The sequence below is a fragment of the Collinsella sp. AM10-26 genome (genome assembly GCF_003472525.1).
GTDB lineage: Bacteria > Actinomycetota > Coriobacteriia > Coriobacteriales > Coriobacteriaceae > Collinsella.
Window position 1 is genome coordinate 115344 of the sequence record NZ_QRMC01000007.1, and the last position, 49586, is coordinate 164929.

General features: G+C 60.6%; 39 protein-coding genes and 1 tRNA gene (1 of these 40 only partly in view). 11 read left to right on the forward strand and 29 right to left on the reverse strand.

The features are described 5' to 3' along the window. The 8 genes from DW123_RS07720 to bilR all read right to left on the reverse strand — a co-directional run. Positions 1 to 64: the beginning of a hypothetical protein gene (locus tag DW123_RS07720; protein WP_118273279.1), read on the reverse strand. 644 nt of this gene lie to the left of the window's left edge; 64 of the gene's 708 nt are visible here — the first part of the coding sequence; it begins with the start codon at positions 62 to 64; its stop codon lies beyond the left edge, outside the window. An 89-nt stretch (positions 65 to 153) separates the two neighbouring features. After that, complete coding sequence (locus tag DW123_RS07725; RefSeq protein ID WP_118273280.1) at positions 154 to 444, reverse strand: hypothetical protein; 291 nt, start codon at positions 442 to 444, stop codon at positions 154 to 156. A 14-nt stretch (positions 445 to 458) separates the two neighbouring features. Beyond that, positions 459 to 1298, reverse strand: a complete 840-nt coding sequence (locus tag DW123_RS07730; RefSeq protein ID WP_118273281.1) for a hypothetical protein — start codon at positions 1296 to 1298, stop codon at positions 459 to 461. Beyond that, positions 1299 to 1736 carry a hypothetical protein gene (locus DW123_RS07735; protein ID WP_118273282.1) on the reverse strand — a complete coding sequence of 146 codons (438 nt, stop codon included), beginning with the start codon at positions 1734 to 1736 and terminating at the stop codon, positions 1299 to 1301. 54 nt (positions 1737 to 1790) lie between these two features. Next, the gene (locus DW123_RS07740; RefSeq protein WP_118273283.1) at positions 1791 to 2120 is read right to left on the reverse strand and encodes a hypothetical protein; all 330 of its coding nucleotides are present in this window, start codon (positions 2118 to 2120) and stop codon (positions 1791 to 1793) included. A 63-nt stretch (positions 2121 to 2183) separates the two neighbouring features. Continuing rightward, positions 2184 to 2345: a hypothetical protein gene (locus tag DW123_RS09605; RefSeq protein WP_158570723.1), complete on the reverse strand. Its 162-nt coding sequence runs from the start codon at positions 2343 to 2345 to the stop codon at positions 2184 to 2186. A 261-nt stretch (positions 2346 to 2606) separates the two neighbouring features. Next, positions 2607 to 3911, reverse strand: coding sequence for an ATP-binding protein (locus DW123_RS07745; protein WP_118273284.1), 1305 nt, complete (start codon positions 3909 to 3911; stop codon positions 2607 to 2609). A 234-nt stretch (positions 3912 to 4145) separates the two neighbouring features. Next, complete coding sequence (gene bilR, locus DW123_RS07750; RefSeq protein ID WP_233540152.1) at positions 4146 to 6176, reverse strand: bilirubin reductase, long form; 2031 nt, start codon at positions 6174 to 6176, stop codon at positions 4146 to 4148. 654 nt (positions 6177 to 6830) lie between these two features. Between bilR and DW123_RS07755 the strand changes: the two genes are divergently transcribed. Beyond that, complete coding sequence (locus tag DW123_RS07755; RefSeq protein WP_118273286.1) at positions 6831 to 8180, forward strand: CdaR family transcriptional regulator; 1350 nt, start codon at positions 6831 to 6833, stop codon at positions 8178 to 8180. Here the strand turns inward: DW123_RS07755 and DW123_RS07760 are convergent. The 5 genes from DW123_RS07760 to DW123_RS07780 form a co-directional block, all read right to left on the reverse strand. After that, positions 8167 to 9159: a flavodoxin family protein gene (locus DW123_RS07760; RefSeq protein ID WP_118273287.1), complete on the reverse strand. Its 993-nt coding sequence runs from the start codon at positions 9157 to 9159 to the stop codon at positions 8167 to 8169. The two genes, DW123_RS07755 and DW123_RS07760, sit on opposite strands and share 14 nt — an antisense overlap. Positions 9160 to 9351: 192 nt before the next feature. Next, on the reverse strand, positions 9352 to 10428 hold the full coding sequence (locus tag DW123_RS07765) for an NADH-ubiquinone oxidoreductase-F iron-sulfur binding region domain-containing protein (protein ID WP_118273288.1): 1077 nt from the start codon (positions 10426 to 10428) through the stop codon (positions 9352 to 9354). A gap of 17 nt (positions 10429 to 10445) precedes the next feature. Further along, positions 10446 to 12578, reverse strand: coding sequence for an FAD-dependent oxidoreductase (locus DW123_RS07770; RefSeq protein WP_118273289.1), 2133 nt, complete (start codon positions 12576 to 12578; stop codon positions 10446 to 10448). A 133-nt stretch (positions 12579 to 12711) separates the two neighbouring features. Further along, positions 12712 to 14217 (reverse strand): FAD-dependent oxidoreductase, encoded by a 1506-nt coding sequence (locus tag DW123_RS07775; RefSeq protein ID WP_117763285.1) that lies wholly within the window; start codon positions 14215 to 14217, stop codon positions 12712 to 12714. A gap of 255 nt (positions 14218 to 14472) precedes the next feature. Continuing rightward, on the reverse strand, positions 14473 to 15051 hold the full coding sequence (locus tag DW123_RS07780) for a DUF1097 family protein (RefSeq protein ID WP_117743657.1): 579 nt from the start codon (positions 15049 to 15051) through the stop codon (positions 14473 to 14475). 142 nt (positions 15052 to 15193) lie between these two features. Between DW123_RS07780 and DW123_RS07785 the strand changes: the two genes are divergently transcribed. Then, positions 15194 to 16090 (forward strand): LysR family transcriptional regulator, encoded by an 897-nt coding sequence (locus DW123_RS07785; RefSeq protein ID WP_158553174.1) that lies wholly within the window; start codon positions 15194 to 15196, stop codon positions 16088 to 16090. A 249-nt stretch (positions 16091 to 16339) separates the two neighbouring features. Here DW123_RS07785 and DW123_RS07790 read toward each other — a convergent pair. Then, positions 16340 to 16416, reverse strand: a tRNA-Met gene (locus DW123_RS07790). 196 nt (positions 16417 to 16612) lie between these two features. Here DW123_RS07790 and DW123_RS07795 point away from each other — a divergent pair. After that, positions 16613 to 17386 carry a type III pantothenate kinase gene (locus DW123_RS07795; RefSeq protein ID WP_158570724.1) on the forward strand — a complete coding sequence of 258 codons (774 nt, stop codon included), beginning with the start codon at positions 16613 to 16615 and terminating at the stop codon, positions 17384 to 17386. Between the two features lie 85 nt (positions 17387 to 17471). Here DW123_RS07795 and DW123_RS07800 read toward each other — a convergent pair whose 3' ends face one another. The 4 genes from DW123_RS07800 to DW123_RS07815 form a co-directional block, all read right to left on the reverse strand. Beyond that, positions 17472 to 18668, reverse strand: coding sequence for an ATP-binding protein (locus DW123_RS07800; protein WP_118273291.1), 1197 nt, complete (start codon positions 18666 to 18668; stop codon positions 17472 to 17474). Positions 18669 to 18920: 252 nt separating this feature from the next. Continuing rightward, positions 18921 to 19622: a hypothetical protein gene (locus DW123_RS07805; RefSeq protein WP_118273292.1), complete on the reverse strand. Its 702-nt coding sequence runs from the start codon at positions 19620 to 19622 to the stop codon at positions 18921 to 18923. Then, a complete protein-coding gene (folP, locus tag DW123_RS07810) occupies positions 19623 to 21350 on the reverse strand; it encodes a dihydropteroate synthase (protein ID WP_118273293.1) in 1728 nt (575 codons plus the stop codon). 94 nt (positions 21351 to 21444) lie between these two features. Then, positions 21445 to 22197, reverse strand: coding sequence for an NAD-dependent protein deacylase (locus tag DW123_RS07815; protein WP_118273294.1), 753 nt, complete (start codon positions 22195 to 22197; stop codon positions 21445 to 21447). A 135-nt stretch (positions 22198 to 22332) separates the two neighbouring features. Here DW123_RS07815 and DW123_RS07820 point away from each other — a divergent pair, with 135 nt between their 5' ends. Further along, positions 22333 to 23151, forward strand: coding sequence for an exodeoxyribonuclease III (locus tag DW123_RS07820; RefSeq protein WP_118273295.1), 819 nt, complete (start codon positions 22333 to 22335; stop codon positions 23149 to 23151). A 533-nt stretch (positions 23152 to 23684) separates the two neighbouring features. Here DW123_RS07820 and DW123_RS07825 read toward each other — a convergent pair. Genes DW123_RS07825 through DW123_RS09820 form a run of 4 tightly spaced genes read right to left on the reverse strand, consistent with a single transcriptional unit; the run spans position 23685 to position 26847 of the window. Continuing rightward, the gene (locus tag DW123_RS07825) at positions 23685 to 24398 is read right to left on the reverse strand and encodes a DUF6580 family putative transport protein (protein WP_118273296.1); all 714 of its coding nucleotides are present in this window, start codon (positions 24396 to 24398) and stop codon (positions 23685 to 23687) included. 4 nt (positions 24399 to 24402) lie between these two features. Then, on the reverse strand, positions 24403 to 25836 hold the full coding sequence (locus tag DW123_RS07830; protein WP_233540151.1) for an ABC transporter ATP-binding protein: 1434 nt from the start codon (positions 25834 to 25836) through the stop codon (positions 24403 to 24405). Positions 25837 to 25856: 20 nt separating this feature from the next. Further along, on the reverse strand, positions 25857 to 26744 hold the full coding sequence (locus DW123_RS07835) for an energy-coupling factor transporter transmembrane component T (protein ID WP_233540150.1): 888 nt from the start codon (positions 26742 to 26744) through the stop codon (positions 25857 to 25859). Then, the gene (locus tag DW123_RS09820; protein ID WP_255413509.1) at positions 26713 to 26847 is read right to left on the reverse strand and encodes a hypothetical protein; all 135 of its coding nucleotides are present in this window, start codon (positions 26845 to 26847) and stop codon (positions 26713 to 26715) included. The genes DW123_RS07835 and DW123_RS09820 overlap by 32 nt, the downstream gene beginning before the upstream one ends. Before the next feature lie 96 nt (positions 26848 to 26943). Here DW123_RS09820 and glmU point away from each other — a divergent pair, with 96 nt between their 5' ends. The 6 genes from glmU to gltA all read left to right on the forward strand — a co-directional run bounded on the left by glmU (position 26944) and on the right by gltA (position 34532). Then, entirely contained in the window at positions 26944 to 28356 is a 1413-nt protein-coding gene (gene glmU / locus DW123_RS07840) for a bifunctional UDP-N-acetylglucosamine diphosphorylase/glucosamine-1-phosphate N-acetyltransferase GlmU (protein WP_118273298.1), read from the forward strand. A gap of 192 nt (positions 28357 to 28548) precedes the next feature. Then, on the forward strand, positions 28549 to 29535 hold the full coding sequence (locus DW123_RS07845; protein WP_089573682.1) for a ribose-phosphate pyrophosphokinase: 987 nt from the start codon (positions 28549 to 28551) through the stop codon (positions 29533 to 29535). Between the two features lie 563 nt (positions 29536 to 30098). Beyond that, positions 30099 to 31115 carry an endonuclease domain-containing protein gene (locus DW123_RS07850; protein ID WP_233540149.1) on the forward strand — a complete coding sequence of 339 codons (1017 nt, stop codon included), beginning with the start codon at positions 30099 to 30101 and terminating at the stop codon, positions 31113 to 31115. 351 nt (positions 31116 to 31466) lie between these two features. Then, positions 31467 to 32096 (forward strand): aminoacyl-tRNA hydrolase, encoded by a 630-nt coding sequence (gene pth / locus DW123_RS07855; RefSeq protein WP_199568372.1) that lies wholly within the window; start codon positions 31467 to 31469, stop codon positions 32094 to 32096. Between the two features lie 196 nt (positions 32097 to 32292). After that, positions 32293 to 33132 carry a sulfide/dihydroorotate dehydrogenase-like FAD/NAD-binding protein gene (locus DW123_RS07860; protein ID WP_006235793.1) on the forward strand — a complete coding sequence of 280 codons (840 nt, stop codon included), beginning with the start codon at positions 32293 to 32295 and terminating at the stop codon, positions 33130 to 33132. After that, a complete protein-coding gene (gene gltA / locus DW123_RS07865; RefSeq protein WP_117734771.1) occupies positions 33123 to 34532 on the forward strand; it encodes an NADPH-dependent glutamate synthase in 1410 nt (469 codons plus the stop codon). Before DW123_RS07860 ends, gltA begins: the two co-directional genes overlap by 10 nt. Before the next feature lie 232 nt (positions 34533 to 34764). On the opposite strand, the gene DW123_RS07870 is transcribed toward gltA, so the two are convergent. Both DW123_RS07870 and DW123_RS07875 read right to left on the reverse strand, forming a co-directional pair. Then, positions 34765 to 41385, reverse strand: a complete 6621-nt coding sequence (locus DW123_RS07870) for a leucine-rich repeat protein (RefSeq protein ID WP_118273300.1) — start codon at positions 41383 to 41385, stop codon at positions 34765 to 34767. Between the two features lie 336 nt (positions 41386 to 41721). Further along, positions 41722 to 43704, reverse strand: coding sequence for an LPXTG cell wall anchor domain-containing protein (locus DW123_RS07875; RefSeq protein WP_147351600.1), 1983 nt, complete (start codon positions 43702 to 43704; stop codon positions 41722 to 41724). Positions 43705 to 43929: 225 nt separating this feature from the next. On the opposite strand from DW123_RS07875, the gene DW123_RS07880 reads away from it, so the two are divergent. Further along, positions 43930 to 45333 carry a helix-turn-helix transcriptional regulator gene (locus tag DW123_RS07880; protein WP_158570725.1) on the forward strand — a complete coding sequence of 468 codons (1404 nt, stop codon included), beginning with the start codon at positions 43930 to 43932 and terminating at the stop codon, positions 45331 to 45333. A 51-nt stretch (positions 45334 to 45384) separates the two neighbouring features. On the opposite strand, the gene DW123_RS07885 is transcribed toward DW123_RS07880, so the two are convergent. The 5 genes from DW123_RS07885 to DW123_RS07905 form a co-directional block, all read right to left on the reverse strand. Beyond that, positions 45385 to 46008: an AAA family ATPase gene (locus tag DW123_RS07885; RefSeq protein ID WP_055251542.1), complete on the reverse strand. Its 624-nt coding sequence runs from the start codon at positions 46006 to 46008 to the stop codon at positions 45385 to 45387. Between the two features lie 171 nt (positions 46009 to 46179). Continuing rightward, complete coding sequence (locus tag DW123_RS07890) at positions 46180 to 46818, reverse strand: amino acid ABC transporter permease (RefSeq protein ID WP_006235796.1); 639 nt, start codon at positions 46816 to 46818, stop codon at positions 46180 to 46182. Between the two features lie 3 nt (positions 46819 to 46821). Beyond that, positions 46822 to 47568, reverse strand: a complete 747-nt coding sequence (locus DW123_RS07895) for an amino acid ABC transporter permease (protein WP_117743673.1) — start codon at positions 47566 to 47568, stop codon at positions 46822 to 46824. 25 nt (positions 47569 to 47593) lie between these two features. Next, entirely contained in the window at positions 47594 to 48469 is an 876-nt protein-coding gene (locus tag DW123_RS07900; RefSeq protein WP_117763273.1) for a transporter substrate-binding domain-containing protein, read from the reverse strand. Positions 48470 to 48477: 8 nt separating this feature from the next. Then, entirely contained in the window at positions 48478 to 49209 is a 732-nt protein-coding gene (locus tag DW123_RS07905) for an amino acid ABC transporter ATP-binding protein (protein ID WP_118273303.1), read from the reverse strand. Positions 49210 to 49586 lie beyond the last annotated feature (377 nt).

Here is a 49586-nt window from a genome sequence, read left to right on the forward strand (position 1 = left end):
TGCTTTCCCCCTTGTCGTTCTCCGGCTCGATGCTGTAGTAGGCACTCTGGAGATAGCTATGCATCGTCGCGTCGTCAAGCGTATCTTTGGGGTCGGTTTTGTTAGGCTCGACCCGTCTCTCTCATGTTTTGCTCGCCTGCTTGTAGACGTACGTCACTTCATTACTAGCATCCGCTGGGCACGGTCGAGCTCGTCGCTGCTAGGCGTACCCATGTAGCCCGTGAGCAAATCGCTCGCAAACAGGCTCTGAGCGGTACCCGTCGCGGCGACGGACTTAAGAAATCCGTTGGCGATGTAGGCGGAATAGGTAAAGTAACCACCCATCACGAGCGCCACGGCGCAAACAAGTGCGATTGCCGCCACAACCAGCTTGTTCTTGACTAGGCTTTTGCTTTTTGCCAGCTGCTCGCGCTCGGCATCCTGCTGCTTCTCCTGCTTCTCCATGTGCGCCCCCTCTCCTACTTACCGCTCGTGTTGCGCGCGATCAGGTAGATCACATCGGTCTCTTTGGCGCTCTCGTCCCACGAAAGCTTGATGATAAAGTTGAGCGTGTCCTTGCCATTCGAGCCGTCGAGTGTCTTGGCGTTGAGTTCGCTTTTGCTGAACACCTTGAAACGGTAGAGCGGGCGCGCGTTGCGCTGGACGTTTTGATAGTCCTTGAGTGTAGGGTCGCTTGCGCCCTCGCCCGGCACGGCTGCCAGGCCGTCGCCCGGGTCGTTGATGGGCGTGAAGCTCTTCAGCAGATCCGTTTCAGACATTTTCCAGCTATAGGGCTTGCCACCCGCAGTGCCGCTCACGTCGGAGGTATCACCTAGGCCCGGATTCTCGGCTTTATACAGCTCGATAGTGAGACCTTTAATATTGGTCGTATTCGCAAGCTGCAGCTCAAACCCATCGCCGCCCGTCTGCACGCAAAACGGGCGCTTGAGCGTCACCGTGTTGCCGGTCTTGGTATCGCCGTATTCGGGGTTGTAACTCAGGTCGATCTGCTCGGCGGCCGTAGCGTTGGGGCCCAGCACCTTGAGCTCTGCCGGCTCCTTGATCTTGCCGACGGTGGAGCCGCGATTGGCATCGACAAACCATCCGAGCGTCAACCCCAGCAACACGAGAAGCACGGCCAGCAGGCCCATGATGGCCAGGGATTCGCGACGATAATTGCTGGTCCACGTCTTGATGCGCTCGATGCGGCCAACCGGACGCGCTTCGTCGTGCGAGCCGAACCCGTTGCCGCCGGGGTTTGCCGCTCCTTCGTTGTGTTTGATATCGCCCTGCTCGCGGGCATTAAGCTGCTCGTCCATTTATTTATCCGCCTCCTTGGCGGTAAAGCGCACGCGAATGTACTTGATGTTCTTGTCGATAACCTCGTCGGCGTTGTTGTAGTAGCTGGCGCAGGTTTCCACATCCGCAGAGGACATGCCGGCTCCGACAGGCGGAACCGCACTAGGCGCCTGACCTGGCACGCTCGTGCTATCGGCGCGGAAATGGCGCGCGTGGTTACTGTTGATGTCGCCGACGAGGGCTGCGTATCCCGCGGCGGGGTCCGTGCTCGCAAAAAGGTTGCCGCCGTAGCCGGCGTTGCCCGTGCGAACGTAGCTCTTAAACTGCTCCGGCCAAATCCAGTAGAGGGTTTTGGGTACGGTTTTGGTCGTATTGTTTGAGCCCTCAGCGCGAAAGCTCCTCGCCGGAATGGCAAAGCTCTGCGTGATGACGGTAACGCTGGCTCCGTCCTGGGTCACCGTGGTTGTCGTGGGAACCAGCGGATTGGAGTAAAAGCCAGAGGTGTCTTTGCCCTAGAAAACCAGGATATGACCGCGCACCAAATCTTTAAGCGAGTTGATGATCTCTTCGTTTTTCGATGCGTCCGCGGCGGTGCCCGTACCCGCAGCGCTCGTCTGGACAGAAATCTCCCAGGTCATCTCCACCGTGATATCGTGCAGGTCGTTGCAGAGCGGCTTGACGTTGAGCTGGATCTGGCCCGCCGATCCCGGAGAGAGACTGCCATCGGCACTCGTGTTATTGAGGTTGAAAAAATTGTTCACGGCAAGGCTTGGACTGTCCGACGCGCAGTTGTCCTGGGCGTCGTACTTGCCCGCCGTGTCGTCCTGCGTTCCCGAGAGCACAAACCGCGGGCCCTTCGCCGCGATCGTGCTTCCCGTGGCGCTCACTCGGTTATTCGCGGCAAACTAGGCCAGGCATGCAAAGATGGCAACGATGGCGGCCAGCACAAACAGACCGCTCACCAGGAAATCCTTCCAGAAATCCTTGAGGGTTCGCACATGCTCGTCGGCAGCTTGGCGGTACTCGGCCGCCGTCTTGTGCTGCTGGAGCTCGCTATGTCGGTCCATGCCACTCATCGTTTACGTTTGCCCTGCTAGTGGGCATGCCATCCTTTCCGCTTGGTCGTGCTCAATCCATTGCTCGTAGGCATAGAATTCAGGCAGAATACAACACCATACGATAAGGGAAAAGAATAGCATTGACCTGCGGTGTGCTCCACAACACAAGCCTTAATGATGTCTTAAAAGTCGAGCCCTTGGTGCAAAGTAACCTGACCCCCTTGCACCAATCCGTAGCACCGGGCAGCGGACGCACGACGTGCCGCCCCCTTAACACCCCAACGCGCGCACGGGTATCACGTAGATACCGTCCTCGACCTCGCGGGCGTACTCACCCACCCCCACAATCACGGCCATAAACTCCGGTTCGCGTGTGCGTGAACGAGGATTTCCACAGACCTTCTTGCGAACGCGCTTGAGGCTCTCGACGCCGGCGCTCGCCTTATCTTCGCTCACCTTAATCTCAAAGGCGGCCCACCGTCCATCGGCTAGCTGCACGATGGCATCGCATTCAAGGCCCGAATCGTCGCGATAATAGCGCACGGGCGTACTATCCAGCAGGTCGAGCGACCGCGCGTAGACCGAAAGGTCGCGTATGACCATATTCTCAAACACCAGACCAAATGTCTGCCAGTCGGCAAGCAGCGCCTGCAAGGACATGCCCAGCAAGGCGCAAGCAAGGCTTGGATCTGCCAGATAGCGCTTGGGTTTGACGGTAAAGCGTCGTTTGTCGCGCGCGGCGGGAACCCAACCGGGGACCTCCTCGAGAATGAACATGCCTTTGAGGGCATCCAGGTATCTACGCACCTTGGTCTCGTCGGCAAACGCTGCGGGTTCCTCCTCGGCACCGAACATATCCATAAGAATCGTTTTATACGTGGTCGCCCGTCCCAGATTGCGCGCGATCGATGCGGAGACTCGACGAGCAATATCGGGGTCGAGACCAACCGCCGGGAAGCTGCTCGAAAACGTGGTGTTGAGATATTCGCGGGCGATGAGCTGGGCGTCGGCCGAAACCATATCGATCGCCTCGGGCCAGCCGCCGCGGCAAGCGGCTTCGACAAGCCCCGGCGTATCGCCATCGCACCGGCAGGGCTCAAAACGATGCTCAAACAAGCCCGCCAGGCTCACCTTGCCGTTAGACTCACCTGTCTCGACAAGCGTCATGGGGTGCATGCGGACGCGGCCGATGCGGCCGGCTCCACTATGCGCGGGCGCCTCCGCCTTTGAGCCAAACGCAGGCGTGGCGGAACCCGTGAGGATATAGGCGCCGCGCGTACCCCGGGCACGGTCGACCTCGTGTCTAACGTAGTCCCAAATCTGGGGAACGCGCTGCCACTCATCGATAATATGCGGACGGTCTCCCAGCAACATCATCGCCGGGTCGGCACGCGCGAGGTCGAGATTCTCGTCGACATACGAGACGGACGCCCCGTGCTCAAGCGCGGCCCACGTCTTGCCACACCACTTGGTGCCTGCAATCTCGACCGCGCCAAAGACACGAAGGTAGCGCTCGATTTGCGCATCCACGATACGTGGGATGTATCCGTCCCGATGTAGCCTCTCGCCTGCCATGAGCCACCCCCGCAGATTTCCAGTTCCTGCTTTCTGATTCTTCTATTCCACTGTAGCAAATTCGGATTTTCGGGTGGTTGCGATTCGGATTTTCATGTTCTAAAGAGTCGGATTTTCTGGTGCATGAAATTCGGATTTTCTGAACCCACTGGTCAGGGGCGCCCTCATTGACAAAAAGGCGGGGAGCGCCGATACGGCACTCCCCGCCCACTCAATACGCGATAGCTTTCTTACTTAGAGCTCGTTGGCCGCGTGATACGCCGTGCGGATAGCGCTCGCAATGTCGGCGGTGCGCTCGCCCGAGCAGTCGCCCACGCAGGTCACGGGCACCGTCACGCCGTCCAGGTCAAATGCGTTGGCCTTGGAGCCCACGGCCATCACCACGTAATCGCAAGCAATCTTCACCGGCTCCTCGGCACCGTCCTCGGTGGTGCGAACGGCCTCCACGCCCTCGTCGGTAATGGCGGTCAGGCGGGTCTTAACATGCTGCTCAACGCCATGCTCGGCAAAGTCGCTCATAATCAGCGGCAGAATGGTCTCGGACTCGCCCGCGGCAATCTTGTCGAGCATCTCGACGATCGCCACCTCGCAGCCGTGCTGCAGCAGGTACTCGGCAGTCTCGGTGCCCACCAGGCCACCGCCAATGACGGCGACGCGCCCGCTGAGCTCCACCTTGCCGGCCAGCACGTCCCAGCTCGAGACAACCTTCTCCGAATCGGCACCGGGTACGGGAATGACCACATCGTGCGCGCCCACGGCCACAATCGCGGCGTCGGCGGCGTTGAGGTCCGCGGGGCTAGCGGTGTGGTTGAGCTCAACCTTCACGCCCAGGCCGGGCAGAATCTTCTCGTAGTACTCGACCGAGCGCATGATCTCGTCCTTGCGCGGAGGCGCGGCCGCCAGCACAATCTGGCCGCCCAGATGGTCGCTCGCCTCGTAGACGGTCACGTCGTAGCCGCGCTTTGCCGCCACGCGCGCTGCCTCCAGGCCGGCAATACCGCCGCCCACCACGGCGATCTTCTTGTTGCCCTCGCCCGGCTTAATGGCGATGGTCGCCTCGTCGCCGTTCTCGGCATTGAGCACGCACGAGATGTATTTGCGGTTTTGGATCGCGTCGACGCAGCCCTTGTTGCAGTTGAGGCACTCGCGGATGGGCTCACCTGTAGCGGCCTTAAGCGCAATGTCGGGGTCGCACATGAGCGAGCGGCCGTACGCGACGATGTCGGCCGAGCCGTCTTCCAGGATCTTCTCGCCGGCCTCGACCGAAACAACGCGGCCGACGGTTGCCACCGGCACGGAAACCAGGGCCTTGACGCGCTCGGCCACGGGCAGCGTCCAGTTGTAGGGCATGGCGCCCATGGGCGGAATGGTGTCGCCCATGTTGCCGGTGTGGTTTGCCTGCGCAACCTGGATCATGTCGATGCCGGCCCCCTCGAGCAGCTTGGCGAACTCGCAGGCCTCGTCGGGCAGCAGGCCGCCCTTGCCGCGCGGCGTGCCGTCGGGGTTCTCCATGATCACGGGGAGCTTGTACTCCACCATCAGCTCCGGCGCGGCCTCCTTAATGGCGGCGACGACCTCGAGCGCGTAGCGGACGCGGTTCTCGAACGAACCGCCGTACTCGTCGGTGCGCTGGTTGAGGATAGCCGAGCACAGCGAACCCACCAGACGGTCGCCGTGGACCTCGATGGCGTCGATCCCGGCCTGCTGCGCGCGGGCGGCCGAGGCGGCGATGGCTTCCTTGATCTGGGTGAGCTGCTCCACACTCGCCTCGTTCACAAAGTGCTGCATGTCGTGGTGCAGCTTGGCGTAGGCCTGTTTGCGGATCTCGTTGGACTCGGCCATCTTGGCGGCAAAGGTCTCCTCGTCGCCGGCGGCCTTGGCCTCCTGCGCGGCCTTGGCGGCGGCCATTGAGCCCATGACCATGCGGCCGACGCCGGGGACGTCGTACTCGGGGTGGAACAGCTGCAGTGCGACCTTGGCACCGTGCTTGTGGACGGCGTCGGCCAGTGCCTTAAACGTGGGGATCTGAGCGTCGGTCGCCAGCTTGGGCGTGGGGCTTGCGGTCATAACGGGAGCGACGTCGCCGATGACGATGTAACTCACGCCGCCACGGGCCAGGCGCTCGTAAAAAGCCAGGCTGCGCTCGCCGATGGAACCGTCGCGCTCCTCGTAGCCGGTGGTAAGCGGCGGGAACATAATGCGGTTCTTGAGCTCAAGGGGGCCAACCGTAATGGGTTGAAGCAGCTTAGACGCAGGTGTGGTCATGGACATTCCTCTCTTGTAGGCGCGGCGGCGATGATGCCGCGTAGTTGTCTAGAGGATATGGCATGGGGGCACAGCGGCACAACGAAAATCGGCGGATAGCAGGTAGCGACAGGTGGATGGGGCGAGACGACCCTTCGGTTTGTCTCGATCTGTAACAGTTACTCGGCAAAACCGGGTCTTACTGTTACAGATCAAGATGTTCCTCTCGACCCATCCTCAACAATCTAGATCTGTAACATCTAGACCCACTTTTGGCCCCTACCCGTTGCAGATCGAGACAAACCAATCTGGCCTGACGAAAGATCTAAATCTGTAACAGTTACTCGGCAAAATGGGCACCAGAAGTTACAGATCGAGACAAACGGGACCCGCCTGCAAGAAAATCTCAATCTGTAACAACAACTCGGCAAAAACCGTCCCTCGTGTTACAGATTTAGATAAACGGGGCCGGCGCACCGGAAATCTCAATCTGTAACATCTACAGGCCAAAATCGGACCCATCTGTTACAAATCGAGACAGCCCCCGGCAGCGCCGTCCCCGTTCGAGGAAACGACCGCCACACTCACCGTTTTAAACAACCTGACACCGCTCAGCCTGCGATAATTATTTGGTCACGCGTCGACTACGGCGAAGACGCGGCAGAAGGGACACCCATGCAACCGAGTACCACCGATACGTCCACCGCAAAGCAAGCGCTGCTCGAGGCGCTCTTGAGCGACGCAGGACTCAAGAACCTCACGCAAACAGCCTCTGCCGCTATGGACAACCCGGTGCTCGTCGTCGATCCCGTGTACCGCTATGCCGCCCGCGGCGGCTTTGAGCTCGACGATGACGACGACTCCCCCTTTGCAGCCATCACCCGCGCCGAGCTCTCCGAAGGTGACATGCTGCAAGACGAAGCCGTGCGCTACATCATCGAATGCGGCTTAGACGAGAAGATCGCCCGCTCGACAGGCCCGCTTACGCGTTATAACGACATGTTTTGCCTCAACACCATGACCGACGCGATCAAGGTGCACGGCACGTGCCTGGGCCGGGTGATGATGATCGAGCGCAATCACGCCTTTGGCGATAGCGATCGCGAGGTCTTTGAGTTCTTCGTCCGTCTGCTCGCACAAGAGCTGCAGAAAGGCGGCTTTCTTTCGATGGGCGGCCCGCAACAGGGGCCATATTTTCTCTCGCGCCTCCTGGACGACGAAATCCCCAACCCCATTACCTGCACACGCAAAATGCAGCTCGTCGGTTTTACGCCGCTTCCCGCCCTCTACGTTGTATGCCTGCTCAAAAAAGATTCCCAGCTCGAGGCGCGCGAGGCGGAGAGCGTCCGAGGACAATTGCAGCCGTTGCTGCACCATAGCCTTATCACCATGTACGAGGGCGAACTCGTGGCGCTGGTAAGCCGTCCGCCCTCCACGCAGCTACCCGCCAACGACGAGGCGATCCTTGCCCGCGTTGCTGCCACGAACAATTTGTTCATTGGTATCAGCAACGAGTTTTCCCAGGCAACCGATGTGCGTTCGCACCTCAATCAGGCACGCGCCGCCATTCGCTACGGCTCGACCTTTACCAAAATCCTCGAAGACACCCATGTGTATCGCTATTGCGAATACACCTACATGGAAATGCTCGATATCTGCAACGACCACATCAACCTTATGAACTACTGCCATCCGGCAATCTGGGCACTTTGGAAACACGACCAGTCGCACGATTCCGAGCTGGTCGAGACGCTCTTTGCCTTTATGCAACACGGCTGCAACACGGCGCGCACCGCCGCGATCTTGTCGCTTCACAAAAACACGCTGCTCTATCGCATTAACCGCATCAAGGAAATCACCGGTAACGACTTGGCATCGGGAGAAGACCTCTTTTTGTTCCATCTCTCGATTCGCGCCCTGATCTACCTTGGCTTTCTTGAGCCGAGGATTAAGCCCCGCACCAGCGCCGACCTGCACTGCCGCAAATTAGCCGAGCGGGGCTTAAACAAAACTAGTCGCGCTTAATCTCCAGCGTGGGGAACGTCATCTTGGCGCACTTCTCCATAAGCGGCTTTACTTCGTCCATGTGGGCGAAGAACTCGTCGCGGGTCTTGTTGATCTCGTTGAGGTGCTCGGCGCGCGCGTGGTCGTCGTTGCGGTCGCGGATCAGGCCGTTCTCGGCAATCTTGAGTTTGGGGCGACCGGTGCGCTCGTCGGTCACGATGTCGCCACCAGCACCGCAGACCGCGCACTCCCACGGAAACTCAACTCCATCCCAATGCTTGTCGCCGGGGTACACCAGGGAGCTGTGGCAGTTGGGGCACACGCCGTCATCCGGATCGCCCAGCCAGCAGCGCTCGTCAACCGGTGTGCGAATGGCCTTGACGATGTTCTCGCCCATTTTGTGGGCGCGGGCAATCTGTCCGCCCCACTCCACGTCGTCTCCCCACACAAAGGTATTGCCCGGGCGACCATCACGTTGCGCCATATAGCGATCGACGACAGTCATCGACATGGTAAACATAGTCGCCTGCAGGCTCTCGAGCGCCAGGGACTGCCAATCGTGCATGGAGCCGCCAACGGAAATAAGGCCGGCAACGGTATGCGGATTCTCCTTTACGGCACCGATGGCAAGCAAGAACGAAAGCTCGTATGCCAAGAAGCGCTGGGCAAAGCGGGTGTACACCGAGCTGGGCGTAAGGTCGTAGGTCGGAACCGAGAAGATCACGCCCTGGCAGGTTTGCAACTCGCGAATAATCGCATCTACATCGTCTTTGTTTTTAAGGACGCAGCCGTGGTATTCCTTTTGCAGGCCGGCGCCCATCTTTCCCATCTGCATGGTGCAGCCCTCGCAACCGGTGCAGGGCAAGATGTTGTAGTCGAACAAATTGATCAGCTCGACCTCGCCGCCCGCCTCGCGCACCGCGCAAAGGGCCTCTTTGGCCAAAGCCTCGCCGTTGCCACCGTGCCTGCCGGCACAAATCGCCATCACTTTAAACGACATGGTCGCTCCTCTCCAGAGCATTTTGGACACGGATTCTGCCCGTGTGTACTTCGCAAAAAGCGTACGGCAGACGCAAAACGCGTTCACCGTCCAGGCAACCAAGGCCCGCTCGGTATTTGCGGAATACCTCGTGCAGATAAACAAAGGCCCCTCCCGCATGCCTACAAGGGGCAAAACGAGAGGGGGATCGCGCTATTTGCGCTTAAAGGGAATGGGTTTGGGCGGGCACTTGGGCTTCACGGCACCGGCAGTAACGATCGCGCCATTGTCGCAGATATCCAGACAAGCGCCGCACTGGGTGCAGGCCTTTTGGTCAATCACATGGATGAACCGCGGCCTTCCCAGAATCGCGTCCTCCTCGCAAACGTCCGAATCGACGCACTTGTTGCAGGCCTGGCATTTGGAAGCCAAGATATGGAAGGTCAAGAATGCCTGGCATTCCCCTGCGGCACAGACCTTCTTGGTGGTGTGCTGCATAATCTCGCCCTCGAACAGGTCGAGGAACGATTGCACCGTGCGCGCCAGCACGCGACCTTGCTCGCACAGACACTGCGCCTGCATCACGGGGCAAAGGTCGCGAAGAAGCGCCAAGTCGGTCGGCTTACCCTTCTTGCGGCAGATATCGGCAAGAATCGTCGCAATCTGATGAGAGCCCTCGTAGCCAAAGACACAGCGTCCGCAGCTCTCGTGACGGTACAGCGTGCAAATGTCCAAAAGCGCCTTTGCCATGCAGTTTTTGGAGGTATAGACGCGCACGTAGTCGCTGCATAGCTCAATCTTTGAGGTGTCGTCGGGCCTCAGCAGCAGACCGCTGGGATAGCCAATCCCCACCGCTTTGGCGTCATCGGCGCCCGCCGCGGCAACCAGGGATTCCACACTCACGACGCGGTCGACCTCAACGGGCTCATCGGCCCCGTCAAACCACACCCAGCGCTTTCCTTCGGCAGCAAGTAACTCCGATCCGTTCAGGCATCGGTCGGCGCCATCGCCCTCGCAGCAAGATGGGAGAGGCTTTTCGCCGTCGAGCATCTTGGCCGCGGCCGAACCGTTGGCATAGACAAAGCCCCGGCTCGGGTCGCACTCAATCACGCGGCAGGACTCGCCCAACGCATCCGCGAGCGTGGCAGAGACCTCGTCGCCCGCCGGCATCAAAACCGCCTGGGCGCCAGCCTCTGCAATTTTTTCCGCAGCGGCAGCCACGTCCTTCTTAAGGAGCCAAAGCGCCACAGGCGCCTGTCGATGCACAGGCATAAAGTTGATGATCGTCATGGGTTATCGCTCCTTTCCTAGTACTCGTTCCACAGGCGCGGCGTGCTGATCGTTAGGCGCAAATCGCACTGCAAGCAGCGGCTCGCCTCGCACGCGGCCTCATGGTCGGTATAGGGGCACTCAAACGTATCGAAGTTGTCCTTACGCATCTGGGCATCGACAAACTCGGGCTGCACGGCATCGTCGTAGAAGCCCTCGGGGGCATGCCCGACCCACTGCTCGGGAGCATCGTGCTCGGTCAGCTCCTCGTCGATGTCGCCATCGCCACCCAACGCGCGGTCGATGGCCGAAGCACACGTGCGACCTGCAGCAATTGCCGCGATCACCGATTTGGTACCCGTCACGCAGTCGCCCGCCGACCAAATGCCTTCGACGCTCGTCTTGCCCTCGGTGTCGGCCACGATGTACGGACCGTGCGTAAGTTCAAGGCCCATCTGGGCCGTGCCCTCGGGCTTTTGGCCCACGGCAAAGATCACGCAGTCGGCATCGATGGTCTTCTCGCCGCCGTCGAGCAGTTCGGTGACGGCGCGGTGGTTCTCGTCAAAGTAGAACCGCTCGATCTTGTGGATCGTCATGGAACCGACCTTGCCAGAACCGTCCTCGGTCTCGTTGATGCTGGTAAAAGCATAGGCATCGTGCAGCACCACGCCTTCCTCGGCGGCTTCGGCACGCTCCTCGGGCGTCGAGGTCATCGCGTCTTGGGCCTCAAGGCAGGCAACATCGACCGATGCGGCGCCCAGGCGCACGGCGGTGCGGGCGCAGTCGTACGCCACGTTGCCGCCGCCAAGCACCACAACGCGCTTGCCCGTCAGGTCCGGGGCGCTGCCCATACGGGCGGCCTTCAAAAAATCGGTGTTGCGCAGCACGCCTTCGAGGTCGTGACCGGGCATGGGGAGTACCGTTCCGTCATGGGTACCCACCGCAACCAGCACGGCATCGAAGCCCTGGTCAAGAAGGGCCTTGGGCTCGGCGATGCGCTCGCCACAGCGCGGCTCAATGCGCGGCTCGGCGTCATCACCCTGGGCGATTTCCAAAATCGTCGCGACCTCGGCATCGACCGTGGCATCGGGCAGGCGATACGCCGGAATGCCGTAGCGCATCTGGCCGCCGACCTTCTCGTTGGCCTCGAACACCACGACCTTGTGGCCTTTCTCGGCGCAATAGAGTGCGGCGGTCAAACCGGCGGGACCGGCACCCACAACGGCGACCTTTTTGCCGCTCAGCGGCTCATGGCGCACATTTGCCTTCCAGTCGCCCGTATCGCGCACGGCCGCAGCGCGCTTAAGGCGGCAGACCGAAACCGGCGTGCCGTTGAGCTCGTTGCGCTTGCAGGCATCCTGGCAGCTATGGACGCAAATGTCGCCCAGGCTCTCGGGGAACGGGACCTTCTCGCGCACCACCGCGGCGGCGCGAGTGTACTCACCGTTGCGAATATGACGCAGGTAGCGCGGGATATCCACATGAGCGGGACAGCCCGAGCGACAGGGGACCACGTTATCGGCATAGGACTTGTTCTCGTCAAACATATTAAGCGTGTCGACGATCGAGCCCGTGGGGCACACCTCGATGCAGGCACCGCAAAAACGGCATCCGGCCTCTTGCAGGCTCACGCTGCCGTCCGTACCAATGCGAATGCCGTCCTCGGTGCGCTGGTAGTCCAAGACGCCGGCGCCCCGCAGCTCACGGCAGGCGCGCACACAGCGACCGCACCGGATGCAGCGGGTGAACATATGGGTGATCAGCGGGTTCGATTCGTCCGTGGCGACCGGACGGCTCTTGGTGCGCCAGCGCGCAGGCGAAACTCCCAGGTACTGATACATAGACTGCAGCTCGCACTTGCCGTACTTGGGGCAGCCGGTGCAATCGGCGGGATGCGTGGCCAGGATCAGTTCCATCGCCAGCTTGCGCACGCGCTCGGCCTGCTCACCCGTCGTGTTTACGACCATTCCCTCGGCAACCGACGTCTTGCAGGCACACACCGGCTCGTCTTGGCCTTCGATTTCGACCATGCACAGACGACACCCGCCAACGGCCTCAAGATCGGGATGTTTGCACAGATGCGGAATGTAGATGCCAGCATCGAGCGCGGCCTCCAGGACATTCTGCCCCTCGCGCGCCTCGACCTCGGCTCCATTAATCGTTAGCTTCATTCGTTCCCCTCAAAACGTCGCTTTTGTCCAGAAAGGCGCCCGGGACCAAAGTGATCCCGAGCGCCTCGCGTGTAGGGCAAATCCCCGCCTGCACCCAACGCGTGGGTGTCTGCAGACGCGAATAGCTACGGTGTTACGACCACTCCTCGTCGCCAGCGTCCTCAAAGAGGGCTGCGGCGGCGTTTTCACCGGCGATGCGACCCGAGTTAAGGCAGAAGCCCATGGTGTTACCAGGAATGCAGTAGTTATAGGAGTCGCCATAGATGGTGCAGGCATCGGTGCCAACGCAGTACAGACCAGGGATGACCTCGTAGTCGTCGGTCATGACCTCCATCTTGTGGTTGATGAGCACGCCGCCCAGGGTGCCGTAGGCGCCACAGTACTGCTTGCAGCAATAGAAGGGGCCCTTCTCGAGCGGCTTCATAAACTCGCGCTCTTTCTCAAAGATGTCGTCCCAGCCGTTGTCGCACATCTCGTTGTACTCGTCGACGTTGGCGAGCAGGCCCTCCACGTCGATACCCGCCTTCTCGGCAAGCTCCTCCAGCGTATCGGCCTGGCAGATCGCCGGATAGCCAGCCTCCAGGTCGCGGTTCCACTGCTCCTCAAAGCCGTCGTACAGGTCGTGCGGATGAACGTGGCTGACGATATCCGGACCATCCTTCTTCCAGTGCTTGAGCATACGGGAATCAAAGATGGCATAGGCGACCTTGCCGGGAAGATGGTTGATGGCGTTGCCGACAAAGGTGGTGTTGAAAATCTCGTCCTCCGGCATAAAGCGCTCGCCCAGGCGGTTGCACCAGTAGCACGGCTGACGGAATGCGCCCTCGACATAGAAGTGGTTCATGTTGTCGGGGATCTGATACATGAGCTCCATGGTCACCGGGGTGTGGCCGCCGCCGACCTCGTGGCACATGTTGATGCCGTCGCCGTCCATGCCCGGAATGGCAAACGAGAACAGGTCGGTACCCCACTCAAAGTCGAGCTTTTCCTTGATGAGCTTGGCGTTGTGGCCAAAACCGCCCGTGGCGACAATCGCGGACTTGCACGAGATCTGGTACTCCTCGCCGTCCTTGTCCTTGGCGGTCACGCCGCAAATGGCGCCATCCTCATCCTTGATAAGGCCGGTGCCCGGGCACTCAAACATAAACTCGACACCCAGGTCCTGAGCGCGCTCGGTCATGCGTTTGGTCATCGTGGTGGCCGCGCGAGGACCGGGCTCGGAGCCGTCCTCGGGCTGCACGACATGCCAGGTGTACTCGCCGTCGGAATAGGCGCGCGTGCGCTCGCGAGCGCGGAATGCCGGACGCACAGAGTTAAACTCCACGCCCATGTCCTGCAGCCATGCAATGGTGTCGCCCGACTTAAAGTAGTAGTCGCGCACCAGGCGAGCATCGACCTGGTAATGGGTGTAGAACATATGGCGACGGAAGAGCTCGCCAGGCGTGACCTCGATCATCGAGGCCTTCTGAAGCGGAGAGCCAGCTGCGGCAGGCCCCATGCCCATGTTGGCGGCGCCACCGGTAATGGGGGCCTTCTCCAGGGCAATGACGCGAGCGCCCGCCTCGGCTGCAGCGACCGCTGCGGCAAGACCACTCAGACCCGCGGCGACGACAACGACGTCGGTCTCTAACTGTTTCATGCGAATCCTCCTTTATAGGGCTCTTGGACGAGCCCGGGCTTCATGCGAATTGCATGCGTATCGACAGCCATACTTTCGCTCGAAAACAGCCTCAAAACCATGTGCAAGCGCACCGATGTTTGCCCATAGCATCCACGGGCTTTGTGCAGATGAACCATGCGCTTGGGCAACGTTTTCGAGCGCATGGTCTTGGCGCCATACGCACAAAGGGGGCGGTGTGCCTTATGGCACCCGCCCCCTGATAATCGAGTTTTCTTATTTATGATTCTGCTGCGCCTCGAGAACAGCGAGCGGCGTAAGCGCCTGAATAGTGCGCTCTTTTCCAAAGATCGCCGAGCACACGAGCGTTCCCGACATGACCAGGCAAACCGCGAGCGCGATTCCAAAGGCCCAGAACGCAAAGAGGTGGCCAAAGTTGATCGGCTGCTGCAGCATAAACGTGAAGAACGACGTGGCAAGACCCATAAAGACGCAGGGCACATTGGAGCAGATCTTGCCTTCGAGCAGGTTCTCGTGAGTCGTCAGGATACAAAAGATAACGAGGATGGTCGGAACGATATTGCTCATAACCATGTTGTCGGCGCCAAAGGCCGAGACGAATACGCCCATGACCAGCGAATTGATCACACACCAAACCTCACCGACGGCATAGCTCACCAGCATCTCGGGGATCTTCTTAAAATCGGCCCCAAAGGCAAAAAACATCAGCAACGGCAAAAAGCACATCCAGGTGTACTGCCCATACCCAAACACCCCCATCAGCTGCATAAGGAGTGTGAGCACAACGGCACCAGTGGCGGCCTGAACAAGCTTGATGGTTTTACGGCCCTTCATCGAGATCCCTCTCTTCAAAAGAAATTTGCGGTGTTGTCGATACGCACGCAAATAACCGCTCCTAAATCATAAAAGGGAAATCGCTGGGCGTTTGCGCTAATCTATGCATTACGTGATAAGGAAATCTAATGTACGGAGAACCATGCGCATCAAACAGCTGGAGTACTTTATAGCCGTGGCAGAGGCACGCTCTTTTTCGAAGGTCGCCAGGGAGTTCTTTGTTTCGCAGGCAACGGTTTCAAACCAGATAGCGGCGCTCGAGCGCATCGTGGGAAAGCAGCTGTTCGAGCGCGATAACCATCACGTTGAGCTTACGATGGCGGGAGCCCTGTTCCTCGATGACGCCCGTGCAATTGTCGGGCGAACTGCCGAGGCCGTAAGACGCGCGCGGACGGCAGACGACATGCCCGAAGGCGAGCTCAAGGTTGGCTACATAAAGGGATACGAGCGGACCGATCTTGCCGACATGCTGTTTGGGTTTCACCAATGCTACCCCAACGTGCGACTGAGCTTTATGCGCGACAACGTCTCGGAGCTCTACGACGCCCTGCGCCGAGAAGATATCGACGTGTGTATCAACCTGCTCTACAACGAATACCGCATGTCCGATATGCAATGGCAGGTCTTGAGGTCCTATCCGCTGCACGCCGTGGTACCGCTCGATCACCCGCTCGCCCATCGGCAATCGATTCGCATCGAAGACCTTAAGGGGTATCCGATTGTCGATGCCACGCGCGGAGCCAGCGGATACGGCGAATCGGAGGCGATTGCGGCCACGCTTGCCAAAATAGAAGAGCGCCCCAAGATTGCCTATGTGTCCGAGGACGTCGAGACAAGCGTGCTGTGCGTCGCCGCGGGCCTGGGCTACGCGCTGCTGCCAGGGTATCTAACGCAGACCTTTCCCACCAACGGCAAAGTCGTTGCGATTCCCATAGAAGGCAAATCGGCCGAAATGACAATTGCCGCCGCCTGGCTACCACAGCGCAAGAACGACCTGCTCGATGTCTTCCTAGATGAGTTCCTGATTACCAACGACTAGAACCGCCCAGGCGGGAGGTCAGCGTCTCGATCTGTAACAGTTACTCGGCAAAATGGGCCCAAGATGTTACAGATTTAGACAAACCGTCCGGGCGGGGACTCAACATCTCGATCTGTAACATCTAGCCGTCCAAATGGGGTCTAGGTGTTACAGATCGAGATGTTGTTTGAGAGGCCGAGAATTGGACCGAAAACACGGTCCCGGAATAACAAAAAAGCTCGCCGGCTAGGCCGACGAGCTGCAAGTTCTTGGTCGCGGGGGCAGGATTTGAACCTACGACCTCCGGGTTATGAGCCCGGCGAGCTACCAGACTGCTCCACCCCGCAATGTCTGGGCGCCTCATGTGCGCAAAAAAGAATACTACGCGGGAGTTCGGTAAACGGCAAGGAAAATCTCGTAGAGCATAGTTCCTTCATATTTAAACCCCTCAGCCCCTATCACCGTAAACGAATCGCAGCCGAGCGCCGTCGACGGCACGTATACAATGGTGCGCGTCCTTTTATGCCGACACCGGGAGTAGACATGCTGCTCGCTATCGATATGGGAAACACGCAAACGGCCATGGGCCTGTTTGACGGAGACGAGCTGGTGCAGTCGTGGCGCATGCCCACCGACCGCTCCTATACCGCCGACGAGATCCACGTGCGCCTGATGGGTTTCTTTAAGATGTACGACCTTTCGCTCGATGCGGTCGACGCAATCGCCTTTGCCGGCGTGGTGCCGCAGCTCTCGCGCGAGTGGCACGCCGTGGCCGACCGCATTGCCGCGGACGCCATCGTCATCGGGCCGCAGACGGCTGCGGTGACCAAACTGCGGGCGGCGCGCCCCCAAGCCGTTGGTGCCGACCGCATCGCCAACGCCGTCGCTGCCGAGACCTTCTACGGCGCCCCGGCGATCGTGGTGGACTTTGGCACCGCAACCAATATCGACGTCATCGACGAGGACGGCTATTACATTGGCGGAGCGATCGCGCCGGGCATCCGCATTTCGATGGACGCGCTCGCCGCCCGAGCTGCCAAGCTCGCCAGCGTTCCGCTCGAGGCGCCCGAGTACGCCATCGGCCGCGATACCGAGGAGTGCATCAAGGTCGGCGCCGTGATGGGCGCCGCCGCCATGGCCGAGGGCCTGGTCGCGCGCATGAAGCGCGAGCTGGGCCGCGAGGACGCCACCGTTATCGCCACGGGCGGTCTCGCCGGCATCGTCGCCGATTCGACCGATGCCTTCGACGTGGTCGACGGGCAGCTCACCATCAAGGGTATCTGCGAAATCTACCGCCGCATGCAGGAGCTGGGATAGAGCAAACGCCAGGTCGCAGCAACCAGCCGCCAATCCTATTCCTCAAAATCGAAAATTTTTCAGTTTTGAGGAATAGGATTTTTTGCTAAGCCTCGCCGCACAACCACCTCGCCAGGTCCACGATCTGCACCCCATCGCGATCCGTGGCCTCGTGATGCGTGCGGGCAAGAATCATCTTGGGATACGCATCGCCAATGCTCAGCAGTGGCGAAATCTCGCGTTCAAACGTCTTATCCGAGCTGATGTCGTCGCTCACCTGAATGTAGAGCTTCTCGCTTCGCTTGATTGCTACAAAGTCTATTTCCTTTTTATAGAGCACACCGACGTATACCTCGTATCCGCGGCGCAGCAGCTCGATGGCCACCATGTTCTCGTATACGCGTCCCCAATCCATATCACGTGTACCAAGCAGTGCGTATTTGAACGCGTGGTCTGCCAGGTAATACTTCTCGCCGCTCTTAAGGTATTTTTTGCCGCGAATGTCGTACCGACGAACTTTATAGAAGGCAAACGCATCGCACAGGTACCCCATGTACGTGCCGACCGTCTTGTTCGTAATCTTTAGCCCATCCGCATTCAAAACATCTGTAATGTTGCGTGCCGACGTTATGTTGGAGACGTTGTCCATCATGTAATCGGCAATGCGCAGCAGTGCCGATTCGTTTCTCACGTTATGCCGCTGCACGATATCCCTCACGATGAGCGTTTTGAAGACATTGGAGAGATATTGGTAGCGCTGCTCCTGCAGTGGATAAGGGTAAGAGCCGGACATACCGCCGGTTCTCGCGTACTCATCGAAGTCGCGATCGACCTCGCCCTCGTCACTATAGAAGCGATACTCCTCAAACGAGAATGGGAAAACCTCGATCTCGAACGTGCGCCCCGTAAAGAGCGTCGACAGATCACTCGACAGCAAAAAGGCGTTCGATCCGGTGATGAAGATGTCGTACTGCTCGGATGCATGGAGGCTGTTGATCGCGCGTTCAAAGCCGTCGCACATCTGAACCTCGTCGATAAGCAGGAAGTTTTGCTTGTCGGACACTCGATGCTCTTTTACATAGGCGAGCAGCGCGTGATACTCGAGCAGGTTCTCGAACTCATCGAGGTTGTAGTTGATATGGATGACATTCGAATTGGACAGATGTGCCTCCACGTAATCGCGGAGGGCCTCGAGCAATTTTGATTTACCGCTACGACGGATGCCCGTGATGACCTTGATGTCCGGCACGCCAATAAGACTCGTCAACGTGTCCATATATGACGTTCTATTGATGAGTTTCATCGGGGCCTCCTCGCGGTCTTTTATCGCTATTCCTCAAAACTGAAAAATTTTCAGTTTTGAGGAATAGGCTCTATAGCGAATATACCTCGCGAAAGACCGAGCTGCCTTAATTCTATTCCTCAAAAACGAAAATTTTTCAGTTTTGAGGAATAGGGCGCTGGCAACCCATTCCCCAGATAGGCGGAACCCTCCCCGGCACAGGCCGAAGAGGGCTTCGTTGTCATCGTTATCTTTGAGCGCGGGTGCCTCGCGTTACAGTCCGCGAATCCGTACGGCCTCGGGTGGAAACTCCTGCTCGCCGGCATCGGTCTTGATGGTCGCACGGCCCCAGATATCCAGGCCCGCAAACACACCGACCGCAAGCGGCAAACCGTTGGGCGACACCGCCGCAACCTGACGACCCAGCAGCGGCACCATATCGAAGTACTCACCCAGCACCGGAGCCAACGGGCCGGCAGCGCCCTGCGGCGTGTTGGCAACAACTACCCAAGCGCCCACGCGGGTCAGCACGGCGGCGGACAGCGCCTCAACCAGCGCCTCGTCGGCCATATCCACGCCAAGCCCGCTCAGCGCCGTGCGCTCAATATCCACCGTCACGGCACCGAACATGCCCGCGGCACCGGCGCCACCGTTCACGGCAACGCGTGCGAACGGCGTCTCGAACGCGGGCGCACCGCACACGATATCGCTCGGCCACTGGATACCCACTTTACCGGCAAGGCCCAACCCCGGCGTCGAAGCCGTGCCCACAAGCGCGTCCATCATGCCCATCGCCGCCACAAACGGCAGGCCGTGGAAGGCATGCATATTCACGTCTGGGCGCACGACCAGCGAAAACGTCAACGACGCCTCACCCGCACTCCAAGCGCACCAACCCGCAGACGCACCCTCGCGGCCCGCGTCGCGCGCGGCATCAAGCTCGGTGCCGGCGGCTACAGCATTCATCTCAATCATCTACATACGCCCCAATTCGCCCACGATATGACCCACGCGGTCCTCGGGCTCCTTGACCTCGACGCCGTTGAAGCGGAAGAACCGCGCCGGGTCGTGCATCAGGTCCTCGAGCGGCACCAGCACAAAGTCGCGCTCGCCGATCAGCGGATGCGGCAGGCGCAGCTTCTTGCCGCCGTGCGTCTCACCATCCATCCACAGCAGGTCCAAGTCGATGGTGCGCGGGCCGTTGACCTTGGCCTTCTTGGAGCGGTCGCGGCCCAGCTCGAGCTCGATCTTCTGCAGCTCGTCAAGCAGTACCAGCGGCGCCAGCTCGGTCTTAATCTCGATAACGGCGTTGGCAAACGCGTCCTGGCGCGTCTCGTAGGCCGGCTCGCTCTCGTAGATGCGCGAGCAGTTGGACACGCAGGTGAGCGGGATCTCGGCGATCATGTCGCGCGCGGCGCGGATGTTGTCGCAGCGATGTCCCAGGTTGGAACCCACGGCCACAAACGCGCGGCGCGGCTGCGGCTTGGCGACGGCCCAGTAACCGTTCAGGAACTGCGCGAAGCCGGTGACGTCGTGCACGCGCACGATGTTGGCACCGGCCTGGATGGCGCCCAGGCACACACCAAACGTGGCGGCATCGCGCGCGGCCGCCTCGGTCACGCCCGAGACGGCGCCCACAAAACGCTTGCGCGACACGGCGCACATGAGCGGATAGCCCAGCGATGCCATCTTGGCGGTCTCGCGCTGGATGACGATATCCTCGTTGGCCGTCTTGCCAAAACCCGGGCCGGGGTCGATGCAGATGCGATCGCGCGACACGCCGGCATGGATGAGCGTGCGGGCCTGGTCGGACAGGAAACCCATGACGCGGCGCATGATGGGCGCCGAATCGGGCAGGGTGAAGCGGCGGAGCTGAGAGGTGGGCACGTAGGCCTCCTCGCGGCGGGCGCTGCGGCGCATCATGGCTGCCAGGTGGTCATTGGGCTCCGGCGCGGGCTCGGGGGTCGCGGCAGGCTCGGCGGCAGGGGCGACCCGCTCGGCCGCCGGTGCCGCCTGCTTCTGCTCGTCCGCAGGCTCGGGCGCGGGCTCCGGGTCGCCAAACGGCAGCGAAGGCTGCACCACGCCGCCCGGAAGCTTGGCCTCCGTCTTGGGCTCGCCCAGCAGCTTGCCGCGACGACGGCGAGCCGGCTTCTCGGCCTCTCGCGCGGCCTCGGCAGCCGCCTCGCGCGCCTTCTCGGCAACAAACGCCGCGGCAGAGGTATCGAGTTGCACCGTTGCGTGCGTGCGGGTGGGCGCGGCGACCTCGCCGGCATGCATCACGATGACGCCGCAGGGGCTTGTCGCGACAAACTCGACCATCTTGGGGTCGGTGAAGCCCGTCACATCGTTGACGATCGAGGCGCCGCAGCGCACGGCAGCCTTGGCGACCGCCACGTGGCGCGTGTCGATCGAGACGATGGCGCCCTCTTTTGCCAGCGCGCGCACCACGGGCAGCACGCGACGAGCCTCCTCGTCGGGATTGACCGGGGTAAAGCCGGGGCGCGTGGACTCGCCGCCTACGTCGATGATGTCGGCGCCGGCGTCGAGCATCGCCAGGCCGTACTCGATAGCGGCATCCGCATCGAAGTGCTCGCCGCCGTCGCTAAACGAATCGGGCGTCACGTTGAGGACGCCCATGATGCGCGGACGGTCAAAGCTGAGCTCGTACTTTCCGCACCGCCATGTCTTGCTATCGTTCGCCATGAACATCCTCCTAAAATGCCCGCGCCGCCGCGCTTGGGCGCTGGCGGCGGGGTCGTTTTGCAATCAGTCTTTCTATTGTATCCGCGCGCGCGGGCTAGAACGCAAACGCGGCCGCGATGTCGCAAGAAATCAGCAGGTCGGCATTTGTATCCTGATCGGTGGGAGCAAGATTGCAAATGGCCAGCGTATCGCCGGTAAAGCAGCGCGTAAGGCCCGCCGCCGGATACACCACGAGCGAAGTCCCGCCCACAATAAGGGCATCGGTTGCGGCGATGGCGGCAACGGCACCGGTAAGCACATGCTCGTCGAGCGGCTCCTCGTAGAGCACCACATCGGGCTTGATGCGGCCGCCGCACACAGGGCACGCGGGCACGCCCGCGGCATCCTCGTGATCGCGCGCACAGATCCACTCGGCGCTATAGACTGCGCCGCACGCCTGGCAAATGTTGCGGTGGACCGAGCCGTGCAGCTCGAACACGCGCTGCGAGCCGGCCATCTGATGCAGGCCGTCGATATTTTGCGTCACCACGGCGCTAAGCTTGCCGGTCCGCTCCAGCTCGACCAGTTTGGTGTGGCAGCGATTGGGCTTGGCGCCAAGCGCGATCATCTTGGTGCGGTAGAAGTCAAAGAACTCGGCCGGATGCGTCTCGTAAAAGCTATGCGAGAGCATAGTCTCGGGCGGGTAGGCAAACTGCTGATGATACAGGCCGTCCACGCTGCGGAAATCGGGAATGCCGCTCGCCGTGGAAACGCCCGCGCCGCCAAAGAACACCACGCGCTCGTGGGTATCGAACAGCTCCGCCAGCGCCGCGGAGGCCTGCTTGGGGTCCGATATTGCCTGCGTCATACGAGTCCTCCGTCCTGGTTGGTCGGGCAGCGTCGGGCAATATCCCAGCACGCGGCCCTTGGGTTGTCACGCGTGGTGCCCGCTCCGCCCTTGTTGCGCTAATCTTAAGCCTGCCAACCCCGTCGAAAGGACACCATGCCTCAGACTTACACTTTCGCCTCGTGGAACGTCAACGGCCTGCGCGCCGTGCTCAAAAAGGACCCGAGCTTTATCCAGATCGCGCAGGAGCTCGATGTCGACATCTTGGCGCTGCAAGAGACCAAGCTGCAAGAGGGCCAGGTCGATATCGACCTGCCCGGCTATCACCAAACCTGGAGCTACGCCGAGCGCAAAGGCTATTCGGGCACCGCGGTCTTTAGCCGCCAGGAACCGCTGCGCGTGCTGCGCGCCGATGCGCTGCTGCCCTACGCCGGCGAGGGCGAGGCGGCAGAGCTCGTTGCCCAGGCCGCAACCGAGGGCCGCGTCTGCGCGCTCGAGTTCGATAAGTTTTGGTTTGTCGACGTCTATACGCCCAACGCCCAAAACGAGCTCGCCCGCATCGATGTGCGCATGGCGTGGGATGATGCCTACCGCGGCTTTTTAAGCGCACTTGAGCGCGATGCCGGTAAACCCGTGGTGACCTGCGGCGACTTTAACGTGGCGCACGAGGAGATCGACCTTAAGAACCCCAAGTCCAACCGCGGCAACGCGGGTTTTTCGGACGAAGAGCGCGGCAAGTTCACCGAGCTGCTCGATGCCGGCTTTACCGATACCTGGCGCGCGGCAAACCCCGACGTCGAAGGCGTCTACAGCTGGTGGAGCTACCGCTTTAATGCTCGCAAAAACAACGCTGGCTGGCGCATTGATTACTTCCTGGTGAGCGACGCAATCGCCGGCAACGTGCGCGACACGGGCATCCGCGGTGACATCTTTGGCAGCGACCACTGCCCCGTTACCCTCGCCCTTGAGCTCTAACCCAACTGATCTCCCAAAGACGAAGAAAAGCGGGGCGTTTTCGTCTTGCGAGCGTGTTCGCGCAACCCGCCCGCCACGAAACCTGCCCATCTACTACGTTTAGGCCGCCACCCTCAACCACAGCGAACAACGCGAAAAGAAAACCGCAGGTAGAAAGCCTGCGGTTTTTCATAAAACGCGGTCATGGTCGGGGGTATCAGGCTAAGCGTAGTAGATGGGCCGATTTCGTGGCGGGCGGGTTCAGCTGATTCCCGGGGACGTCTGGGGACGAAAGAAAACGGATCAATTTGGCTCTCTGAGGGCCACGATGCCCGTCATGTCAACCGGCCATTTCAAAACTATGCCGGTTTACGGGGCTAAATCGCAAACCCCCAACCATACGCAATTCCGAAATAATAAAACTGCAGGTAAACGGCTTACTCTATTTCGAAAAAAGCCGGTATGGCCTGCCCGTGCCAATCTAGCCCCGTAAACCGATATAGTTTTGAAATGGCACTTCGACAGTATTGATTCCCGCCCCGGCACAACCAGCCCTACAGCCCGTACTTCACGACGACTCGGTTGATGCGGCGACACCAGGGCTTGTACAGGGCGGCCAAAAACACGCAGGTCGCGAGTCCGTGCGTGATATCGAACGGCACTGCCGTGGCAAGACGCGCCACGGCGCCTGCCCACGTGAGCGGCTGCACAAAACCGATGATGTCGTATGCGTTGATCACGACGCCATAGAGCAGGCCCGATGCAAAACCGTACGCAAGCAATGCCGGCATGCGCACGGTCCCATCCGCACGGTCAAATGCACCCGCATGCGCCCGGGCGCCGCCAACATAGCCGACGAGTCCCCAGGCATACATCTGCCACGGCGTCCACATACCCTGGCCAAAAAAGAAGTTGCTGGTCAGCGCCGCCAGCGCGCCGACCATAAACCCGTTGCGCCGGCCCAGCGTCGCCCCCGCGATAATGGCGATGGCACTCACGGGTTTAAAGTCGGGAATGGGGCCAAACAAGATACGCCCCGCCGCGGCCAACGCCGCCAGAACCAGCGTTGGCATAATCTGGCGCAGGCCGGGGCGCGATACCTCGTAGCCCGCAAAGAACAGCGCGAGCACCAACGCCACCACGACAAGCATGGCAAGCGCCGCCTGTTCAACGCCCGCCAGCAACGCCGCAGTCATCACTGCGGGGACCGCCAGCAGCAGCGGGATTTCCATTTTTGCAAGTAGGCGCGAGACGCGATAATCCGCCATTCCATCACGCCCTATAAAACACGTTGTCGGCAAAGAAGTCGGTCGGCGGCTCCACGCAGGCGATCTCGCCGTCAAACATCATGGCGATTTCGTCAGCGACCTGCTCGGCAAAGTCCAGGTCGTGCGTGGCCATGATGACGGTGCCGCCGGCCTGCGCATGCTCACGCAGGGCTCGGGCGATAATGCAGCGACTTGCCAGATCAAGGCCCTTGGTGGGCTCATCAAGCAGCAACAGCTCGGGGCCAATCAGCAGCAGCTTTGCCAATGCAAGCAGTTGGCGCTGTCCGCCCGAAAGATCGTACGGGTGGCGCCCATCCAGGCCCGACAGCCCCAGACTTGCCGCGCGCTCCTGTGCCACGGCCTCGTCGTACCCGCAGGTCGAAGCCCATTCCATTAGTTCATCGCGCACCGTCTCGGCAACCAGCAACGCTTTGGGATTCTGAGGCAGCAGCGCCGCCGAGGCCGTCCCACGCACCATGCGGCCGCGCTGCAGCTTAGCGGTCTTCGCCAGCACCGAGAGCATCGTCGACTTGCCGCAGCCGTTTCCGCCCACGACCGCATGCACCACGCCGGCCGAAAACGCCACGTCGAGCCCGCGCAGCACCCAGCCGGACGTTCGATCGTAGCGAAACCAGCCCTCGCGGATAGCCGCTGCCGCACTCGTCGCCGCCCCCTGCGCGGGCCGGCAAGAGTCCAAAGCCAAAAGTCCCTCGCGACTACCCAAACTCGCTAGGTCAGCCGCCTCGCGTACGCGACCGCCCTTAATCCGGTACGCATACGTCGCATACTCGAGCATCGGCCGCGGCTGGTGCGTTGCCACAACAACCGTGCAGCCCAGCTCGCGATTCACACGAAACAGCGCATGCATAAAAATTTTCTCGGCGACGGGGTCCAGCTGGGACGTGGGCTCATCGAGCAGCAGCACGCGCGGGCGCAACGCCAGCACGGCAGCCAACGACAGCAGCTGCTTGCGTCCGCCCGAAAGCGTGTCGGTATCGCGGTGGAGCCAATCCTCCAACCCAAAGAAATAGCTGGTCTCGGCCACGCGACGGCGCATCTCGTCGCGCGACATGCCCAAGTTTTCCAGGCCAAACGCCATCTCGTGCCACACGGTCTCGCACACAATCTGGTTTTCGGGGTCCTGAAACACATAGCCCACGCGCTCCGCGGACGCCCGAACGTCCATGTCGGCAACGTTCTCGCCCAGCACGAGCAGTTCGCCAGTGCGCTCGCCCGCCGGAGCGATCTCGGGCTTGAGCAGCGACAGCAGCGTCGACTTACCCGACCCGGTACCACCAACGAGCAGCGCAAACGCGCCTTGGGGAACAGCCCAGTCAAGCCCCTCGAGCACCGGCGCCTCGGCCCCGGGGTAGGCAAAGCGCAGGCCTCGCACTTCAATCGCCGGCTCATCCGAGCCGCGCGCCGCGTCCGTCATCATGCTCCCGTCCAACCGAGTCATCAGCCAAACCTCTTTTCGTCAACCGCGTGCAGCACGCAGGGCAGTGCCATCCAAGCCGCGTATACAACATAGCCCGGCCACGGCGCCGGCACCGAAAGCTGCGGGTAAAACGAATACTGCGTCGTCGCAACCCATGCCACCGCTACCGCGGCGGCACCAAACGCCGCAAGCCCAACCAGCGCGGCAACATCGCCGCGCCCCAGCCGATACCGCGCGTACGTCGTGCGACGCGTCGCGACGCCCCACCCACGGGAACGCATGGCGTCCGCGCGCTCCAGCGAATCTTCCATGCCCCAGCCCATCAGCACGCTCGATGCCCGCAGGCGCGAGCGCACGGGGTCGGCCGGCGCGCGCCCCGGCACATCAATCGCATCCTGCACCGCCAGTACCGTACGACCGCGGCGCAGAAACTGCGGAATCAACCGCATGCACATCGAGATCATGAGCGCGACCACCGGCGCGGCGTTGCCAAAAAGCGCGAGCACCTTGTCGTAGCTAAGCATCGACGCCGCGGCCTCAAACCACAGCACACTCGCCACAAACAGCCCGCCCATGCACAGGCCGTATACCATGCTCTCCAAATACACTGCGCGCATGCCGATGCGGAACAGCTCCGTCGAGCCCGAGGCGCTAAACAGCGGATTGACCAGCGCGATAATCAAAATCACCGGCAGCTGCCAGCGAAGCGCCCCCAGCGTACGCGCTGCACCGCGCGTCGCAAACCCGTACGCCAGCCCGCCCGCAAGCGACAGCGCGATCAGCACCGGCTGCATCGAGAACATGGTGAGCCCCAGCGTCAGCACCATATAGAGCGCCGGCACCGCCGGGTGCGACATCGAGAACGCCGCGACGGGCTCACTGCCCGATTCCTCTCGCGTGATGTCCACGGGCACCCCCATCCCCTCGCTCAAACGCCAACGCCGCAGCGCCGCCGGCGCCATACACAACCAGCGCAAACGCCACACCGGCGACACCGACATCGGCCGCCATGCACCAATCGTTACGCGCTCATCATATGCCTGCGGTATCATATTGCGCCGTGTATCGTTTCCAAACACACGTCTCTATAACGTAACAGGAGATCACATGGACGCAACCGCAATTATCCTCGCCGCCGGCGAGGGCACCCGCATGAAGTCGAACCACTGCAAGGTTTCGCACAAGATCCTGGGCAAGCCCATGGTTCAGTGGATCGTCGACGCCACCATCAAGGCCGGCTGCAGCCGCGTCGTGGTCGTCATCGGCAGCCACGCCGACGAGATGCGCGCCCTTATCGACGGCGCCTACGCCACCAGCGCCACCAAAGTCGAGTGCGTCGAGCAGACCGAGCGCCTGGGCACTGGCCACGCCGTGAAGGTCGCACTCGAGGCCTGTGGCATCACGCAAGGCCCCGTCGTCGTGCTCAACGGCGACCTGCCGCTCATCACCGCCGACACCGTCGCAAAGTTCGCACAGACCGTCGCCACCGGCGAGCTCGCCTGCACCGTCATGACCATGACCCCGCCCGATCCCTTCGGCTACGGCCGCATCAAGCTGGGCGCCGATGGCCAGATCGAGCGCATCATCGAGCAGAAGGACTGCACGCCCGAGCAGGCCGCCGCGCTGCTCGAGTGCAACGCCGGCTGCTACGCCTTTGACGGCGCGCAGCTCGCCGCCCACATTGACGAGATCGGCAACGACAACGCGCAGTCCGAGTATTACCTGCCCGACATGCTCGAAATTCTCAAGGGCCACGGCCAGGCGGTCTCCATCTTCCACTGCGATGATTACCGCGACGGTCTGGGCGTCAACAGCCGCATCCAGCTCGCGCAGCTCACCGCCATCGCGCGCGATCGCATCAACGAGCACTGGATGGCCGAGGGCGTCACCTTCATCGACCCCACGCAGGCTTGGATCGGTCCCGACGCCGTCATCGGCCGCGACACCGTCGTGTGGCCGCAGACGCACCTGATCGGCCACGTCACCGTGGGCGAGGAGTGCCAGCTCGGCCCCAACAGCCGCCTCACCGACACCACCGTCGGCAGCGGCTGCGTCATCGATGAGACTATCGCCATCGAGGCCGTCATCGAGAACGGCGTCGACTGCGGCCCGCGCGCCTACCTGCGCCCGGGCACCCACATGCTCGATGGCTCCAAGGCCGGCACGCACGTGGAGATCAAGAAGTCCACGATCGGCGAGGGCTCCAAGGTGCCGCACCTGTCCTACATCGGCGACACCACCATGGGCTCCGGCGTCAACGTGGGCGCGGGCTCCATCACCTGCAACTACGATGGCGTCCACAAGCACAAGACCGTCATCGGCAAGGACGCCTTCATCGGCTCCGACACCATGATGGTCGCGCCCGCCCAGATCGGCGACGGCGCGCTCGTTGCCGCCGGCTCCGTCATCACCGAGCCGGTTCCGGCAGACGCACTCGGCCTGGGCCGCGCCCGTCAGGTAAATATTGAGGGCTGGGCCGCCGATTATCGCCGCCGTCTGCACGAGGACGACGAGGTATAACGTTTTACCAAGCACAAAAGGAGCTGTTCCATGGAGCAGCTCTTTTTTTCTATCGTGACCTGCGCAACCGGATGAGTGGTCGGTTCGTGTCCGTTGACGGTAAAGACGTTATCAAGACTCGATAAACCCTATCGCGCGGTTACAATGCAACAAGGCATCTATATGGCATTCGATGTATAAAGGAGAAGGGTAATGCCGATTAATGATCCCGAGAAGTCGGAGAATATGCGCAAGTCCATCCGCGTGTATTCCGGTTCCTCCAACCGTCCCCTCGCTCAGAAAATCGCTGAGTACCTTGGGGTCGAGCTTTCGGGCCTTACGCTAAAGCAGTTCGCCAATGGTGAGATTTACGCCCGCTACGACGAGACCGTCCGCGGCGCCGACGTCTTCCTGATTCAGTCCGTAGCCGGCGGCAACGTCAATGACATGCTCATGGAGCTGCTCATCGCCACCGACGCTGCCAAGCGCGCGTCTGCCCGCTCCATCACCGCCGTCATCACCCACTACGGCTATGCCCGCCAGGACCGCAAGGCCGGCCCGCGCGAGCCCATCACTGCCCGCCTCGTCGCCAACCTGCTCGAGCGCGCCGGCGTCAACCGCATCATCACCCTCGACCTGCACCAGGGCCAGATCCAGGGCTTCTTCGATATCCCGGTTAACCACCTGTCCGCACTGCCGCTGTTCGGCCAGTACTACAACGACATGCACTTCGACACCGACAACCTGGTTGTCGTGTCCCCCGACGTGGGTCGCGCCAAGGCCGCCAAGAAGCTGTCCGACATGCTCGGTTGCGATCTCGCCATCGCCCACAAGGGCCGTCCGCGCCACAACGCCGCCGAGGTCATGGGCATCATCGGTGACATCAAGGGCAAGACCTGCATTATCAATGACGACATGATCGACACCGCTGGCACCCTGTGCGCCAACGTCAAGGAGCTCAAGGCCATGGGCGCCGGCGACATCTACGTGTGCGCCACCCACGGCATCTTCTCCGGCCCGGCCATCGAGCGCCTGAACGACGCTCCCATCGTCGAGTGCGTCGTCACCGACGCCATCCCCGTCGAGGTCGGCGGCAAGATCAAGACCATCTCGGTCGCCGAGGAGTTCGCCCAGGCCATTTCCGCCGTTTACCACGAGGAGCCCGTCTCCACGCTCGTCGGCGGCGACTTCGCACTGTAATCCAACGCGCATCGCATCATCTTTGATGCTTTTAAAGGGCCGGAAGCTCGCTTCCGGCCCTTTTTCTATCCCTCGCCAACCTTCCCTGGACAATTAGTTCAGATACGTATTTTTTTAAAGCCCCAAAGGGCCGTTCGGAGCCTTCTGAGCTCCCCGGCGGATGCCATGCCGCCCAATGCTCATCGTTTTCGAGCACAATCGCCGCATATTTACCCTCAAATCGCCCTCGAAGGCCCTTAGAAACGCCTCGAACGCCCGCCGTCTTATACGTATCTGAACTAACTGTCCAGTAGCTATCGTCAACCTTCGCGGCAGAGCTCAATTTCCTGCAATCCCCTCAACCGATTCCATCGATTTCATAACACCCAGCCGTTCATGGCGCGCAGCGCCCCGCTGAGCGAAAAGAACGGTATGGCGGTCGCATTCTGCCGCCAACTTAGTACGTTATAGCTATGACGACCGTGATTTCACATCTCTCCGCCCTCCGCGCAATTCGTCGCGCACGACGGGCGTACTCTGCCCTACCCTGGGACTCCGTTGATAGTGAACAGCAAGCACAGGCCTTGGCTAGCTGCATTCCCAATAATGACGCGATAGACTTTGGCGCACTTTCGATACTCGACGCCTGGAATGAAGATGATTCCGAACTGCTCGATCTTCTCGTTTCAAGCGAAGACAACAGACGCCCCGACAAGCGACTTCTTCAGCATATTCTCTCCGCTCCTCTTCCTGAAGGTGCAATTATGCACGTCGAGGCCGACATCTACGCAACGTCTCCTGCCATGACAGCCATGCTTTGTTCCAAAAATGAATCAGTCGCCAAAACCTTGATGCTTCTCATGGAACTGCTCGGAACCTACTCCCTTCCTCCCGGGGCAACATACCCCATTGCCTATGACGACGTCTGGCCCAAGGGCGATGGCTACGAAGCGATGGACGACCTCGATTGCCGGGGCGATCAGTCGGCGGCCGAACAACAGAACGAAACCCGCTACGAACAGGCGCACTACAAATGCGAGCCCGCCACAACTATCGAAGAGCTTGAGGCGGTCGCGCGCTTCGCCAAAAGTAGCTCATACACCTCGTTTCGCACGGCAGTCAATCTCGCCCGACCCGGATCTGCATCCCCAGCCGAATCCCTAATGTTTGCCGTTCTCGGAGCGCCCATGCGCTTTGGCGGATTCGGATGCTGCAGCCTGCCCATGGGAGGCCTGCTACTCAACCATCGAATCGACTTCGACACTCTTGCGGTCAACATGTCCTCCGGCATCCCTTACGCCATCTGCGACCTATATTGCCCGGCAGCCGGAGTCGACAACGAATACAACGGAATTGGGCATGAGCTTCAAAACGCTCGCATCCACGATGGCAATCGAAATAATGGACTCAAAGCAATGGGCATCCACGTCCTGGTTATCAATCGCGACCAAATGAAAGACCTTGTTGCACTCGAAGCCTTCGCCCAAACGATGCATCGACTCGCGGGAGTCCGATTCCGGTATCGCATCAAGGGCTATCGCAAGCGTCAGGCCGCTTGGCTCAACGCTCTGCGGGCCGGAATCGGCCTTGCGCCGGTCTAAACGGCGAATCACCCGTGCGCCGTCGAGCAGGGCTGGACAGTCAGTTCAAATACGTATAAATGAACACAGTGAATTAGGCTGTTTTACAGCTATCTCTATACCATTCGCCCTATTTGAAGGCAGGGTAGACTTCAAAACGGCGCCATATGGACTAACTAAAGCTCCAAAACAACGTATCGGCATCGAATTAAGCACTTCGAGTCCTCAGAACTTATACGTATCTGAACTAACTGTCCACCTCGGATTTTGACGGGCGTCCAAACGCCCCCAAACAACCTCAATTGCCCTCCATTTGACAGTGGCAACAGGGTCGCTCACCATAGCAGGCGACAAATCAACGAAAGGATGAACATGGCAGCTGCACAGCCGCTCAAGATTCGCATGGTTGCCGGACTTGGCAACCCTGGCGAGGAATATGCCGAGACCCGCCACAACGCCGGCTTTAAGGCGATCGACGAGCTGGCCCGTCAGGCCGGTGTCACGTATTGGAAAAACCAGGCCGGCGCCGAGGTCGCGCTCATCAACATCAACGATGCCGAGGAAGAGGACGGCAAGCGCCAGATCGTGCTGGTCAAGCCGCAGTCGTACATGAATACCTCGGGCGGTCCCATCTCCAAGCTCTGCCGTGAGTACAAGATCAAGGCCGAGGAGCTGCTCGTCATCCACGACGAGCTCGACATTCCCGCCGGTGATGTGCGCGTCAAGGTGGGCGGAGGCCATGCCGGTCACAACGGCCTGCGCTCCATCATCGACAAGATGGGCAGCCGCGACTTTAGCCGCATCCGCACCGGCATCGGCAACCCTCCCGGCAAGATGGCCGTGGCAGACTACGTACTCAAGCAGCTGCGCGCCCGCGAGGCCGAGGATTTCCAGGACACCTGCGCCCGCGCCGCCGACGCTGCCGGTCTGGCCATCGTCCACGGCGTAATCTACGCCCGCGATCACGTAAACGGCGCCGCTTCCGCCAACGGCAAGCACTAAAACCTGCCAAAAAGGGACAGGTTTATTTTGGCAGGTCACTTTTCCCACCTGCCGAAGATACACGCAAGCGACATGCCCATGAGGGTATAATTTGCACCGTATGTCTGCACAACGCCTGTGCGCGTACGGTTCTAATCGGGCTGCCGTCCATTTCCGTGGAGGCACGGTTCGGTCGCCCTAACAAGAGAGGGGTTCTATGTATAAGATCCTGGAGAAGACGCAGTTCTCGGAGAAGGTGTTCAAGTTCCGCATCGAGGCGCCCGCAATCGCCAAGCATGCGCATGCTGGACAGTTCCTCATGGTTCGCGCCAACGAGACGGGCGAGCGCGTCCCGTTCACCCTGGCCGGCTGGAACGGTGACGAGGGCTGGGTCGAGTTCATCTTCATGGTGATCGGCAAGACCACCGAGATGCTTTCCACCTACGAGGCCGGCGAGTCGCTGCGCGACGTCGTGGGCCCGCTGGGCGTTCCCACCGAGATGGCCGAGGGCCCCTGCGCCGTCATTGGAGGCGGCGTCGGCCTAGCAATTGCCTTCCCGGTCGCCAAGCACCTGGTCGAGACCGGTCACGAGGTGCACGCCATCATGGGCGCCCGCACCAAGGACCTCCTGCTCATGGAGGACCAGTTCCGCGAGCTCCTCGACGAGGACCACATCCACATCACCACCGACGACGGCTCCTATGGCGAGCAGGGCGTTGTCACCGCTCCGCTGGAGCGCCTGCTGCAGGACAAGGCCGTGAGCCAGGTCTTCTGCGTCGGCCCCGTTCCGATGATGAAGTTCTCGACCCTCACCGCCCAGAAGTACGACACCCCCATCACCGCGTCGCTCAACCCCATCATGGTTGACGGCACCGGCATGTGCGGCTGCTGCCGCGTCGAGGTGGGCGGCGTGACCAAGTTCGCTTGCGTCGACGGCCCCGACTTCGATGCCACCCTGGTCGACTGGGATGACCTTCGTGCCCGCCAGGCCGCTTACCGTTCCGAAGAGGGCGAGTCCCTCAAGGCCTATGAGGAAAAGAGCTGCGCATGCCACTAGTTAACGGTCGTTTCGTTGCCGATATGAAGTCGCCCCGCACCCCCGATAACGAGGAGCCGGCTGCCGAGCGCGCCTGCGACTTCCGCCCCGTCGACAAGGGCTTCACCGAGGAGATGGCGCTGGCCGAGGCCGAGCGCTGCCTCAACTGCAAGAAGCCGTTCTGCGTTGAGGGCTGCCCCGTCAACATCAACATCCCCCGCTTTATCGAGCAGATCCGCGAGAAGGACTTCGGCGGCGCCCTCGATACCATCCGCGAGGACTCCATGCTTCCCGCCATCTGCGGCCGCGTCTGCCCGCAGGAGAACCAGTGCGAGGGCAAGTGCATCCGTGGTAAGAAGTCCGAGCCCGTGGCCATCGGTCAGCTCGAGCGCTTCCTGGGTGACCGCCCCGAGCTCGCCTCCACGCCCAAGATGGCCCCCAAGAACGGCAAGAAGGTCGCCGTCGTCGGCTCCGGCCCGTCCGGCATCACCTGCGCCGGCGAGCTCGCCCGCAACGGCTTTGACGTCACCGTCTTCGAGGCTTTCTTCACCGGCGGCGGCGTGCTGGTCTACGGCATCCCCGAGTTCCGTCTGCCCAAGGCAGTCGTCAAGCGCGAAATTGACGGCCTGGAGGACATGGGCGTTAAGTTTGAGTACAACTCCGTCGTGGGCAACATGGCCACGGCCGAGGAGCTGTTCGAGCAGGGCTTCGACGCCATCTACGTGGCGACCGGCGCCGGCCTGCCCAAGTTCCTCAACGTCCCCGGCGAGAACCTGCCCAACGTCTTCTTCGCTAACGAGTACCTCACCCGCGTGAACCTGATGAAGGCCAACAAGTTCCCCGAGTACGACACCCCCACCAAGCACGGCAAGAACGTCGTCGTCTTTGGTGGCGGCAACGTGGCTATGGACGCCGTCCGTACCGCCAAGCGCCTGGGCGCCGAGCACGCCATCATCGCCTACCGTCGTACCGAGGACGAGATGCCCTGCCGTCGCGCCGAGCTGCACCATGCTAAGGCCGAGGGCGTCGAGGTTCTGCCGCTCGTTTCCCCGCTCGAGTTTGTCGCTGGCGAGGACGGCTCCGTGTGCGCCGTCAAGGTCCAGAAGATGGAGCTCGGCGAGCCCGACGAGTCCGGCCGCCGTCGTCCGGTTGCCATCGAGGGTGCCATCGAGGAGATCCCCTGCGACGTCGCGATCTCGGCTATCGGCACCAACGCCAACCCCTTCGCTGCCAAGATCGGCGGCAAGATGGAGCTCAACAAGTGGGGCTACATCGTCGCTGACGAGGAGACCGGCCAGACCACCGATCCCCGCATTTGGGCCGGCGGCGACATCGTCACCGGTGCCGCTACGGTCATTCTGGCGATGGGCGCCGGCAAGAAGGCCGCCGCTTCCATCACCAAGAGCCTGCTGGGCGAGTAATCACCTACAGCGCTAGCCATGAAACGGCAAAGTCCCCGTTGAGCACACGCCCGGCGGGGACTTTTTTGTGCCGGCCGTCCAAACCACCACAAAGGGGACAGGCACCTTTGTGGTGGTTCGGGACTTGCCTGGTCGTTTCGTCTCAATCTGTAACACCTTGAGTCCAAATATCTGGCTTGGTGTTACAGATTGAGATTTTGTAAAAGCCGAGAATGGGCGCCGCCACCAAAACCTAGCGCTTGCGGCGCTTGGTCACGGCGACGCCGGCCGCGGCAACGGTTGCGCCGGCGATGCCCAGGGCGGCGACCGTCATCGCGGCGGAGTCACCCGTGCTGGCAAGCTCCGTGCCGCCGGATTTCTTGCCGCTCTCGCCCTTACCCTTGGACTTGTCCGTCGTCACTGTGGTCGTCGTCGAAGTCGAACCACCCGCAGGAGCCCCGGTACCGCCAGAGCCATCCGCACCGCCACCCTGCTCGCCACCGCCAGGCGTCGGCTTGGGTTCCGGCTTGGGCTCGGGCTCCGGCCCGGGCTCCGGCTTGGGCTCAGGCACCGCCTCATCGGTCACTGTAATCGTAATGTTCAGACGCTCGGAATACTCGCTGTACGACATGCCAGGGCGTTGTGCCGCAATGCGCACATACATGTTGCTATCGAGCGCAATAGGCTCGATGTACTTTACGCGGCCTTCGTCACGGCAGGGGCAGGTGTCGTTGGTGGTGTACCAAATGGTCGCGTCATCCTCCGCCGAAAGCTCCAGCTTCGTACCCTTGGGCACCGTAATGTAATTCTCCTTGGGCGACCACGAGCCAAACGTCGTCGCACCAATCGTCGCCGCCGGTCGCGCCGGTCGCACGGCCTCGGCAGACACGCGCACGTCAACCTGCTTGGACAGAGCCGTGCCATCCACCGCCGCCGTCAACGTCGTCAAACCGGGCAGAGCACCATGCAGCACAAACGTCGCCGCGCCGTCCTCGCCCGTCACGGCCTGGGTGGCATCGACAGAGCAGATAGCCGAGGACTCCAGCCCAACACTAACCTTGGCGCCCGCAAACGGCTTGCCCGCCTTATCGGTCACATATGCCACCAGCTTAAAGTCGCCGCCCTCAAGCATGGTCACAGCTTGTTCCACGTTGAGCTTGAGCCTGTCGGCACGAACGCCCACGGCAAGCTCCCCGCTTGCCCAGCGCGACATGGCCGTGCCGGCATAGTTCCGAACGCCATCAAGCTCAAACGCCACCGTCGAGCCCGCCTCACGCGCATCGGCATAGCGAATGCGCAGCACGCGCGACAACGGCTTGCCATTGGGATCGTCCTGCTTGTCGAGCCACGTATACGTCACGTCGCCCAAGCCCTGCGCGCACAATGCGACCAGGGCATCGTCGCTCGCATCCATATACTGCGCAAACTCAACCTCGATGCAATCGGTATAGGCATGGGCCGAAGCCACCTCGGGCGCCGCCGTCGACACCAAACCAATGTTCACCTCAGTCTGAATCGGCGGCACGCGCAGCCAGGCGGAGCACGCCTCCTCATACCCGTCCTTGGTCACGCGCACCTGATACCAGCCGGCCGGCGTATTCCAGTTGTACGCACCGTCCGCACCCGTTGCAAGCGGATTGTCCTGCTCATACTCCTCGGCATCCCAACGCGTGGCATTGGTGCCGGCGGCATCGTCGGCGCTCCACAGCTCAACCGTTGCACCCTCGACCGTATTGGACAGCAGGCCCTCATACACCACGCCCGCAGGATCAGGTGCGGCCTTCGCGGCCACATGGCGGTAACGTGCCTCAAAGATCGACTGCATCTTCTCGTCCGAGATCAAGCCGTCCTTGTTGGCGTTATAGACCTCGGCATCGGTCAGCTCACCCCAGTTGACCGTAATACGATTCTGGCACGCGCGCTCCACCCGCTCACAGGCGACATCGTAGGCGCACTCGGCATTGGTTAACTTAATCGCGCGCTCCGAGCCCACACTCGTCGAAGCCGCATCATAGGCAGCGCCCACCACGGTACCCGCCGAACCGGCCGTCAGCACGCCGGCGATTGTCATAATGGAGCCCACTGCCACATCGGTGCTGTCGTGGCAGAGCTGGCGATACAGCAGATCCTCAAACGCACGCGCCTTCTCCATGGCGTCACGCAGCGCGTAAATGCACTTCCAGTCGTCCTCGGTCTTCTCGGGCTTGGCAAGCAAGCGCGTATGCTGAAGCTCATAGCCTTCGCGCTCGCCCTTCACCTTCTGCATACGGACGTTCACGTTCTCCCAGTTCTTGCTGGCATCGTTCACGCCGTAAATGCCGGTAAAGATGCCGATGCCCTGGGTCGCCGCGGGAAACGCCTGGCCGGCCGCCTTCCACGCATCGGTCTTAAAGACCTGGCCGAACATCTCACACTCGATCTTGTAGCTTTTGAGCGAACGGATCGTGCGGATGAGCTTCATGTGGGCGCTGACGTCACCGTTGCGCTTCCAAGCCATAAGCCAACCGCGAATCGTAGAGTTATTGAGGCTGTGGACTACGTTCCAGTTATCGTACAGATTGTCCAAAATGTCGCATTGCATGGCGATTGAGTTAAACAGCAGCGCCTGGTTCTTGTTGTTATTGGAGTTCTCGATAAACTCCGACTCGATATAGGCCGTCTGCTCGCCATCGGGCGCGGCGACCTTAAAGCCCTTGACGGTATCGTCGTCAGCCGCCTTGTAGCTCAGCGAGCTTCCGAGCGCCTGGCCCAAATCGTTAAACCCGCTCGTCGACTGGCCGTTGTACTCGCTGGCCTTAATGCCCGCACACTTGTTGAGCGCCGCAGCAGTTGCGTCATTCCAGCTTCCGTATTGGCTGAGCTGGCCGATACCCATCGACTGGCCCACCAGATCCTCGGCCTGCTGGGCAATAAACTCCGCTCGCGATGCATGGTCGACGAGCTCCTTGATGGCGGCCGCATCCGCAGCGTTCGCGCCCTGGGCCGCCGCAAGTTCCTGATACCAATCCTCGCCGGTGCCGTACGCGTCCTCAAAGATCATCTTGTCCACGTTGACGCCATAGCTGTCGCCCTGCTTAGTCAGCAGCGCCGACGAGCCGCCAACCGCAGCCTTAAGCTCGGCGGCAAACTGCGCGGCCTCGTCGTTGTCAGCATCATCACCCTTACCGTCGCTGGCGGCAGGGGCACGGCGAACCTTACGCGCGTTGCCGCCCTCGTCCTTGCCGCCCTTCTCTTCCTCGGCGAACGCATCGGCGACCATCTGGTCAATCGCGTCGTTAAAGGCCTCATCGACATCATTAAACGAGTTATCCATCATATACTCGTGCCACTGCTGCACGGCATTCGAGAACTCCTGCTGGCGCTCCTCGGCCGCGGCGGAATGCTTTTTGGCCGAAGCGTTGGCATCAAAACTCAGCATGGTCATAAGCTGAGCATTGGAGATGCGGTAGGTCTGCGGCATAAAGATCTGCTCAAAGTTTCCGCAGTTCACATAGGTCGAGTCATTCGCCTTGTTAAACTCGTCGAGCAGTTTAAGGTAGCCCTCGTCCACATACTCCGCCACATAGCGCACACGGGTGCCCTCGCGCGACTTTTGAGTCAGAGGAATCGTCACCGTCTTGCCATCCACGCAGTCCACGTACAGGTCGAGCGTGTCGGCGGCCTCTTCGTTTCCCACCTCGAGCGTGATATCGAACGTCCAGTAGGCGTTCTTCTTTTGCGGCAGATGATGGAAGGTCCACAGGCTCTTGCCGGTGTCCTTGCCGTCCTTGACCAGGCTTTGCGTACCGCCACGATACGTCACATCAAAGTTCCAGACCGAAGCGCCCGGAACATAGCGCACATAATTGCGAGCCGCCACCTCTGCGGCAGCGGCGGCGACGTCGGTCGAGCCCACGCGCGCCTCGAGCGTCACGCGCTCGGCGGCAAGCGTATCCTGCGGCAGGTCGTATTCAATCTTGGCACGGCCGAGTTTATTGGTCTTGCCGGTGTACTTTGCAGCCGAGGCGCCCGTGCCCACGGTGAGCTGCACGCTCTTGCCCGGCGCCGCATAAACGTAGGCCACATTGCCCAGCAGGCTGTGAACGTCGGTGCTGTCGACCTCGATGCGCGATCCGCTAACCTCGAGCGTGGTGCTTCCCAGCGGCAATGTCACCTCGCCCAGCGTAATAAGCGGCGAGATGGCATAGATGCCCGCGGCCTTAGGCTTAAAGCGCACAAACACATCGGCGCCCATGCCCTTCTTCATATCGAGAACGAGGTTGTCGCCCTCCCAAGTTGTGCCAACCCACCCGGCATCGGAGCTGGCGACGGCTTCGCGAGAGCCTGCGGACACATCCTCGACGGCATCCTTTGCCAGCGGAATCTCAATCTTGGCAGCCTGGCTGTTCTTGAGCTCGTAATGAATGCGTAGCTCGGTCTCCACGCCAACGACCGCGGACGAATCAGCGATAACCGAGCCCGCCGTCAGCCCGCGCTCGGCACGATACGTCTCCACGTCAAACGTGGGAACGTCGAGCGTCACGTCGAGCTGTTTGCCGTCCTCAATCTTCACCTGCTTTTGCGCGATATGCTCACCCACGGTCAGCCCTAGGCGGCTAAACGTGGAATAGCTCGTCGCTTGGATGTCGTAGCTCGTCTTGTTAAAGGCGACGATGGTGTGCGAACCGGCCTTAAGGCGCGGCGTCCCGGCCTTCATGATAGGCGTGGTGCCATCGTCTTCGTAACCCATCAAATAGGTGACACCGTCGGCGACGAGCTTGCCGTCGGACGTACGGAACACCAGCACGCGGTTGGCGCCCTGGTAGTCGCCCTTGGTCGTGACCGTCGCCGTACCCCAGGGCTTCAAGTCGATATCGACCTTGCCGGCCGAAGGTTTCACCGTCGCCGTCGCCCCACCCAGCTTGAGTCTGTCTTTGGGCTCGAGCGTTATCTCCAGATCCTGGTCCGCGTCGGCAATGGCCTGCGACACCACGAGTGCTGTGCCCTGGATACGGAAGTCGTTTTCTTTGTCACCCTTGGCAGGCTTAAGCGTCTTGCCGCCGCTCTTCACCGTCAGATCGATGTTATCGAGATTATCGAGCTCAATGCGTTCGGTCTTATCCTGGCCTGCGACCGGTTCGAGATAGGCCACGTTGAGCTCAATCGCGCGCGAGGCCGGAATCTTGGTAAAGTCCTCCGCCTTTATCTCTCCGATATTCCATGTGCCCGTCATCTGGTCGCCCGGGCGCGCCAGCACCATGTCATAGTAACCGCTGAGCGAAATGCGCAGGGTGGCTGCTGTCTTGGAGAGAGCGTCCGCTGTAAAGCTGCCGTCATCGCCAACCGCCAGCGGCGTGGACTGCCCCGCCTGCACGAGTGTAGCCGTCGCGCTCTGGGGAAGTTTGCCCGTCACCTGGGCCGCCTCGCCCATCCACTCAAACGTGTAGGCAGGCTTCGAGGAATCGACGGAATCCTTGCGATCGGCCACGGCATCGGCAAGCTTTTTGACCATCGAGGGATTGCCAGCCGAATCGGTCGCATAGGCATAGATGGTCTGGCCTTCACTAAAGGGAATCGCATACGTTACGCCATCGATTGTCACGCGCTCATTATAGTCGCCCGAATAGCCCGCCTCACCAAACTGAAGATCGGGGTTCATCACGCGCAGGGCAACGGCATTATGGTTCGTCTCGTTTCCGTATCTCGTGTTCTCAAAAGCTCCCCACTCTATCATTTCCACGCTTTTGGGTAGCACAATCTCTTTGCCGGCAATCGCAGGATCAAGAGAGGCGAACGCGAGCGCCCCGATAGATTTGACACCATCGCCAATCGTCACCGACGACACAAAGGAGCACCCACAAAATGCATAGTGCCCGATCCGCTCCACCGTGCCCGGCACATTGATCTGCGTAAAGGTGAGTACCGTTGTATCCGAGACATAGAACTGCGGCACGCCGCAATAGGCGAATGCAAGATAGTCGATAGTTTTGACCGAAGGCGGCAGCGTTGCCACCACATTGTCGTCAAGTTGTTCACATTCCTTAAAGGCCTGCTCGGGAATCGTGGTAAAGGCCGCGTTGTTGGGCCAGGTTACCGTCTGGAGCGTCTTGCTTTTGTAGAATGCATAGCTCTTGAGCTCCTCGACCGAATCGGGCAGTGCGATCTCTTTGATGCTGCTGCCGCCCAAGCCTCCAACCGAGCGGACATGCGAATTAGGGGCGAAGGTGATCGATGTGAGCGCAGCGCTTCCCATACCCGTAAGGCTTACGACATTTTTGTCGTCGATGGTCGAGGGCACCTCCAACGTGGTAATGCCCGCGTCGCCATACTCGATAGAAATTTCGTTGGTGAGGCTATCGATCGAGAAGTAGTACTGCGCGGGGGTCTGCTCGCCGGCCACGTAGCCATCGTCGTCTTCGCCCTTTACGCCCGTGGCGCCCTTCGAGGTTGCCCAGAGTTCAAGTTCCTCGTTCCAGGTCGCCTCGGTGCCGGAAGCCTCCTCTTGCTTTTGCCGCTCGGCGAGCTCCTTGCCCTCGACAAGATCGGTGGCAAGCGTACCCGCAGGTGTGCTCTCGGTCTGTCCGGCGCCCGTCAGGCCTGCCGCCGATGCAATCTCGGAGGCCGGGGGCGTAGGGGTGTCACCGGCCTCGAGCACTGTGGGGTCGGCAGCGCCGGCATCGGGCGCGGGGTCGGCAGCGTTGGCGGCGTCGGCATCGGGCGCGACGTCGGCGGGGTCGACGGCGTCTACTTGGTCGACATCCGTCTGCACAAAGGTGCTATCGGTGGTGAGCACCTCAGCAAACGCGCCCACAGGCAACGAGCCCGTCACCATAGTGAGGGTCACCGCGGCAATGGTCAGGCGGCGGCAAAGCGCTCGAACAGTAGTCCACCTCATGGTCGTTCCTTTCCTGCAAACCAAAAGTCATCCAGCGTAATCGTTGTCCAAAAACAAAGCGAACGGTAGGTTCATATATACGAACCTACCGTTCTGCCTGCGCAAACCGCCACAAAAGGGACAGGCACCTTTGTGGCGGTTCTGGACTTGGCCGGCCAGTTTGTCTCGATCTGTAACAGTTAGAGGTCAAATTCCCCGCTTGGTGTTACAGATCGAGACATTAGATTGGAGGTCATTCGGTTCATCTCAATCTGTAACATCTAGAGCCGTTTTGGGCAGTTTGGTGTTACAGATTGAGATTTTGCTGAGGCAGAGGATAGGCGCCAGCACCAAAACCTAACGCTTGCGACGCTTGGTCGCGGCGATGCCTGCGGCGGCAACGGTTGCGCCGGCGATGCCCAGGGCGGTGACAGTCATCGCGGTGGTGTCGCCCGTGGCGGCCAGGACGGCGGCGGACTTTTTGGCCTGCGTGGTTTTCTCAACCGTCTTGCTCACCGTGGTGGTCGTAGCCGGCTTGGTCGAGGGTTTAGCTTCAGGTTTGGCCTCGGGCTTGGTCTCAGGCTGCGGTGTCGGATTGGGATCCGGCGTGGGCTGCGGATCGGGAGCCGGCGTAGTCTCAGGCGTAAACGTCAGATTGGTGTTCAGCCACAGGGTGAAAATCCAACCGCTCTCGGGATCAACCTCACTTGCCTCGCTCACCTGATAGCCACACTCAACCCCATTGATCTTCAGCTTGGTATTGGGCGTAAAGTAGAAACCACGCGCCGGCTTAAAGTACAGGCCGTAACGATAGGTCACACCGGGCTTAAACGCGTCGATATGGTTGGTGATGTGCTGGTCCCAAAACTCAACGGAATTCACCTCACTGCCGTCGCTACCCGTCCAGAACTCGCACTGGAGAATAGAGTCGGAACCCGCCGGAGTACCCGCCGTAAAGACCGGCCTGTCGCCTGCCTTAAAGGTGGTCATGGCACCGTTAATCTCGATAAGGTCGATTGCCCGCCACTCATCAATCGGAGCCTCGCACAGCATATTGTCAGCATTGGGCGCGAAGACGCCGTTGACGGTCTTGATATGGTGCGCCCAATGACCGTTGACGTACATCATGCAGTCATCGGCCACGGTATTGTCGCCCTTGAGCCTCAGCTCAACGGAGTACATGTAGAACTTGCCCTCTTCGAAGTGTTCGATCCTCCTCGCGCCCGTCGGATACTTGGCAGGGTCGGAATACCAGAAGGCAACGGGCGTGAGCTCCGCAGGGTCGCTGCCATCCATTTCCTCCCAGCACTCGTAGGCGATCTCGTACTTGTCGGCATCGGCAGTGGGGATCGTCGCGGTCGCGCGGGGCGCCTCGCCGGGCGCGTAGTCGGTCTTCACGTCGTTGACGTCCAGGTTATGGATGGCTTCGTTTTCTGACGCAACAAGCGTAATTTCGCTATTGATGGCGTAGCGGAGGTAATAGTCGTACCTGGTTTCGTTGAGGATAGTCGAGCTGCCTTCATAGTCAGTTCCGGTATACTCCAGTGCCGCGCCAATATAGAGAGCCTCATTGCGTGTGAGTCGATACGAGCCGCCCGCCGCGCCACCCGTAAAGGTCAGCGTCAGCCTCATGTGATTGCCAACGGGTTCGAAGCGAGCCGTCACGTCGGACATGGACGCATCCTGAACTTCGACCAGAGTGCCCGAAGCGGCATTGGCCCTGTAGTACTTAACCTCGACGACTTCGCTCGCAAGCGTTTCTGGAATGCCACCTTCTACATCGGGAAAATCATCATAGGTATACGGCTGGCCCTTTTCGAGTGTGACATCGCACGGAAGCACGCAGTCCGTGTAGCGGGGAACCACGGTCGTATTGACCCTAACGTCGCTGCCGCCAACAACATCGGTCACACCGCAGGGCATGATGGCGTTGCTCGCCGGCATGGCGGCGTTGTCGTCGCCAGAAGCGTTTTGCCCAGCGAGCGCAGCACCGCTAGACTCATTGGCGGCATCGGCTGGGATTGTCTGCTGAGGCTCAACGGTGGCTTGCGCCGCCGGAGCAGCATCGGTTGCAGGCGCGGTCGAAGCAGCTGGTGCGGTCGTTGCAGCCGTATCCTCCGCAACCGTCGGCGTCACCGGAGCCGCGGCGGCCTCGACCGTCGCAGCGGCGGGATCGGCATATTCCGTCGCCAGCGCCACGCTCGGCAGCAGCAACTGACCGACCATAAGCGCACACGCGCCGGCGCAAGCTATTTTGGCACCTACACAACGCCAAGTACCGTGAACCAGCGAGCAGGTGCACTCCCGCTGAGTTTGCTTATCAAAGTGACTTCCGCACATAACGCCCTCCTTGGTCGTAGGGGCATACCACCACAAAGGTGCCTGTCCCCTTTGTTGTGGTCCTGTACGACCAAGATGCGCCAAATGACTCCGTACGCCTAGGTTCGTAGATGCGAACCTAGGCCTCTACCTGCGGTTTAATTCAATATGATTTCACCATCGCCACACTCGTCCCAGGAAGGCTACAATCGAGGACACGATTATTGTCCATCCAAAGGACCGTTCTTGAACCTGAGTAAGCCTAAAATCAACGCGCTTCTGGCACTTGCGCTCTTTACCTTTGTCTTTCTTGCCGCCGAGTTTCGATTCGACATTAATGTCGGGCTGCTCGCCGGTGCCGAGCGTGTTGTGATTGCGCAGGGCTTCATCCTCGGCGCCAGCGTGATCGGCTTTATCGGATATGCGCCGCTGCTCGGGCTCGCACGGCGCAAAAGCCGGCCTCAGGCAGTTGTCAGCGCCGCCGTCCCCATCGCCATCTTGGGGTTGACTCAGATTCAGTCCCCCACGAGCCCGCTTGCGCTCGAGATTCTGGGATGCCTCGCATTCCTCGGACTCGGCCTACTGGGCGGCGCGGCACACCATGCCTTCGCAACGACATTCCAAGACGATCCCAAGCTCGCCACCGGTGCGGGAGCAGCCTATGCCGCGGGCATCCTGATGCAGTTCGTCATCAACCTGCTCAATTGCGGCGGCATCGCAGAGCTCATCGTCCTTGGCACAGCGACGATCGTCATCTCCGCCCTCAGCGTCGTTCCCCAAAAGGCTGCTGAGAGCTCCAGCCCCGCCATCAATCCCCTTGTTGAGCCATCGCACGCCCTCGCCAAGCAGGCATGTTGGAGCATCGCGCTCGTCATGATTCTTGCCTGCTTGTTCTCGACCCTCGACAACGTGGTCACGCTCTCCAACGCCCACGGCACCATTGCCGTGCAAACATGGCCGCGCCTCTTTTTGGCGGCGAGCGGCCTTGCCGCCGGCATTATCTTTGACCTTGCCGAGCGCCGATACATGGGACTTGTCATGCTCGGCATCGCCGTGCTCTCGACCATTTCCATCCTGGCCGTGGAGGCCGGCGCCGATCCCAACCTGGGCCTTGTCGTCTTTTACCTGAGCTCGGGCTTTTTCGTCACATTCTTTACCGCCACGTTTACTCAGCTGGCACCGCGCATGCACGTGCCCGCCTTCTGGGCCGGCATGGGCCGTGCGGCCAATAACGTGTGCGCGTTCACCACGTCGGGCGTCTCGCTTGCGCTTGTGACCTCTGGCAACGTCGCCCTCATCATGATCGGTGCGCTCGTTTTGCTCGTCGCCGCCTGCGCGGCATTTGTGGCAGCCGGCCTGTTCCGCCTACCCCAAACCGAGCAGGAGCGCGAACATCAACAGCTTGCCGAGGAGGCGCTGGCAGCACCGAGTATCGAGGAGCAGCGTCAGGTCTTCATCACCGATCACGCTCTCACCCCGCGCGAAGTCGACGTGCTCATGGCCGTAACCCAGGACGAGCGCCCGCTCAAACAGGTCGCCGAGGAGCTTGGTATCTCGATGCGCATGGTACAGCGCCACCTGAGCTCTATTTACCAAAAGACCGACACGCAGACGCGCGCCGGTCTCACCAAGGCCTTTCCCTCGGCCTAAAACAAAAACCACCACAAAGGTGCCTGTCCCCTTTGTGGTGGTTTTGGTCGGCTAGCCTTCGAGCTGGGCCACTTTGTAGCGGTAGGCCGCCGCGATGACGTCTTTGCAGCCCTCGCGACCCAGCTTGGCGCGATTGACGACGATGTCTTTACCGCTCGTCATCTTCCACTTTCCGGCGCTATAGCGCTTATAGAACGCCTCGCGCGCCTTCTGCTGCTGCTTGACCAGCTTGGCGCCCTTCTTTTTATTAAGGCCACGCTTCTTGCGCACGATCTCGACGCGGTCCTCAAAGGGTGCGGTCACCAACACGGCAATGTGGTTGGGATTGTTACGCAGCAGGTAATCGGACAGACGGCCTTCGATAATGCAGCTCTCGGTCTCGCCCAGGTCCAAAATCACCTGGCTCATCTTCTGGAACAACTTGTCCGAGTACGAACGCGCATCGTAGCGGTCGGGCAGAAACGCCATGTTCTCCACGGCCAGACGCTCATCATAGGCGGCCATCTTGTCGAGCGACTCGCCCGCACGCAGTGACGCGCGCACCAGCAGCTCGTTATCGTACAGCGGAATCCCCAACTCGTCGGCAAGCATGCGGCCAATCTCGTGGCCCTCGGCGCCAAAGTCGCGCGCGATGGTAATGACCACAGGATTCTTCTTGTTCTCCAGATCGCTCATCGCGATTCCTTTCTAACAAATGAGAAAAAGGCAGTCTCTGTTTCCCATTTTGTCACTTACGCCGGTCCTGGTTTCCCAAGTGCGGCAGATTGCCCCGAAAGAGGAGCGCCGCGTACTAAATGTACGCAAGCGGCGATTGAGGGGCAAGGTGCCGTGCTTGGGGAAGCAGGACTATGCGGCCACCATTCGCCTCTGATATGCCCTCACCAGCAGCGAAATACCAAAGTTGAGCACAAAGTACATCGCAAACACCAGGCCGTAGAGCATAAGCACCTGCGACAGGTCGATCGCATGGGCCATCACGACGTTTGCCGTGTACATGAGCTCGGCCACGTTAATGCCCGAAAGATACGAGCTGTCCTTGATGACGGTCGTGCACTGGCTGAACAGCGCCGGAATGATCGTCTTAAACGTCTGCGGCAGAATGATGTAGCGCATGGTGGCAAAAAAGCCAAAACCCTGGCTCTGCGCTGCCTCAAACTGGCCGCGCGGAATCGAGTTGAGGCCGCCGCGCACAATCTCGGCCATAACAGCGCTGGTAAACAGCGTAAAGGCTATGGTCGAGATCACAATGTCCAAACCCTGCACCGTAAAGTAGATAAACAGAATCCACAGCAGGTTCGGCGTACAACGGAACAGCTCGATATAGGCGCTCACCAAAATACGGAACGGGCGAGGCGCATAGCTTTTAACGAGCGCTAGCACCGTGCCAAAGATGAGCGAGAAAAAGATCGACAGCGCCGAGATCTCGATGGTCTTAACAAAGCCGCCCCAAATGTAGAGCAGGTTGGTCGCGTTGAAGATTTCCATGCGCTAGGCCTCCTCTACGTTGTCGAGCCCCAGCTCGGCCAGGCTCACGCCGCGCGGACGCTCCTTGGAGCGGCGCTCGAGCCACTGCACCAGCATGGCGAGCGGAAAGCAGATGATGAAGTACATAAGGCAGCAGACGATGTATCCCTGCAGGTAACCGTACAGACTCACAAAGTTGTCGGAACGGTACATAAGGTCGCCACCGGCTACGAGCGCCAGCACCGACGTGTTCTTGACCAAGTTGAGCGCCTGATTACACAGCGGCGGCAGGATGATCTTGAACGTCTGGGGCAGCACGATGTACCAGTAAGCCTGCGCGCGGGTGAAGCCCTGGCTCTGGGCCGCCTCCATCTGACCGCGCGGAACGGCCTCGATGCCGGTGCGGATGACCTCCGAGATGTAGGCCGCGTGGTACAGGCCCACACCCAAGAAGCCCAGCACAAACGGCGCGATGCGCACCGGCTGGTCGGCGCCGGTTATGGCCTGCAAAAACTGCGGGCCGGCCATGTACATAAAGAGTACCTGCACGGGCAGCGGAGTGTTCTGGTAAAACTCCACGTACACGCGGCTGATGGCACGCAGCACGCGCGAACGGGTGGTCGAGAACACGCCCAGCAGCGTGCCCAGCGCCAGCGACAACAGCAGACCGGCAACAACCACCTGCAGCGTCACGCCAAAGCCCTCCCAGAAGGGCCCCATGTTTTGAAATGTCGTCGACCAGCGATCGGCGTCAAACAATCCTTCGAGCATTTGATTCCTTCCTTGGACGATGCGCCTACACAAGACCCCAGGTCTTGACCTCTTGATCGAGCCAGCCGTCGGCCAGGCGATCGCAGACCACCCGATCGACCACGGCCGAAAGGTCGCAGTCCTTCTTGGTCGCCACGCCGTAGCCCTGCTCGCCAAACTTGACCTCGGGCTGCAGCAGCTCGACAGTCTCATTCATATAGCCGGCCAGCGTGGAGCGGTCCATGGCAAAGACGTCGATATTGCCGGCGTCGAGCGAACTCTTGATGATGGGATAGCCACTAAAGGCCCTAAATTCGGGCTCGCAGCTAAAGCCGTTATCCTTGATCATCTGCTCGATCAGGCCCTGTGTGGTGGCACCCTGGCTCACGCCGATGACCTTGCCGTCCAGGTCCTCAATCGAGGAAAAGCCCGAACGCTTCTTGACCATGAGTCCCACGTAGTCGGTGCGATACGGCGTCGAGAAATCCCAGCTCTTCTTGCGCTCGTCGGTGATGGTGTAGGTCGCCGCGACCACATCGAGTTGGCCGTTGTCGATCAGCGGGCCGCGCGTCTTGGGCGTTACGTCGGTAAACTCGACCAGCTCCTGGGCGCGGGCCTCCTTGTAGCTCACATCAAAGACGGCGGCGGCAATCTGGTAGCACAAATCGACTTCCATGCCCTCAAAGCGACCCTTGGCGGTGTCGTAATAGCCGTAGCCGGGAACGTCCTTCTTAACGCCGGCATTCAGATGACCGCGCGACTTGATGGCCGCAAGCTTGGAGCCCTTGTCGGAGGCCTCGCCGCTGGTGGAGTTGCCGCAACCGGTGAGCGCGGTCCCCGTCAGCGCGAGCATGCCAGCGCCCGCCAGCTGCAAAAAGTGACGGCGCGACACGGCCGCCCTCGTCATATCCGTCATGTCCATCACCGCGCCTAATGCAGAATCTTGGACAGGAACTCGCGGCAGCGCGGGTTCTCGGGGTTATCGAAGAAGTGCTCGGGCGTGCCCTCCTCCAGGATGCGGCCGTCCTCCATAAAGATGACGCGGTCGGCCACCTGGCGCGCAAAGCCCATCTCATGCGTCACGCAGATCATGGTGATGTCCTCCTGCGCGAGCTCAATCATAACGTCGAGCACCTCCTGCACCATCTCGGGGTCGAGCGCCGAGGTCGGCTCGTCAAACAGGATGATGGGCTGCTTGGTGCACAGGGCACGGGCGATGGCGATGCGCTGCTGCTGACCGCCCGAGAGGTTTTGCGGATACTCGCCGGCCTTATGCGCCATGCCGACGCGCTTGAGCGCGGCGATGGCGATCTCGGTCGCCTCCTCCTTGCTCTTCTTTTGCAGCTTGATGGGCGCGAGCGTCAGGTTGCCGAGCACCGTCATGTTGGGATACAGGTTGAACTGCTGAAACACCATGGAGCTATACTTGCGAGCCATCTCCAGGTGATTCTTCTTGGTGAGCGGCGTACCGTCGATGATGACCTCGCCCGATGTGGGCTCCTCCAGATAGTCGACGCAACGGATGAGCGTCGACTTGCCCGAACCGGAAGGCCCGATCATTACGAGCTTCTCGCCGCGCTTGACGGTGAGGTTGATATCTTTGAGCACATGCAGGTCGCCAAAGTACTTGTTGAGATGCTTGGTCTCGATCATGTCTGCCATGAATGCCCCTTCCCTGCGTTTACACGAATTGCATCATTGTACGGAAAGAATCGCGTTTCCGCAGCCCACACTGCACCCCCGTAAAGAACCCGCAATCTTCCACCCACTCGTTGGCACCCATTGGGGACAGACTTAAATGAGTACCTGCTCATTGGGCACTCATTTAAGTCTGTCCCCAATGGGTGCCCCACCAAAAAGGGGCGCGACCATGACGGCCACGCCCCTCAAGACCCGAAAATAATACAACCGCCCTTGTTGAGCATAAGTCAGCGAAAACCCGTACACGCGAGCAAGGTGACGTGAAATCAGAACCACCCTTAAAAAGGAGCCTTCGTGAGTTCGTGTGGGTAGTCCCTACGCCTCGCGCCCCGGCAGGG

What these genes read in the sequence shown, in the direction of transcription:
- DW123_RS07900 (WP_117763273.1), bottom strand. Translation starts at nt 48,469, where the DNA reads ATGGACATGACGGATATGACGAGGGCGGCCGTGTCGCGCCGTCACTTT.
- DW123_RS07805 (WP_118273292.1), bottom strand. Translation starts at nt 19,622, where the DNA reads ATGATTGAGATGAATGCTGTAGCCGCCGGCACCGAGCTTGATGCCGCG.
- pth (WP_199568372.1), top strand. Translation starts at nt 31,467, where the DNA reads ATGGCAGCTGCACAGCCGCTCAAGATTCGCATGGTTGCCGGACTTGGC.
- DW123_RS07770 (WP_118273289.1), bottom strand. Translation starts at nt 12,578, where the DNA reads ATGAAGCTAACGATTAATGGAGCCGAGGTCGAGGCGCGCGAGGGGCAG.
- DW123_RS07800 (WP_118273291.1), bottom strand. Translation starts at nt 18,668, where the DNA reads ATGAAACTCATCAATAGAACGTCATATATGGACACGTTGACGAGTCTT.
- DW123_RS07895 (WP_117743673.1), bottom strand. Translation starts at nt 47,568, where the DNA reads ATGCTCGAAGGATTGTTTGACGCCGATCGCTGGTCGACGACATTTCAA.
- DW123_RS07845 (WP_089573682.1), top strand. Translation starts at nt 28,549, where the DNA reads ATGCCGATTAATGATCCCGAGAAGTCGGAGAATATGCGCAAGTCCATC.
- DW123_RS07830 (WP_233540151.1), bottom strand. Translation starts at nt 25,836, where the DNA reads ATGATGACGGACGCGGCGCGCGGCTCGGATGAGCCGGCGATTGAAGTG.
- DW123_RS07730 (WP_118273281.1), bottom strand. Translation starts at nt 1,298, where the DNA reads ATGGACGAGCAGCTTAATGCCCGCGAGCAGGGCGATATCAAACACAAC.
- DW123_RS07745 (WP_118273284.1), bottom strand. Translation starts at nt 3,911, where the DNA reads ATGGCAGGCGAGAGGCTACATCGGGACGGATACATCCCACGTATCGTG.
- DW123_RS07725 (WP_118273280.1), bottom strand. Translation starts at nt 444, where the DNA reads ATGGAGAAGCAGGAGAAGCAGCAGGATGCCGAGCGCGAGCAGCTGGCA.
- folP (WP_118273293.1), bottom strand. Translation starts at nt 21,350, where the DNA reads ATGGCGAACGATAGCAAGACATGGCGGTGCGGAAAGTACGAGCTCAGC.
- DW123_RS07815 (WP_118273294.1), bottom strand. Translation starts at nt 22,197, where the DNA reads ATGACGCAGGCAATATCGGACCCCAAGCAGGCCTCCGCGGCGCTGGCG.
- DW123_RS07775 (WP_117763285.1), bottom strand. Translation starts at nt 14,217, where the DNA reads ATGAAACAGTTAGAGACCGACGTCGTTGTCGTCGCCGCGGGTCTGAGT.
- DW123_RS07765 (WP_118273288.1), bottom strand. Translation starts at nt 10,428, where the DNA reads ATGACGATCATCAACTTTATGCCTGTGCATCGACAGGCGCCTGTGGCG.
- DW123_RS07905 (WP_118273303.1), bottom strand. Translation starts at nt 49,209, where the DNA reads ATGGCAGACATGATCGAGACCAAGCATCTCAACAAGTACTTTGGCGAC.
- DW123_RS07875 (WP_147351600.1), bottom strand. Translation starts at nt 43,704, where the DNA reads ATGTGCGGAAGTCACTTTGATAAGCAAACTCAGCGGGAGTGCACCTGC.
- DW123_RS07820 (WP_118273295.1), top strand. Translation starts at nt 22,333, where the DNA reads ATGCCTCAGACTTACACTTTCGCCTCGTGGAACGTCAACGGCCTGCGC.
- DW123_RS07755 (WP_118273286.1), top strand. Translation starts at nt 6,831, where the DNA reads ATGCAACCGAGTACCACCGATACGTCCACCGCAAAGCAAGCGCTGCTC.
- DW123_RS09820 (WP_255413509.1), bottom strand. Translation starts at nt 26,847, where the DNA reads ATGGCGGCCGATGTCGGTGTCGCCGGTGTGGCGTTTGCGCTGGTTGTG.
- DW123_RS07860 (WP_006235793.1), top strand. Translation starts at nt 32,293, where the DNA reads ATGTATAAGATCCTGGAGAAGACGCAGTTCTCGGAGAAGGTGTTCAAG.
- DW123_RS07825 (WP_118273296.1), bottom strand. Translation starts at nt 24,398, where the DNA reads ATGGCGGATTATCGCGTCTCGCGCCTACTTGCAAAAATGGAAATCCCG.
- DW123_RS07760 (WP_118273287.1), bottom strand. Translation starts at nt 9,159, where the DNA reads ATGTCGTTTAAAGTGATGGCGATTTGTGCCGGCAGGCACGGTGGCAAC.
- DW123_RS07780 (WP_117743657.1), bottom strand. Translation starts at nt 15,051, where the DNA reads ATGAAGGGCCGTAAAACCATCAAGCTTGTTCAGGCCGCCACTGGTGCC.
- DW123_RS09605 (WP_158570723.1), bottom strand. Translation starts at nt 2,345, where the DNA reads ATGGACCGACATAGCGAGCTCCAGCAGCACAAGACGGCGGCCGAGTAC.
- DW123_RS07870 (WP_118273300.1), bottom strand. Translation starts at nt 41,385, where the DNA reads ATGAGGTGGACTACTGTTCGAGCGCTTTGCCGCCGCCTGACCATTGCC.
- gltA (WP_117734771.1), top strand. Translation starts at nt 33,123, where the DNA reads ATGCCACTAGTTAACGGTCGTTTCGTTGCCGATATGAAGTCGCCCCGC.
- bilR (WP_233540152.1), bottom strand. Translation starts at nt 6,176, where the DNA reads ATGACCACACCTGCGTCTAAGCTGCTTCAACCCATTACGGTTGGCCCC.
- DW123_RS07785 (WP_158553174.1), top strand. Translation starts at nt 15,194, where the DNA reads ATGCGCATCAAACAGCTGGAGTACTTTATAGCCGTGGCAGAGGCACGC.
- DW123_RS07795 (WP_158570724.1), top strand. Translation starts at nt 16,613, where the DNA reads ATGCTGCTCGCTATCGATATGGGAAACACGCAAACGGCCATGGGCCTG.
- DW123_RS07890 (WP_006235796.1), bottom strand. Translation starts at nt 46,818, where the DNA reads ATGGAAATCTTCAACGCGACCAACCTGCTCTACATTTGGGGCGGCTTT.
- glmU (WP_118273298.1), top strand. Translation starts at nt 26,944, where the DNA reads ATGGACGCAACCGCAATTATCCTCGCCGCCGGCGAGGGCACCCGCATG.
- DW123_RS07885 (WP_055251542.1), bottom strand. Translation starts at nt 46,008, where the DNA reads ATGAGCGATCTGGAGAACAAGAAGAATCCTGTGGTCATTACCATCGCG.